This window comes from Streptosporangium amethystogenes (genome assembly GCF_000721075.1).
GTDB lineage: Bacteria > Actinomycetota > Actinomycetes > Streptosporangiales > Streptosporangiaceae > Streptosporangium > Streptosporangium amethystogenes.
Genome location: NZ_JOEQ01000043.1, coordinates 1 through 51,899 on the forward strand (window position 1 = coordinate 1; position 51,899 = coordinate 51,899).

General features: G+C 70.0%; 49 protein-coding genes, 1 tRNA gene and 2 pseudogenes. 25 read left to right on the plus strand and 27 right to left on the minus strand.

Annotation, left to right across the window (positions count from 1 at the left end; all coding sequences use genetic code 11):
- Positions 1-1,033, minus strand: a 1,033-nt coding sequence (locus tag IG98_RS0138160) for a HAMP domain-containing protein (RefSeq protein WP_030924098.1), incomplete at its 3' end; no start/stop codon positions are given.
- Between the two features lie 210 nt (positions 1,034-1,243).
- Here IG98_RS0138160 and IG98_RS0138165 point away from each other — a divergent pair.
- Positions 1,244-2,692, plus strand: coding sequence for a PP2C family protein-serine/threonine phosphatase (locus IG98_RS0138165; RefSeq protein ID WP_084195965.1), 1,449 nt, complete (start codon positions 1,244-1,246; stop codon positions 2,690-2,692).
- Positions 2,693-2,771: 79 nt separating this feature from the next.
- Here the strand turns inward: IG98_RS0138165 and IG98_RS0138170 are convergent, their stop codons facing one another.
- Together IG98_RS0138170 and IG98_RS0138175 are read right to left on the minus strand one after the other, a co-directional pair.
- The gene (locus tag IG98_RS0138170) at positions 2,772-4,538 is read right to left on the minus strand and encodes a S9 family peptidase (RefSeq protein WP_030924105.1); all 1,767 of its coding nucleotides are present in this window, start codon (positions 4,536-4,538) and stop codon (positions 2,772-2,774) included.
- 176 nt (positions 4,539-4,714) lie between these two features.
- Positions 4,715-5,545 (minus strand): putative RNA methyltransferase, encoded by an 831-nt coding sequence (locus IG98_RS0138175; RefSeq protein ID WP_030924108.1) that lies wholly within the window; start codon positions 5,543-5,545, stop codon positions 4,715-4,717.
- Between the two features lie 113 nt (positions 5,546-5,658).
- On the opposite strand from IG98_RS0138175, the gene IG98_RS0138180 reads away from it, so the two are divergent.
- Positions 5,659-6,405, plus strand: a complete 747-nt coding sequence (locus IG98_RS0138180; protein ID WP_051753474.1) for an MBL fold metallo-hydrolase — start codon at positions 5,659-5,661, stop codon at positions 6,403-6,405.
- A gap of 15 nt (positions 6,406-6,420) precedes the next feature.
- Here IG98_RS0138180 and IG98_RS0138185 read toward each other — a convergent pair whose 3' ends face one another.
- Positions 6,421-7,641 (minus strand): MFS transporter, encoded by a 1,221-nt coding sequence (locus IG98_RS0138185; RefSeq protein ID WP_030924113.1) that lies wholly within the window; start codon positions 7,639-7,641, stop codon positions 6,421-6,423.
- An 81-nt stretch (positions 7,642-7,722) separates the two neighbouring features.
- The gene (locus IG98_RS0138190; protein ID WP_030924115.1) at positions 7,723-8,301 is read right to left on the minus strand and encodes a helix-turn-helix domain-containing protein; all 579 of its coding nucleotides are present in this window, start codon (positions 8,299-8,301) and stop codon (positions 7,723-7,725) included.
- 72 nt (positions 8,302-8,373) lie between these two features.
- On the opposite strand from IG98_RS0138190, the gene IG98_RS0138195 reads away from it, so the two are divergent.
- Positions 8,374-9,609, plus strand: a complete 1,236-nt coding sequence (locus IG98_RS0138195; protein WP_030924118.1) for a benzoate/H(+) symporter BenE family transporter — start codon at positions 8,374-8,376, stop codon at positions 9,607-9,609.
- Positions 9,610-9,621: 12 nt separating this feature from the next.
- Here the strand turns inward: IG98_RS0138195 and IG98_RS0138200 are convergent, their stop codons facing one another.
- Positions 9,622-10,104 (minus strand): hypothetical protein, encoded by a 483-nt coding sequence (locus tag IG98_RS0138200; RefSeq protein ID WP_157594766.1) that lies wholly within the window; start codon positions 10,102-10,104, stop codon positions 9,622-9,624.
- 230 nt (positions 10,105-10,334) lie between these two features.
- Here IG98_RS0138200 and corA point away from each other — a divergent pair, with 230 nt between their 5' ends.
- From corA to IG98_RS0138215, 3 genes are all read left to right on the plus strand, one after another.
- Positions 10,335-11,303, plus strand: a complete 969-nt coding sequence (gene corA, locus IG98_RS0138205; RefSeq protein ID WP_030924124.1) for a magnesium/cobalt transporter CorA — start codon at positions 10,335-10,337, stop codon at positions 11,301-11,303.
- A gap of 125 nt (positions 11,304-11,428) precedes the next feature.
- On the plus strand, positions 11,429-12,097 hold the full coding sequence (locus tag IG98_RS0138210; protein ID WP_030924127.1) for a response regulator: 669 nt from the start codon (positions 11,429-11,431) through the stop codon (positions 12,095-12,097).
- A 95-nt stretch (positions 12,098-12,192) separates the two neighbouring features.
- Positions 12,193-12,915, plus strand: coding sequence for an HNH endonuclease family protein (locus tag IG98_RS0138215; RefSeq protein ID WP_030924129.1), 723 nt, complete (start codon positions 12,193-12,195; stop codon positions 12,913-12,915).
- Between the two features lie 128 nt (positions 12,916-13,043).
- On the opposite strand, the gene IG98_RS0138220 is transcribed toward IG98_RS0138215, so the two are convergent.
- Positions 13,044-14,039 carry a LacI family DNA-binding transcriptional regulator gene (locus IG98_RS0138220; protein ID WP_030924133.1) on the minus strand — a complete coding sequence of 332 codons (996 nt, stop codon included), beginning with the start codon at positions 14,037-14,039 and terminating at the stop codon, positions 13,044-13,046.
- Positions 14,040-14,463: 424 nt separating this feature from the next.
- Between IG98_RS0138220 and IG98_RS0138225 the strand changes: the two genes are divergently transcribed.
- Positions 14,464-16,182: a discoidin domain-containing protein gene (locus IG98_RS0138225; RefSeq protein WP_030924136.1), complete on the plus strand. Its 1,719-nt coding sequence runs from the start codon at positions 14,464-14,466 to the stop codon at positions 16,180-16,182.
- 279 nt (positions 16,183-16,461) lie between these two features.
- On the opposite strand, the gene IG98_RS0138230 is transcribed toward IG98_RS0138225, so the two are convergent.
- Entirely contained in the window at positions 16,462-17,289 is an 828-nt protein-coding gene (locus IG98_RS0138230; protein ID WP_051753475.1) for a hypothetical protein, read from the minus strand.
- A 397-nt stretch (positions 17,290-17,686) separates the two neighbouring features.
- Between IG98_RS0138230 and IG98_RS0138235 the strand changes: the two genes are divergently transcribed.
- The 3 genes from IG98_RS0138235 (at position 17,687) to IG98_RS0138245 (ending at position 20,428) form a co-directional block, all read left to right on the plus strand.
- Complete coding sequence (locus tag IG98_RS0138235; protein WP_030924141.1) at positions 17,687-18,448, plus strand: 2,3-dihydro-2,3-dihydroxybenzoate dehydrogenase; 762 nt, start codon at positions 17,687-17,689, stop codon at positions 18,446-18,448.
- 87 nt (positions 18,449-18,535) lie between these two features.
- Positions 18,536-19,717, plus strand: a complete 1,182-nt coding sequence (gene dhbC, locus IG98_RS0138240) for an isochorismate synthase DhbC (protein WP_030924144.1) — start codon at positions 18,536-18,538, stop codon at positions 19,715-19,717.
- A 42-nt stretch (positions 19,718-19,759) separates the two neighbouring features.
- On the plus strand, positions 19,760-20,428 hold the full coding sequence (locus tag IG98_RS0138245) for an isochorismatase family protein (RefSeq protein WP_051753476.1): 669 nt from the start codon (positions 19,760-19,762) through the stop codon (positions 20,426-20,428).
- Positions 20,429-20,476: 48 nt separating this feature from the next.
- Here the strand turns inward: IG98_RS0138245 and IG98_RS0138250 are convergent, their stop codons facing one another.
- From IG98_RS0138250 to modA, 5 genes are all read right to left on the minus strand, one after another.
- Positions 20,477-21,751 carry an MFS transporter gene (locus IG98_RS0138250; RefSeq protein WP_030924149.1) on the minus strand — a complete coding sequence of 425 codons (1,275 nt, stop codon included), beginning with the start codon at positions 21,749-21,751 and terminating at the stop codon, positions 20,477-20,479.
- A complete protein-coding gene (locus IG98_RS0138255) occupies positions 21,748-22,923 on the minus strand; it encodes a PLP-dependent cysteine synthase family protein (protein WP_051753477.1) in 1,176 nt (391 codons plus the stop codon). The genes IG98_RS0138250 and IG98_RS0138255 overlap by 4 nt, the downstream gene beginning before the upstream one ends.
- Positions 22,924-23,032: 109 nt before the next feature.
- Positions 23,033-23,515, minus strand: coding sequence for a hypothetical protein (locus IG98_RS0138260; RefSeq protein ID WP_157594767.1), 483 nt, complete (start codon positions 23,513-23,515; stop codon positions 23,033-23,035).
- 233 nt (positions 23,516-23,748) lie between these two features.
- Positions 23,749-24,009: a hypothetical protein gene (locus IG98_RS0138265; protein ID WP_030924157.1), complete on the minus strand. Its 261-nt coding sequence runs from the start codon at positions 24,007-24,009 to the stop codon at positions 23,749-23,751.
- Positions 24,010-24,097: 88 nt separating this feature from the next.
- Positions 24,098-24,889, minus strand: coding sequence for a molybdate ABC transporter substrate-binding protein (gene modA / locus IG98_RS0138270; protein WP_084195966.1), 792 nt, complete (start codon positions 24,887-24,889; stop codon positions 24,098-24,100).
- Positions 24,890-25,009: 120 nt separating this feature from the next.
- Here modA and IG98_RS49560 point away from each other — a divergent pair, with 120 nt between their 5' ends.
- On the plus strand, positions 25,010-25,324 hold the full coding sequence (locus tag IG98_RS49560; protein ID WP_084195967.1) for a GntR family transcriptional regulator: 315 nt from the start codon (positions 25,010-25,012) through the stop codon (positions 25,322-25,324).
- A gap of 60 nt (positions 25,325-25,384) precedes the next feature.
- Here the strand turns inward: IG98_RS49560 and IG98_RS0138275 are convergent.
- A tRNA-Pro gene (locus IG98_RS0138275) sits at positions 25,385-25,458 on the minus strand.
- Positions 25,459-25,493: 35 nt separating this feature from the next.
- Positions 25,494-26,417 carry a metallophosphoesterase gene (locus IG98_RS0138280; RefSeq protein WP_030924161.1) on the minus strand — a complete coding sequence of 308 codons (924 nt, stop codon included), beginning with the start codon at positions 26,415-26,417 and terminating at the stop codon, positions 25,494-25,496.
- A gap of 80 nt (positions 26,418-26,497) precedes the next feature.
- Here IG98_RS0138280 and IG98_RS0138285 point away from each other — a divergent pair, with 80 nt between their 5' ends.
- Positions 26,498-26,956: a GatB/YqeY domain-containing protein gene (locus tag IG98_RS0138285; RefSeq protein WP_030924164.1), complete on the plus strand. Its 459-nt coding sequence runs from the start codon at positions 26,498-26,500 to the stop codon at positions 26,954-26,956.
- A 105-nt stretch (positions 26,957-27,061) separates the two neighbouring features.
- On the opposite strand, the gene IG98_RS0138290 is transcribed toward IG98_RS0138285, so the two are convergent.
- Positions 27,062-29,311 carry a transglycosylase domain-containing protein gene (locus IG98_RS0138290; protein ID WP_084195968.1) on the minus strand — a complete coding sequence of 750 codons (2,250 nt, stop codon included), beginning with the start codon at positions 29,309-29,311 and terminating at the stop codon, positions 27,062-27,064.
- 265 nt (positions 29,312-29,576) lie between these two features.
- Between IG98_RS0138290 and IG98_RS0138295 the strand changes: the two genes are divergently transcribed.
- A complete protein-coding gene (locus IG98_RS0138295) occupies positions 29,577-29,873 on the plus strand; it encodes a WhiB family transcriptional regulator (RefSeq protein WP_012887233.1) in 297 nt (98 codons plus the stop codon).
- A 101-nt stretch (positions 29,874-29,974) separates the two neighbouring features.
- Here IG98_RS0138295 and bagB read toward each other — a convergent pair whose 3' ends face one another.
- On the minus strand, positions 29,975-31,102 hold the full coding sequence (bagB, locus tag IG98_RS0138300; protein WP_030924170.1) for an ATPase BagB: 1,128 nt from the start codon (positions 31,100-31,102) through the stop codon (positions 29,975-29,977).
- The gene (bagA, locus tag IG98_RS0138305) at positions 31,099-32,103 is read right to left on the minus strand and encodes an ATPase BagA (protein WP_030924173.1); all 1,005 of its coding nucleotides are present in this window, start codon (positions 32,101-32,103) and stop codon (positions 31,099-31,101) included. The genes bagB and bagA overlap by 4 nt, the downstream gene beginning before the upstream one ends.
- A gap of 401 nt (positions 32,104-32,504) precedes the next feature.
- On the opposite strand from bagA, the gene sp36 reads away from it, so the two are divergent.
- The 4 genes from sp36 to IG98_RS0138325 all read left to right on the plus strand — a co-directional run bounded on the left by sp36 (position 32,505) and on the right by IG98_RS0138325 (position 34,978).
- Positions 32,505-32,660: a Sp36 family protein gene (gene sp36 / locus IG98_RS52865; RefSeq protein WP_012887236.1), complete on the plus strand. Its 156-nt coding sequence runs from the start codon at positions 32,505-32,507 to the stop codon at positions 32,658-32,660.
- Complete coding sequence (locus IG98_RS0138315; RefSeq protein WP_030924176.1) at positions 32,657-33,115, plus strand: RidA family protein; 459 nt, start codon at positions 32,657-32,659, stop codon at positions 33,113-33,115. The genes sp36 and IG98_RS0138315 overlap by 4 nt, the downstream gene beginning before the upstream one ends.
- Positions 33,116-33,353: 238 nt before the next feature.
- Positions 33,354-34,193 carry an NUDIX hydrolase gene (locus IG98_RS0138320; protein WP_037972423.1) on the plus strand — a complete coding sequence of 280 codons (840 nt, stop codon included), beginning with the start codon at positions 33,354-33,356 and terminating at the stop codon, positions 34,191-34,193.
- Positions 34,190-34,978, plus strand: a complete 789-nt coding sequence (locus tag IG98_RS0138325) for an MBL fold metallo-hydrolase (protein ID WP_030924180.1) — start codon at positions 34,190-34,192, stop codon at positions 34,976-34,978. The genes IG98_RS0138320 and IG98_RS0138325 overlap by 4 nt, the downstream gene beginning before the upstream one ends.
- 51 nt (positions 34,979-35,029) lie before the next feature.
- Here IG98_RS0138325 and IG98_RS0138330 read toward each other — a convergent pair whose 3' ends face one another.
- Positions 35,030-35,710 carry a Crp/Fnr family transcriptional regulator gene (locus IG98_RS0138330; protein WP_030924182.1) on the minus strand — a complete coding sequence of 227 codons (681 nt, stop codon included), beginning with the start codon at positions 35,708-35,710 and terminating at the stop codon, positions 35,030-35,032.
- 87 nt (positions 35,711-35,797) lie between these two features.
- Between IG98_RS0138330 and nth the strand changes: the two genes are divergently transcribed.
- Together nth and IG98_RS0138340 are read left to right on the plus strand one after the other, a co-directional pair.
- Positions 35,798-36,517, plus strand: a complete 720-nt coding sequence (gene nth, locus IG98_RS0138335) for an endonuclease III (protein ID WP_030924185.1) — start codon at positions 35,798-35,800, stop codon at positions 36,515-36,517.
- Between the two features lie 118 nt (positions 36,518-36,635).
- Positions 36,636-37,280 (plus strand): NUDIX domain-containing protein, encoded by a 645-nt coding sequence (locus tag IG98_RS0138340; protein WP_030924188.1) that lies wholly within the window; start codon positions 36,636-36,638, stop codon positions 37,278-37,280.
- Here the strand turns inward: IG98_RS0138340 and IG98_RS0138345 are convergent.
- Positions 37,230-37,781 carry a HEAT repeat domain-containing protein gene (locus IG98_RS0138345; protein ID WP_030924192.1) on the minus strand — a complete coding sequence of 184 codons (552 nt, stop codon included), beginning with the start codon at positions 37,779-37,781 and terminating at the stop codon, positions 37,230-37,232. The two genes, IG98_RS0138340 and IG98_RS0138345, sit on opposite strands and share 51 nt — an antisense overlap.
- 72 nt (positions 37,782-37,853) lie before the next feature.
- Between IG98_RS0138345 and IG98_RS0138350 the strand changes: the two genes are divergently transcribed.
- Positions 37,854-39,050, plus strand: coding sequence for a MarP family serine protease (locus IG98_RS0138350; protein ID WP_030924194.1), 1,197 nt, complete (start codon positions 37,854-37,856; stop codon positions 39,048-39,050).
- Here the strand turns inward: IG98_RS0138350 and IG98_RS0138355 are convergent, their stop codons facing one another.
- The 4 genes from IG98_RS0138355 to acs all read right to left on the minus strand — a co-directional run bounded on the left by IG98_RS0138355 (position 39,051) and on the right by acs (position 43,381).
- Positions 39,051-39,554 (minus strand): DUF309 domain-containing protein, encoded by a 504-nt coding sequence (locus IG98_RS0138355; RefSeq protein ID WP_030924197.1) that lies wholly within the window; start codon positions 39,552-39,554, stop codon positions 39,051-39,053.
- The gene (locus IG98_RS0138360) at positions 39,551-40,474 is read right to left on the minus strand and encodes an alpha/beta fold hydrolase (protein ID WP_030924200.1); all 924 of its coding nucleotides are present in this window, start codon (positions 40,472-40,474) and stop codon (positions 39,551-39,553) included. The genes IG98_RS0138355 and IG98_RS0138360 overlap by 4 nt, the downstream gene beginning before the upstream one ends.
- Positions 40,471-40,938: a phage holin family protein gene (locus IG98_RS0138365; RefSeq protein ID WP_030924203.1), complete on the minus strand. Its 468-nt coding sequence runs from the start codon at positions 40,936-40,938 to the stop codon at positions 40,471-40,473. The genes IG98_RS0138360 and IG98_RS0138365 overlap by 4 nt, the downstream gene beginning before the upstream one ends.
- A 457-nt stretch (positions 40,939-41,395) precedes the next feature.
- Positions 41,396-43,381, minus strand: a complete 1,986-nt coding sequence (gene acs / locus IG98_RS0138370) for an acetate--CoA ligase (RefSeq protein WP_051753480.1) — start codon at positions 43,379-43,381, stop codon at positions 41,396-41,398.
- Between the two features lie 337 nt (positions 43,382-43,718).
- On the opposite strand from acs, the gene IG98_RS0138375 reads away from it, so the two are divergent.
- The 5 genes and pseudogenes from IG98_RS0138375 (at position 43,719) to IG98_RS0138395 (ending at position 49,509) form a co-directional block, all read left to right on the plus strand.
- The gene (locus tag IG98_RS0138375; RefSeq protein WP_030924209.1) at positions 43,719-44,492 is read left to right on the plus strand and encodes a Fic family protein; all 774 of its coding nucleotides are present in this window, start codon (positions 43,719-43,721) and stop codon (positions 44,490-44,492) included.
- A gap of 973 nt (positions 44,493-45,465) precedes the next feature.
- Positions 45,466-46,512: a septum site-determining protein Ssd gene (gene ssd, locus IG98_RS0138380; protein WP_037972429.1), complete on the plus strand. Its 1,047-nt coding sequence runs from the start codon at positions 45,466-45,468 to the stop codon at positions 46,510-46,512.
- A pseudogene (locus tag IG98_RS0138385) lies at positions 46,509-47,672 on the plus strand (TadA family conjugal transfer-associated ATPase); the annotation flags it as partial. The gene ssd and the pseudogene IG98_RS0138385, both read left to right, overlap by 4 nt.
- 311 nt (positions 47,673-47,983) lie before the next feature.
- On the plus strand, positions 47,984-48,688 hold the full coding sequence (locus tag IG98_RS0138390) for a type II secretion system F family protein (RefSeq protein ID WP_030924216.1): 705 nt from the start codon (positions 47,984-47,986) through the stop codon (positions 48,686-48,688).
- 35 nt (positions 48,689-48,723) lie between these two features.
- Positions 48,724-49,509, plus strand: coding sequence for a type II secretion system F family protein (locus IG98_RS0138395; protein ID WP_084195970.1), 786 nt, complete (start codon positions 48,724-48,726; stop codon positions 49,507-49,509).
- Between the two features lie 190 nt (positions 49,510-49,699).
- Here IG98_RS0138395 and IG98_RS0138400 read toward each other — a convergent pair.
- From IG98_RS0138400 to IG98_RS0138410, 3 genes and pseudogenes are all read right to left on the minus strand, one after another.
- Positions 49,700-50,149, minus strand: a pseudogene (locus IG98_RS0138400) (NUDIX domain-containing protein); the annotation flags it as partial.
- A gap of 31 nt (positions 50,150-50,180) precedes the next feature.
- Positions 50,181-51,164, minus strand: a complete 984-nt coding sequence (gene hemC, locus IG98_RS0138405) for a hydroxymethylbilane synthase (protein ID WP_051753482.1) — start codon at positions 51,162-51,164, stop codon at positions 50,181-50,183.
- 180 nt (positions 51,165-51,344) lie between these two features.
- Complete coding sequence (locus tag IG98_RS0138410; protein ID WP_030924228.1) at positions 51,345-51,671, minus strand: hypothetical protein; 327 nt, start codon at positions 51,669-51,671, stop codon at positions 51,345-51,347.
- Between the last annotated feature and the right edge of the window lie 228 nt (positions 51,672-51,899).

Below are 51,899 nucleotides of genomic sequence, written 5' to 3' on the forward strand. Positions count from 1 at the left end.
CGTCGGCGAACATCGACAGCTGGTCGACCATGGTGTTGAGGGTGTCCTTGAGTTGGAGGATCTCCCCCTGGGCGTCGGCGGTGATCTTCTTGGACAGGTCGCCCTGGGCCACCGCCGTGGACACCGCGGCGATCGCGCGGACCTGGGTGGTCAGGTTGCCCGCCATCACGTTGACGTTGTCGGTGAGGTCCTTCCAGACGCCGGAGACACCGCGCACCTGCGCCTGGCCGCCGAGCTGGCCCTCGGTGCCGACCTCGCGGGCGACGCGGGTGACCTCCTCGGCGAACGCCAGCAGCTGGTCGACCATGGTGTTGACGGTGTTCTTCAGCTCGAACATCTCGCCGACCGCGTCGACGGTGACCTTGCGGCTCAGGTCGCCCCGTGCGACTCCGGTGGTCACCGCCGCGATGTCGCGGACCTGCGCCGAGACGCGGCTGGACATGGTGTTGACGGCATCGGTGAGGTCGCGCCAGCTTCCCGCCATCCCGCGCACCTGAGCCTGGCCGCCGAGCTGGCCCTCGGTGCCGACCTCGCGGGCGACCCGGGTGACCTCGGAGGTGAACAGTGACAGCTGGTCGACCATGCCGTTGATCGCCTTGCCGAGGCGGCGCACCTCGCCCCTGGCAGCGCGGTCGAGGTCGATCCGGCGGGACAGATCGCCCTTGGCCACCGCGTCGATCACGTCCGCGGCTCCGCTGACCGGGCCGACGAGCGCGTCGATCAGCGAGTTGACCGAATCGACGCTCTCGGCCCACGAGCCCACTCCGGGGCCGGGGCTGAGACGCTCGGCGAAGCGGCCTTCCTTCACCACTTCACGGCGGACCCTGTGCAGCTCGTTGGCCAGGTGCTCGCGGCGGTCGGCCACCTCGTTGAGCAGCAGCCGGATCTCGCTGAGGATTCCCGGCGGGGCGTGTGGCACCCGGCGGCGGAAATCGCCGTTGCGCCAGGTGATGAGCGTCTGCAGGATCGGTCGTAGATCCGATTCGCTGTAACGTCGCTCCTCGACGTCGGGCACGGTGTTGACCGTGGTCATATGACCTCCTTGACTCCCGGGGGCGCAGCCGTGAGTCACCCCAGTCTGTCACGGTGCGCAATGTGTAGTCCCACCTTCGATTCACCCCATGTCAATGAGAAGTGTGGTAGTCACGGAATAGTGACCAGTGCTCCTCGTGCCGTTCTGGCAGCGACCTTCACCCCGGGACACACAGCTGTCCCCGCCGTCAGGCGGTTCACCGTGGAGGTGATGACCGCCTGGGCCGCCGTCTCCGTGCTGTCGGCCGCCGAGCGGCTGGCGGCCGAGCTTGCCTCGCAGGTGGGAGACGCCCCCTTCGAGGTCGTCTGGAACCATCTGGGCGACGGGCTGCAGATCGAGGTGCGCCAGCAATGGGCACCCGAGCCGGGCCCCCGCGCCCCGTCCGTACCGGTGGAGGAGTGGGGTGTCACCTTCGCCGGTCAGCAGCGCACGCACTGGGCCAGGCTCCGGCTGCCCGGTTCCTCCGGGCGGCCGTCCTCGGAGTGGACCGCCGAGGAGCCCAGCCGCGGGCCGATCTGGATGGGTTTTCTCGCCGACGCCAGCGATCTGCTGGCGGGCACCCTCGATCCTGACATGGTGCCCGCGATCATCTCGCAGATCGTGGTGCCGAGGCTGGCCACCTGGTGTGCCGTCTACACATGGAGCAACGGCGGCGGCCCGCAGCGCCCAGCCTACCTCTGGCACACCGATGAGCGGCGCATCGACGAACTCCGGGAGGAACTCGCCGCCGTCCAGATCCCGCAGGCCGGTGGTTCCATGCAGCTCGCCGACTCGCAGGTGCTGGTCATCCCGCTTCTCGCGCGCGGGCGCACGCTGGGTGCGATGTGTCTTGGACGCCCCGACCGGTTCACCGAGGACGTGCTCCAGTACGCCGAGGACATCGGCCGCCGCGCCGCCCTCGCCCTGGACAACGCCCTGCTGTACGCCACTCAGGCGGCGGCCAACCGGGCACTCCAACGCAGCCTGCTCCCTCCCGACGAGCCCGGCGAGATCCCCGGCCTCGACCCCGCGGTGGTCTACGAGCCCGCGGGGGAGACCAACGAGGTCGGCGGCGACTTCTACGACCTGTTCGCGGCCGGCGAGAAGTCCTGGCGGTTCGCGGTGGGTGACGTCTGCGGGACCGGTCCCGAGGCCGCCGCGGTCACCGGCCTGGCCCGCCACACCCTGCGCCTGCTCGCCCGGGAGGGGTACGGTGTGGCCGCCGTCCTCGACCGCCTCAACCAGGCCATCCTTGAGGAGGGCGACCGCGCCCGGTTCCTGACGCTGCTGCACGGGGAGATCACACCCGGACCGAGCGGTCTGAACGTGTCGATGGTCTCCGCCGGCCATCCAGAGGCGCTGCGGTTGCGACCCAGCGGCGTCGTGGAGACGGTGGTGACCTCCCAGTCGCTGCTCGGGGTCTTCCCCGAGGCGACCTTCAAGGCGGAGGTCGTCCACCTCGACCCCGGTGACGTGCTCCTCGCGGTGACCGACGGGGTCACCGAGCGCCGCAGGGACGGGCGGCTGCTCGACGACGACGCGGGTCTGGCCAAGCTGCTCGCCGAGTGCGTGGGCCTGTCGGCGCGGGCGGTCGCCGAGCGGATCCGCCGCGCCGTGCAGGACTTCGCCCCCGAGCCGAGCGCCGACGACATGGCGATCGTGGTCCTGCGAGCACGCTGACCGAGCACGCCGGCCGAGCACGCCGACGGGGGCGGGCCGCGATCCACGGGCGGATCCGCCGCCTCGCGCCGGGCAGGGGCTAGATGTCGGTCTTCACGTGTCTGCGGGCGAAGTCCAGCTGCGCCGACATCTGCGCGATGCGCTCGGAGACGACCAGTGAGCCGTGGCCCGCGTCGTAGCGGTAGACCTCGTGCTCATGGCCACGCCCGGCGAGCCTGGCCACGTACGCCTCGATCTGCCCGATCGGGCAGCGCGGATCGTTCTCTCCGGCGAGGATCAGCAGCGGTGCCTCGACCTGGTCGACGTAGGTGATCGGAGAGCTGCCCGCGTATCGCTCGGGCTGTTCCCCCGGTGAGCCGCCGAGCAGCGCGCGGTGGTAGGCGCGCAGCGCCTCCGCCTCCTCCGCGTAGGCGGCCGAGTGGTCGGCGATCGGCACCGTGGCGATGCCCGCCGCCCACATCTTGGGCTGGGTGCCCAGGCCGAGCAGCGTGAGGTAGCCACCCCAGGAGGCGCCGGAGAGCACCAGCCGGTCGGGGTCGCAGACGCCGCGGTCGACCAGGGTGTCCCTGACGGCGGTCACGTCGGCCAGCTCGATGTGCCCGACGTCGCCGCTGAGGGCGTTCCGCCAGTTCGAGCCGTACCCGGTGGAGCCCCGGTAGTTGACCCTCACCACCGCGAAACCCAGGTCCACCCAGGCGGCCACCTGCGGCACGAAGGAGTCGTCGTCCTGCGAGGTGGGTCCGCCGTGCAGCAGGAAGACGGTGGGGAAGGGGCCGGAGCCGCGTTCGGGGCGCGAGACCAGGGCGTGGATACGGCCGCCTGGCCCCTCCACGTCCACGTCCTCGACCGGGACCGACGGTGGTGAGGTGGGGCCGCCGTGGCTCATCACCATGTGGCCGTTGGTCGACCGGATCAGCGGTGGGTGCGCCCCGCTGGACCAGGCGTACTCGACGGAGCCGTCGGGGCGGGGCGCGGCGGCGTCGATCACGCCGTGCTGGGTCTCGATCGGGAAGAAGCCGCCCCCGGGAAGGTCGTAGCGGCTCAGGTGGGTGCGGCCGCGATGACCCCGCACGACGAGCAGCGAACGGCCGTCGCCGTACCAGTCGGCGGTGATCTCCCCCGGGTCGCGCAGCCAGATCTCCCGCTGGTCGCCGGTCTCGGGATCCCAGACCAGGGGTTCGCGGCGGCCCCTGCGCTCGTGCAGGGTGAGCAGCCTGCGATCCCCGGACAGCGGTGCGAAGCGCAGGCCGGAAACCGCCTTGCCGGGACCGTCGTACAGGTCGCCGACGACCTGGCCGTGGCGCCGGAGCACGCGCAGCGCGGGGTGCCGGGCGTCGCCGTGCTCACTGTGGCTGATCGCGATCAGCGAGCCGTCCAGGGAGACGGCGGAGACGGCGGCGGCCTCGGCGTGCTCGTAGATCGTCCGAGCGGGCTCGCCCGGCCTGACGAGGTGGATGGTGAAGCCGCGGTCGGGCCTGGCCATGCCGATGACCGCCTCACCGGTCGCCGAGAGCGCGAGGCCGCAGGGGAAACCGGGGTCGAGGTCGATCGGCTCGTCGGGGCCGCCGTAGAAGGGCTGGCGCATCCACCGGCCCCACTCGTCGCCGTCGGTGTCGTCGAACCACCAGATCCACTGCCCGGTGGGGTCGAGTGCGCCGTGTGAGGTGCCCTTGGGACGTGAGGTCACCTGGCGGGTCGAGCCGCCCGCGCGGTCCCAGGCGTAGACCTCCCACGCCCCTGAGGCGTTACTGCGGTAGACGGACCGGCTGGGAGCCTGGACCGCCCACACAGGCAGCGTCGCGCGCGGCGCGCGGAACCTGGCCTGCCAGCGTTCCTCCGCCTTCATAGGGCGCTTCCCTCCGTCAAGGCGTCAGCTTCACGCGTTCAGTCGCGGGCTCGCCGGATTGCGGTCCAGTATGTCGTCTTCACCGGGTAATTGCTTGAGTAATGTCCGGGAATTTCGGACTAAATGTCACATCAGTAACAGGTGTCCCGAAGGTGGCTGTCAAGCACACGGCTTGCTTAGGGGCGGCGCTTAAAGATAGACATACGGAAAGAAGCCTCCACGGGGCTCATTTCACGAAGTCCTTGGATCTTTCTCCGGATAACTTCCGCATCCATGTGCCAGGCACTGGGCCCCATTCCCACGACCGCCTCGACCGCGTCGTGCCCCAGGGTCATCTCGAACTCATGGATGCTCCGGTCGGCCTCGACGAAGTGTTCGCTCAGGCTCTCCGCCATCCGTCGCTCCTTCGATTCGTCCACCGACAGAAGTCCCAGCCGCTCCACCAGTGGTACGAGGTGCCGCGAGGTGGGTGTGACGACGACAAGCTCACCGTCACCCCTGAGCACTCGGGCAAACTCTGCCCCGTTTCTTGGGGCAAACACATTCAGAAGCACATCTATGGTGCCATCTCTCAGCGGCAGTGGTCTCCAGACGTCGGCCACCACCGCCCCCAGCCGGGGGTGCGCCCGCGCGGCCCGCCTGATCGCGTGCTTGGAGATGTCCAACGCCACTCCGACGGCCCCCGGCAACTCGTCGAGCACCCGCGCCAGGTAGTGGCCCGTCCCGGCTCCGGCGTCCGCCACCGCCTTCGCGCCGGTAGGGCAGGCGCCGGCGATCGCTTCGGCAAGGGGGGCGTAGTGCCCGGCGCCGAGGAAGCTGTCCCTGGCCGCCACCATGGCCGCGCTGTCGGCCGTCCCGGGCACCCGCGACCCGGTCAGCAGGCTGACGTATCCCTGCCTGGCCACGTCGAAGCCGTGCCCCAGGGCACATCCGAGGACCCGGCCGTGAAGGGCCAGAGCGCCTCCGCAGACCGGGCAGGCGAGGTGTTCGACGACATCGTCCAGCATCGCTCCATCATCTCGCGTTCCGCCACGGCTGAATTGTCATGAAATGTTCCTATGATGCGAACAGTGTCCTCCCATGGTGAGGGCGGGAACCCCTCAATCGAACAGGAGAGCGCATGCTGCACCGGCCGATAACGGTCGCCGGGGTCGAGGTGTTCCCGCTGTGTGACGCGGTGGGGCCGATGGGCGACTCGATCCGGCGCCCGATGCGGGAGATGTTCCCCGGTGGCTGCCACGGCGAGCCGGACGAGTGGATCCTGCACTTCCACTGCTACCTGCTGCGCGACGCGGCGGGCCGTACGGTGCTCGTCGACACGGGCATCGGCCCCAGCGACTCGCCCGCGTCGAGCTGGGCGCCGGTGCCCGGCGCGCTGGGCGCGGAGCTGGCCCGGGTGGGGACGGCCCCCGAGGAGGTGGAGGCCGTGGTCATCACGCACCTGCACAGCGACCACGCGAGCGGGGCGGTGGTCGCGGGGGCACCGGCCTTCCCCAACGCCCGGTACGTCCTGCAGCGCGCGGAGCTCGACGCGGCGGCCGAGACGGTCCTGGACCACGTCGTCCGGCCGCTGGGCGAGCGGGTGCAGGCCGTGGACGGCGGTGCGGAGGTGCTGCCGGGCATCCGGGTGCTGCTCGCGCCGGGGCACACCCCCGGCCACCAGGTCGTCCAGGTCGGTGATCTGCTGCTGACCGGCGACGTGGTGCTGCATCCGGTGCAACTGGAGAACCCGCGGGTGACCTACCTCTACGACGACGACCCGGAACTGGCCGCGGCCACCCGGGTGGAGCTGCTCGACCGGGTCAGGGCGGAGCGGGGAATGATCGGCACCGCCCACTTCGCCGAGCCCTTCACCCGGATCGTCTGACGGGAGACCCCGGCCCTACGCGCTCGCCTGGGCGGCGGAGAGCAGGCGGCGCGCCTTGCCCCGGTAGCGGATGACCTGGACGGCACCCAGGGCCCAGATCGGATACTGCGTGGCGAACGCCCATCGGAAGGCCTCCGGGCCGCTCCCGCCCACCAGGTCGAGGGTGACGCCGATCAACACGATCACCGACACGGACGCGACGAAGCCGCCGCCGTTCACAATGCCGGTGGCCACGCCGATCCGGGTGGCCGGGTTGAAGGTCCTGGCGTAGTCGAAGCCGATCATCGACCCAGGGCCGTTGGCCGCCAGCACCACCACGAGCGCCACCAGCAGCCAGAGCGGCGCCCGCCCCGGCCAGAGCAGTACGGCGGTCCACGCCCCGGCGGTGGTGCCGATCACGACGAGCACCATCCGGGAGCGGTGGAAGGGGAACCGCCCGGCGAGGTAGCCGAGCAGCGGCCCGCACACCATGCCGCACAGGGTCAGCGTGGACAGCAGCACACCCGCCGTCGAGGGGGACAGCCCCTGCCCCTGGACCAGGAAGGGATATCCCCACAGCGTCAGGAAGGCCGCGGCCGAGCACTGGGTGGCCGCATGGGTCCACATGCCCAGCCGGGTGCCGGGCTCGGCCCAGGCGGCCTTCAGGCCAGGCGGCTCCCCGGCCCGCTCGGGGCGGGCATCGCTCACCACCGTGACCAGCAGTAACGCGGAGACCACACCCAGTACGGCGGCGCCCATGAAGGTCGGCGTCCAGCCGTAGGTGTGCAGGGAGTGGATGAGGGGCACCGCGGAGGCGATCGCGCCGAGCTGGCCGATCAGGCCGGTGAGCTGGACCATCAGCGGGTTGCGGCGGGCAGGGAAGGAGAGGCCGACCAGCCTGATCACGCTGATGAACGTCATCGCGTCCCCGCACCCGATCAACGTCCGCCCGGCGACCCCCGGCAGCAGGCCTTCGGCCAGGGCGAAGACGAGTTCGCCGCAGGCCATCACCACGGCCCCCAGGACCAGCATGCGCTTGGAACCGAGCCGGTCGACCAGCATCCCGACGGGTACCTGCATGCCCGCGTAGACCAGGAGCTGGCACATGGCCAGCACCGAGAGGCCCGTCGCGCCGACGTCGAGCCTCGCCGCCGCCTCGATGCCCGCCACGCCCAGTGACTGCCGGTGGAAGACGGCGATGACGTAGGCCAGTACACCCACGGCCCAGACGAGAATCGCAGTGGACCGTGGTGTCATACGGCAAATATTACTTTTTAGAAATTTTACGGATTCGACTGGGTCGCCGAGCGACGGCGGCGGCCGCGCGGGCCGCCGGGATCAGCGGCGTGGGTAGCGGATGAGCAGGCTGGCGTGAACGTCCTGGTCGCCGAGGGCGACGTAGATGTGCGGAACATCCGACCGCCAGGAGATGTGCTCGCCGGGACCGGCCCGCAGGGGGGCGCCGGTAGGTCCCGCGCTGAGCGTGCCGGCGAAGACGGTCAGGTACTCGGTGACGCCCCTGTGGTGGGCGGGCGAGATCTGTGGCGCCCCCGCGCGGATCACCAGCCGGTAGAGCTCGTACGTGACCGCCTCGTCCTCGAAGACCTGGAGGAGCGTCCCCTCCGTGGCGGTTCCACGCATGACGGGGACCGTGCTTTCCGGGTCTTCCGACGGCGAGGTGCCGATGGCCATGGTCAGGGGGACGCCGAGCTCGGCGGTGATCGCCCAGAGGGTTTCCAGCGTGGGGTTGCGGGTGCCGTTCTCCAGGCCGGAGAGCGTGGCCTTGCCGACGCCCGCGCCACGGGCGAGGGCGGACAGGGAGATACCGCGCTCTTCACGCAGCCGGCGGATACGCCGGCCGATGTCGGCCGTGCCACCGTCCACGGCGGGGCGGTGGCGTTGTGCTTCGGAGTCCATGGGGCTATCGTGCAGCACCGGATCTGTTCCGTTTACGGAACGATCGGCACCCCCTCAGGTGAGGACCAACAGATGACACGCCTGCTTCAACCCGTGCTGGCCGGGGTGGTGACCGCGGTGGTCGGTTTCGCCAGCTCCTTCGCCGTGGTCCTGGCCGGGCTCAGAGCCGTGGGCGCCGACCAGCGACAGGCGGCGTCAGGGCTGCTCGCGCTCTGCGTGGCCAGCGGCGTGGTGGCCGTCTGGCTGGGGGTGTGGCGGCGCATTCCGATCGTCGTCGCCTGGTCCACGCCCGGGGCGGCACTCCTGGTCGCGACCGGCACCGTGGAGGGTGGGTTTCCCGTCGCGGTCGGCGCGTTCGCGGTCTCTGGACTCCTCCTCACCGCGGCCGGGCTCTTTCCCGCCCTGGGCCGATGGGTCGCCTCCATCCCCACCTCGATCGCCGGTGCCATGCTCGCCGGGGTCCTGCTCGACCTGTGCGTGGCGCCGGTCAGGGCACTCGCCGAGGTGCCGCTGATGGCCGCCCCCGTCGTTCTCACCTGGGTGCTGCTGAGCAGGTTCGCCCGAAGATGGGCGACCCCGGTGGCCCTCCTCGTCGCCGTCACGGCGATCGTCCTGACCGGGCCGGGGCTGGGAGCGGTGGACGTGCGGCCGGTGGTGGAGGTGACCGTCCCGTCCTGGAACGCCCAGGCGCTGGTCAGCATCGCGCTCCCGCTGTTCCTGGTCACCATGGCCTCGCAGAACGTGCCGGGCATGGCGGTCCTCGCCGGGTACGGCTACCGCCCCCCGCTGCGGGGGGTCCTCGTCTCCACCGGTCTGGCGAGCACGCTGGGCGCTCCGCTGGGCGGCCACGCGGTGAACCTGGCGGCGATCAGCGCCGCCCTGGCCGCCGGGCCCGACGGCGACCCCGACCCGGCCCGCCGGTGGATCGCCTCGGTCAGCGCGGGCGCCTCGATGATCGTCCTCGGGATCGGCTCGGGGCCGGCCACGGCGCTCGTTCTGCTCTCCCCGTCGTCGCTCATCGAGGCCGTCGCCGGTCTCGCCCTGCTCGGCGCGTTCGCCTCGGCCGTCGCCTCCGCGGTCGCCGACCCCGAGGGCCGGGAGGCCGCGGTCGTCACCTTCGTGGTCACCGCCTCGGGACTGACGCTCCTGGGGGTCGGCGCCGCCTTCTGGGGGCTGGTGGCCGGCGGGCTCATGACGCTGCTGCACCGCCGCGGGAGATCCCCCCGAACCCCGCCGGTCATGGCGAACGCCGACGGTGGCGGTCCGGGCATGCCTCAGCCGGGGCGGCCCGCGGGCCGCCCCGGCTGAGGGGAGATGTGACTAGCGGTGGTCCGAGCGCCCGTGGCGACCGGCCACGAGCTGGTCGGTGGAGGGCTGGCGGGGCACCTCGACCCGGGGGTGGGGCGCGGTGTCCTCGGCGCGGTCGTCGACGCCGTCACGGTCACGGTCGACCACGGGAGCCGCAGGAGCCGTGGGAGTCGGGGGAGTCTTGGAGGTGGCGGGGGTCGCTTCGAGCTTGCGCTCCAGTTCCCGCTTCTCCTCCTCCAGGCGGGTGACACGGTCCCGAGCCTCCGCGCGCGAGGCACGGAGCCTGCGCCGGTGCGCGGACGAGCGCCGCATCCCGGCGAACATGATTCCCAGGCCGAGCAGGAGAACCGCTCCGGTGGCCACACCCGCGAAGAAGAGCTCCAGCTGGGTGAGCTGGATCACGCGGTCGAACATGGTGAACGTCGCGGTGGTGGTCGATGCTGCGGTCTCGTCCCAGGAGACCGCGATCACGGTCGCACCCGCGAGTACGATCAAGAGAAGTCCCAGCACTATCATGTGACCTCACCTCAGGCTTCGGCTGTTGTGGTAGACACTGCTGCCCCGGGCGGGCGGGATTATTCCTTCGAATCCCCGCAGTCGCCGGGGAACGCCACGGCGTCGTCGCCACCGGTGCGATCCGACTCACCCGGCCGGGACACGGGGTCTGAAGATGTGGATCCGACGGGGATTCCAGGTCCGTCACCGCAGGTCTAGGGTGGGCGCCCATGGACCGTACCCGCCTGTATCGCAACGGGGTTCTGGAAGCCGAGGGTTTCCCCATCGACGACGTCTCCGAGCACGTGGGGGACACATCGGCCGTCGTCTGGTTCGACCTCTGCTCGCCCACGCAGGCGGACCTGGCGAAGATCAGCGAGGAGTTGGGCCTCCACCCCCTTGCCGTCGAGGACGCGATCCACAGCCAGCAGCGCCCCAAGCTCGACACCTACGACAGCCACCTGTTCATCACCGTCTACGCGACGAGGCTCGCCGAGAAGGGGCTCGACTTCATCGAGATCTCGATCTTCATGACCAGGAACGCCCTGGTCACCGTGAGGGAGAGCCCCGACTTCGACATCGACGAGGTGATCAGGCGCTGGGACACCAACGCCGACATGGCCAAGTTCGGGGCACCGTATCTGCTGCACGCCCTGCTCGACCACATCGTGGACGGCTACTTCGAGGTCCTCCAGGTGGTGGACGACCGGGTCGAGGAACTGGAGGACGACCTCTTCCAGAACAACTCCCGGGACATGCAGCACGTCCAGCGCCGGACCTTCGACATGCACAAGAAGCTGGTGCGCTTCCGGCGGCTGGCGGTGCCGACGCGCGAGGTCGTGGGCAGCCTGCTGCGCAGGGGCGAGGACGTCATGGACCGTGGGCTGACCCCGTACTACCAGGACGTCTACGACCACACGCTGCGCACCGCGGAGTGGAGCGAGTCGCTGCGGGATCTGGTGAGCAACGTCCGCGAGGCCCATGTGAACCAGCAGGGATTCCGGCTCAACGACATCATGAAGAAGATCACAAGCTGGGCGGCCATCATCGCGGTGCCCACGATGATCACCGGCTTCTACGGGCAGAACGTGCCCTACCCCGGCTTCGGGCAGCCGGTCGGGTTCTGGGTGTCCACGGCTCTGATCGTGGTGGGCACCATCCTGCTCTACCGGGCGTTCCAGAAGCGTAACTGGCTCTGACCCGGCCGGACCCCGGGCCCACGCCGGGTTTTTGGCCGGCCGTAACCTGGCTTCGGAGAGGGGGACCGGCCGCCGGAGACCGCACTGTGCCCCTTCCAGGCTGTGCCCGCAACCGTGGAGGACCCGTGACGCGCATCCTCGTCGTCGATGACGAGCCCCAACTCCTGCGGGCGCTGAGGATCAACCTGGCCGCCCGCCGGTACGAGGTGGCCGTGGCCGCCGACGGCGCCGCCGCCCTGCGCCAGGCCGCGGACTGGCACCCCGACCTGGTGGTGCTCGACCTCGGCCTGCCCGACATGGACGGGGTGGACGTCATCCACGGGTTGCGCGGCTGGACCGCCGTCCCGATCATCGTGCTGTCCGGCAGGGCCGAGGGCCATGACAAGGTGGAGGCCCTGGATGCGGGCGCGGACGACTACGTCACCAAGCCGTTCGGCGTCGACGAACTGCTGGCCCGGATCCGCGCCGTGTCGCGCCGCATCTCGGTTTCCGAGGAGGAGCCGGCCCGGTGCGTGATCGGTGAACACGAGGTGGATCTGGCGGGCAGGACCGTCTCGGGTGGCGTGCGGCTGACCCCCACCGAGTGGCGCCTGCTGGAGATACTGGTCCGCAACCCCGGCAAGCTCATCACCCAGCGTCGCCTGCTGAACGACGTCTGGGGCTCCTCCTACCACAAGGAGACCAACTACCTGCGGCAGTACATGGCCCAGATGCGCAAGAAACTGGAGCGCGATCCCGCACACCCGGTCCATCTGCTCACCGAGCCCGGCATGGGTTACCGCTTCCAGCCCTGACCGGTCGGGTCTCAGCCCGCGGACACCCCCGTGTCAACCAACCGATTTCCGGGAATCGGTCAAGAATGGGCCGGTAGATCCTTCTGGAGGCATGGGTGGGCACGCGGGGGGTGGTCGCCGTGGTGCTGGGTGCCGCGATGCTCTTCTCACTGTCGACGCACGGCGACACGCGTGCGAGGGCCGCGCCGGCGAGGGTCGTGCCGCTGGACAACCCGGACGGTCTGCGACCCGGGCTGGCGCCCGTCAGGTCGGCCGGAGACCGGGGCGCCGCGGTCAGGTTGATCAACAGGCTCCGGGTCGGGCAGATGGGGTCGAAGGCCGGCTACAGCCGGGCCAGGTTCGGTGCGAACTGGGCCGACACCGCCAGTGGCGTGCCGTACGCGCGCAACGGCTGCCGTACCCGCGACGACCTGCTGGCCCGCGACGGCGAGGAGGTGCGCTACCGTCGCGGATCCGGCTGCGTGGTGGTCTCCATGAGGCTGCGTGATCCCTACACCGGCCGGATCGTGCACTGGAGCAAGAAGCGCTCCGACGAGGTCCAGGTCGACCACGTGGTCCCGCTCTCCTACGAGTGGCGGATGGGAGCCTCCCGCTGGTCAAGGTCCAAGCGGATGCGCATCGCCAACGACCCGCTCAACCTCCTCCCGGTGTACGGCGACGCCAACGAGGCCAAGGGCGGATCGGGGCCGGCCTCCTGGCTTCCCCCCAGGCGCGGGGTTCGCTGCGCCTACGTGGTCCGCTTCACCCAGGTGGCCCTGAAGTACCACCTGCCGGTCACCCGCGCGGACAAGAGGGTCATGCTCGCCCAGTGCCGGTAGCCACGGCCCTGTCCTGCGGATCTTTTGCCTACTGCGGCCGGTCACCGCAGCACGCTGCGGCTCCCTCCTCCGCCTTGCGAGACACCATCCGACCGATCCTCGCCACGGCAAGATCCACAGGACAGGGCCTAGCTGGACTCTCTGATCACGAGCTGGGTCGGGAGGATCACCGGGGCGGCGTCCTCGCCTCGCAGCAGGCCGAGCAGCAGGCGGGCGGAGGCGGCGGCCTGCTCGCCCATCGGGCTGCGCACCGTGGTGAGCGGGGGGTCGGTGTAGAGGGCCGCCTCGATGTCGTCGAACCCCACCACCGCCACGTCGTCGGGCACCCGCCGGCCCGCGCGGCGTAGCGCCCGCATGGCGCCGATCGCCATCAGGTCGTTGGCGGCGAACACCGCGTCCAGCGCGGGGTCGTCCTCCAGCAGCTGCGCCATGGCCTCGGCTCCGGAGATCCGGGTGAAGTCGCCGATGGCCACGATCGAGCGCCGCCCGGTCTCGCTCAGCACCTCGCGGTAGGCGCTCAACCGGTCCTGGGCCGCGGACATGTCCAACGGCCCGCTGATGGTGGCGATCCTGCGCCGCCCCCGTTCCAGCAGGTGCCGGACCGCCTGGGCGGCACCGCCGACGTTGTCGTTGTCGACCCAGGGCGCGCCCTCCCAGAACGCGGGCCTGCCGTGTGAGACGAGTGGGACGCCCGTCGTGGCGAGCGCCGCCGGCAGCGGGTCGGCGCCGTGCATCGACACGAGCATGACCGCGTCCACGTGGCGGGCGGCCACGAACTGCCTGGCTCGCAGGCGGGCGTCATCCGAGCCCGCGAGCATGAGCACCACCTGCTTGCCCGCCGCCTCGAACTCGCGGCTGGCCGCGCGCACCACCGTGGAGAACATCGGGTCGTCGGAGACGAGCCCGGTCGGCGGGTCGGAGACGATCACCGCGATGGAGTCGGTACGCCGGGTCACCAGGCTGCGTGCCGCCGGGTTGGGGACGTAGCCCAGCTCGTTCACCGCCCGCATGACCAGATCGCGGATGTCCGAGGCGACGGTCGGCTCGCCGTTCACCACCCTGGAGACCGTCGACTTGGACACGCCGGCCCGGGTGGCGACAGCCTCCAGGGTGGGTCGTCTCATCTGCTTCTCCCACAGGTCCGTACCGCCGACTGGCCGGTGGTGCCGGAACGTGCGGTGCCACCTCCAAGAAGCCTAATCGAGGATCATGAAGAGAGCGCTCCCTCACAAAGGGTGATCAGAGACGGGATTTCTGTCAATGGCGCGAACGGAATCGAATTCCTCTCCTCGGCGACCCGTGGAGGAATCCGAGAAAACGCTCCCAAAAAAAGATCTTCTTAATCCCAGTTCACAGCGTCCTGTAACGGTGCAAACGGTTTTGCGGGAGCGCTCCCTGAAGTGTGTGGTCGATTGTCAGATCATGTGCAGCCCGTTTCCTGCTGGTTAAACGGGTACTTGACAGGCTCTGTCGGACGAGAGCACTCTCTGCTTGAGAGAGCGCTCCCCGACCCATACCGGTACGCACCCCCCACCCCGAGGAGACGCCATGCCCTCGCTTCGAAGTCCCGGCCGCCGTGTGCTCCTGATGATCGCCGCAGCCGTCACCCTCGTCACATCCTGTCTCGCCGTCATGCCCGCCTCCGCCGCCGACACCCTGCTGTCCCAGGGCAGGACGGTGACCGCCTCGTCCGCGGAGAACGTGGCCTTCCCCGCGTCGGCGGCCGTCGACGGCGACGCGGGCACCCGCTGGTCCAGCGCGTTCGCCGATCCGCAGTGGATCTCCGTCGACCTCGGCGCCACCGCGACCATCACGCAGGTGTCATTGAAGTGGGAGACCGCCTACGGCAGGGCCTTCGAGATCCAGACCTCCCCCAACGGCACCACCTGGACACCGATCCACTCCACGACCACCGGCACCGGCGGCGACCAGACGCTGGCGGTCACCGGATCCGGCCGTTACGTGCGGATGTACGGCACCCAGCGATCCACCCAGTACGGCTACTCGCTGTGGGAGTTCCAGGTCTACGGCACCATCGGTTCGACCGGCCCGGATCCCGACCCGGGCGCGCTCAAGCTGCTGTCCTACGGCAGGCCGGGGGCGGCCTCCAGCTCCCAGCACGACGGGAACTGCTGGGAGTGCACCCCCGCCAGGGCGTTCGACCGCGACCCGGCCTCCCGCTGGGCGACCAGTTCCACCACCGGCTGGGTCGACCCGGCCTGGATCTCCGTCGACCTCGGCGCGACCGCGCAGATCAAGAAGGTCGTGCTGCAGTGGGATCCGGCCTACGCCAAGGCGTTCGAGATCCAGGTCTCCGCGAACGGGACCACCTGGACGCCGATCTACTCCACCACGACCGGCACCGGCTTCAAGCAGACGCTGAACGTCGACGGGACCGGCCGTCACGTGCGGATGTACGGCACCCAGCGGGGCACCCCGTACGGCTACTCGCTGTGGGAGTTCCAGGTCTGGGGCACCGGCGGCGCCCCCGTCACCCCGCCGCCGCTCCCGTCCGACCCGGCCAACCCGCCCAGGCTCGTCTGGAGTGACGAGTTCAACGGCGCGGCGGGGACCAGGCCCGACGCGGCCAAGTGGACCCAGGACCCGGGAACCGGCCCGAACAACGAGCTGGAGTACTACAACCCCGACAACACCGCCATGGACGGCAACGGCAACCTCGCCATCACGGCACGGCAGGAGGCGACCCCCGGGTCGGCGTGCCCGGGCGGGACCTGCCGGTACACCTCGGGCCGGATCAACACCGGCGGCAGGTTCACCTTCACCTACGGCCGGGTCGAGGCCCGCGTCAAGGTGCCCAAGGGCAACGGCCTGTGGCCGGCGTTCTGGATGATGGGCGCCGACTTCCTCACCGGCAGACCGTGGCCGTACAACGGCGAGATCGACATCCTGGAAGTCCTCGGCAAGGACGTCAAGACCGCCTACTCGACGGTCCACGCACCCGCCTACAACGGCGGCGGCGGTGTCGGCAGCCCGTACACGCTGCCGACAGGCGCGGACTTCTCCGACGACTTCCACGTCTGGGCGGCCAACTGGGACAGCAAGGGCATCGTCTACACCCTGGACGGCCGGACCGTCTTCACCATCAGCAAGGACCAGGTCGAGGCGACCCGGGGCCCGTGGATCTTCGACCACCCCTTCTACATCATCCTCAACCTCGCGGTCGGCGGCGACTGGCCAGGACCGCCGGACGTGAGCACGGGGTTCCCCAAGCAGATGCTCGTCGACTACGTACGCGTCTACCAGTAACTCCACCGCACCCCGGTACGGCTCGATGAGCCGTGCCGGGGGACCTCCCAAAGGAGTCACCCGTGCACCCGGCACTCTCCCCGGCCGGCCTCCGACGCCGGCTACGCCTGGCCCCCGGCCGAGATGGAGCGCCGCCTGCGCGACTGCATCCGCCCGATCATCAAGTGCGGCGCGGACGGCACGCCGTCCTGACACCTGACACCGGTGGCGGGACCCGGACACCGGGCCCCGCCACCGATGGCCGATCGGACCGGCGACGCGGGTGCCCCATCGTGCCTACTAGCCCGTGGCCTCGGCCGTCTGCGTCTCCTCGGCGAGGGTGCCGCACTTGAAACCCTCCTCCCGCTCCGGTTCGAGCTGGATGGATTCGAGGATGGTCTTGTCCATGGAGCGCCGGACGGTCTCCAGCTTGTCGCAGTCGTAGAGGACGTACGCGCCGTTGCTCTCGCCGAGCAGCATCATCCACCGGCTCTCGTAGAGCGGCTTGTCGTTCTCGGCGCTCCGGAGAACGGCCCACTGGTCCTGGAAGCCGACGTAGGTGATGAACTCGTTGCCCTTCCCGGTCTCCTGCACCTCAACCGCCCCGTTGACCATCTGCAGGATCAGCAGGAACCCCAGGCCAAGGCCGGTGAGGGCGCCGACGAGCACCTTCATCCCGGCACGGCCGACGGGCTTGCGGCGTAGCAGCCGGAACGGCACCAGGAAGGCCAGTACGCCCAGCACCACGGCCACGACGACCTTGACGGCGAGGTTGGTGTCGCCGACGACGTCGAGCAGGCCCCAGTAGGTCGCGCCGCACCACAGCGCGGCGATCATGGCGATCAGCCAGGGCCGCCGCCGTACGGCGTTCACAAGTTTGCCGGCCGCGCCGAAGGTCACCTTGTTGGCCAGCCAGCCCACCCCGACGACGACGCCGAGCACCGGCAGGGCGACCAGCAGAAGCAGGATCAGGGTGCCCATCAGTCGGCCGAGCAGGACTGACTGGTCGATCCCCGCCTGCTCCGGGGTGACCTGGAACACCGAGTACATCGACTGCACGCCGAGGTAGAGCACGGCGTAGAGTGCGACGCCGATCGGGACGATGATCGAGCCGATGCGCTCGATCATCTCCAGGACGCTGCCGCTTTTCTCATCTTCTGATGAATCTGCCGGATCTGCCGTAGCTACCGGATGAGTATCTTGTGAAATGGGGGGAATATGCGGGGTTTGCCCGGAAATATCCTGGGTTGTCATGAAAAGTGATCATAAGCCATGACGATTGACATGACTCTGCTAAAAGACAAGTGCGTCATCCTCTCAGTCATCCCTGCGGAAGCCTCAAGAATCGGCGCCGCTCCGGCCCCCCGTGGCTCCTCATGCGTCGTCATGTCCGACGGTCAGGAGGTTCGTACCAACACCCGTGATGTCCACCTGATCTGTGAAAAGTAACTATAAGTTTTTGCTGCGCAACTTAAAGTGATGGCACTAGCCTGCCTACCGGCGAGAGATCGACGAAGGTGGGGACATGCTGGCGGAAGGCGGAGTGGCCGTGGTCACCGGTGCGGCGCAGGGCATCGGCGAGGCGGTGGCGCGAGCCCTGACCGTGGCGGGCACGCGGGTCGCCGCGCTCGACGTGAACGCCGAGCGGATCGAGCGGGTCGCCGCCGGGCTCGGCACCGCGGTCGGCTATCCCTGCCAGGTCACCGACAGCGCCGCCGTCGACGACGTCGTCGCCAGGGTCGAGGCCGACCTCGGCCCGATCGAGTTGCTCGTCAACGTGGCCGGGGTGCTCTGCTCGGGACCGGCCGTCGCCCTCAGCGACGACGAGTGGGCCCGGACCTTCGCCGTCAACACCGGCGGGGTCTTCCACCTGTCCCGGGCGGTCGCCCGCCGGATGATCCCCCGTAGATCCGGGGCGATCGTCACCGTGGGCTCCAACGCCGCGGGCGTGCCGCGGATGAACATGTCGGCCTACGCGGCCTCCAAGGCGGCGGCCACGCAGTTCACCAAGTGTCTCGGCCTGGAGTTGGCGCCGTACGGCATCCGCTGCAATGTGGTGTCGCCCGGTTCCACCGACACCCCCATGCAGCGCGCCCTGTGGACCGGCGGCCACGACGCGCGGGCGGCCATCGACGGATCGCCGGCCACCTTCCGGGTGGGCATCCCCCTCGGCCGCCTGGCCGACCCCGAGGACATCGCGAACGCGGTCCTCTTCCTGGCCTCCGACCGCGCCAGGCACATCACCATGCAGGACCTGTACGTCGACGGGGGCGCCACGCTCCGGTAGCGGAACGGTCCCCTCCCGGCGCCGGCCGCCTGCCGGCGCCGATCCCTCCTATTCCTGGATCCCCTCCTGACAGGAGAGCTTTTCCCCATGTCGCCGAACGACGCCCTCACCATGTCCCGAATGCCGGACCTCCTGGAGGACTACGAACCCGGCACCTTCTTCTTCACCTCGCCGACCCGGACCCTGCTCGCCAGGGGGGTGTGCCAGGAGGTCCCCGATTCGGGGGCGACGAGCCTGCGAGACCGCGTCGCCTCCGCCCTGCGGGACGCCAAGCGCTTGGGCCACCCCAACCCCGTGGTGGTGGGTGCGATCCCCTTCCGCGACGACCGCCCGCCACGCCTGCTGGTGCCCGCCGCCGTCTGCTGGACGAGCCCACCGGCCGGTCCACCCGCCGGTCCCGAGCAGGTCACGGGCACGTTCACCGGATTCGGCCCGGTCCCCGACCCCGGTGACTACCTGCGCGGTGTGGAGAAGGCACTGGCCAAGCTGACCGCCGGAGAGCTCAAGAAGATCGTGCTGGCCCGTGCCCTGGACGTCACCCTGGGCGCCCCCGTCGATGTCGGGCGGGTGCTGCGCAACCTCGTCCGGCGCGACCCGCAGGCCTACGGTTACGCGGTGGACCTGCCGTCGAGCACCGCCACGGCCCGCACGCTCCTGGGGGCCAGCCCCGAGCTGCTCGTCTCCCGTTCCGGCCGCCGGATCACCACGAACCCGCTGGCCGGCTCCGTCCCCCGTCACCCGGACCCCGTCATCGACGCGGAGAGGGCCCGCGCCCTGCTCACCTCCGACAAGGATCTCCGCGAGCACGCACTGGTGATCGAGAGCATCGTGGAGGTCCTGCGCCCGTACTGCCGGGAACTCTCGGTGCCCGCCGGGCCCTCACCGCTGTCCACCGCCTCCATGTGGCATCTGTCGACCCGGATCACCGGCGTGCTCGACGATCCCGCGGTCACGTCGCTGGAGCTGGCCACCATGCTGCACCCCACCCCCGCCGTCTGCGGCACTCCCGCGAACGCCGCGCGCCAGGCCATCGAGGAGATCGAGCCGTTCGACCGCGGCCTGTACGCCGGCCTGGTCGGGTGGGGGGACTCGGCGGGCGACGGCGAGTGGGTCGTGACCATCCGCTGTGCCGAGGTCGCCGACCAGACCCTGAGGCTGTTCGCCGGTGCGGGAATCGTCGCCGGCTCGGTGCCGGAGACCGAGCTCGCCGAGACCACCGCCAAGTTCCAGACCATGCTCCGCGCCGTCGGCCTGGACCAGGACCGCTGACCCGCCGTCCGGCCCACTGCCACAGGAAAGGAGACAGTGCCCGTGGCCCTTCCCCAGATCGCCTCCTACCCGCTGCCAAAAGAAGGCGATCTTCCCGAGAACCAGGTGACCTGGCGCCCCGATCCGCGCCGCGCCATCCTGCTGGTCCATGACATGCAGAACTACTTCCTCGCCCCCTACGCAGCCGGCGCCGCACCGCTGACCGGGCTCATCGACAACATCGGTCTGCTGCGCGAGGCCTGCGCCGGGCTGGGGGTTCCGGTCGTCTACTCGATGCAGCCCAGCGGCCAGAGCAGCCACCAGCGCGGCCTGCTCCAGGACTTCTGGGGTTCGGGCATCCCCGGCGCGCGGGAGAGCGAGATCGTCGCGAGCCTCCTCCCCGCGGCGTCCGACATCCTGCTCACCAAGTGGCGTTACAGCGCCTTCCGCAGGACCGACCTGCGTGCCCGGATGGACGCCCTGGGCCGCGACCAGATCATCGTCTGCGGTGTCTACGCCCACATCGGCTGCCTCATGACCGCCTGCGACGCCTTCATGCAGGACCTGCAGGCGTTCCTGGTGGCCGATGCCGTCGCCGACTTCTCCCGGGAACACCACACCATGGCCCTCGTCTACGCCGCCCAGCGCTGCGCGGTCACGGCCCTCACCGGTGGCCTGCTGCGCGGGTGGGACCCCGCGCGGCAGGCCACCGGGATGGCCGGTGGCGGGTAGCCGGCCGCGGGACCCCGCTCCGCGAGGCCGGGTCGCCCCCGAGGCGGGTCAGGCCGTCGCCGGAGCGGTTCGGGGTGAGGCCGCCAGGCGCCCCGATCGGTCCAGGGCGACCACGGCCGCGGCGCAGCCAAGGCCGATCAGCACCAGGGCCAGCCACGGCAGGCTCGGCAGACCCGCCCGCGCACCCAGATCCAGCGCCCACCCGGTGAGCAGGTTGCCCGCGGCGATGCCGATCCCGGCCAGGGTGCTGTAGAGCCCGTAGTAGGTACCCACCATGTGCCGGCCGCCGAAGGTGGCGATGGTCGCCATCTCGAACGGATAGATGATCATGGTGGCCAGGCTGAGCAGCGCCGCCGTCCCCAGGACGGGGAGCAGCACGAGCACCCCGGCGGCGCCGCCGGACGTGCCGGCGCTGCCCGCCCAGGGGGCGGCCAGGGCCACCGGGGTGAAGGCGAGCCCCATCAGGACCAGACCTCTGGCGATGGCCTGCGGCGGCCGCCACCGCCGGGTCGCCCACGCGGTCAGGCGGGCCTGACCGAGGATGGTCAGCACCGCGGAGACCACGAAGACGAGGGTGACCCCCAGCTCGCCACCCGTCACCCGGCGGATCTCCAGTGGCAGGCCCAGATAGACCTGGAAGTTCAGCACGTACGAGCCGATCATGGCCAGTGAGAAGAGCAGGAAGGGCCGGTTGCCGAACACCTCGCGCCAGTCGAGCAGCACGCCCCGGCTCTCCTCGGCCCGTGGGCGGTCGCCTTTCGGCAGGGCCCGCATCTGGGCGACGGTGAGCACGGCGAAGATCACGCCCGCGACCAGGCAGACGAGCCTGAAGGCCACCGCGTTGAGCAGCAGGCCGACGAGCGGCCCGATCAGGATGCCGAGCTGGTAGAAGGCGTTGAACGCGGCGAACGCCTCGACCTTCCGCGCCCCGGCCTCCTGGGCGAGGTAGGCCCGTACGGCGGGGTTGAACAGCGCACCGGCGAACCCGGTCAGGGCCGAGGCGGTCACCAGCATGGGCAGCGAGTCGGCCACGGCCAGCATCAGGAACGCGAGGGTGCGCAGCCCGCACCCTGCGACGATCATGGGTTTGTGGCCGAGCCGGTCGGCCAGGGTGCCGCCGATCAGGAACAGGCCCTGCTGGCTGAGGTTGCGGATACCCAGGATCAGGCCGACCAGTGCCGCCGGCAGCGCCAGAGTTCCCGACAGGTGACCGGCCAGGTAGGGCATCAGCATGTAGAAGCCGGTGTTGATGGTGAGCTGGTTGACCAGGAGCAGTTTCACCGGCCGGTCAAAGGAGCGGGCCAGGGCCAGGGTGCCTCTCACCGCAGGACCTCTTCGTCTCCGGAGGGTGTTTCCACGACGCTGTTTCCCGGGACGGTGGGGTCGAGCACGGTCGTACACCGGGTCCAGCGGGTCAGCTCGCGCTCGGCGGGGTGGACGATCTCGTCGGGGTCGGTCGCCGCCGGCGCGCCGAGCAGACCCCGTTCGGCGCAGTAGTCGTCGTTGAACACGGTGTCGAAGTAGCGGTGCGGGCCGTCGGGGAAGATCGCCGCTATCCGGGTGTGGCCGGGCAGCGTACGGGCCAGCCAGGAGGCCACCAGGGCCACCGCGCCGACGCTCCAACCGCCGGTGGCGTACCGCAGCGCGGCCAGGCGCCGGCAGGCCCAGACCGCTTCGGCGGGTGCGACCCAGTGGACCTCGTCGAATGCCTCGTACGCCACGTTGCGCGGGTAGATGCTGCTGCCCAGGCCGCGCATGAGCCGCGAGCGCGCGGGCTGGCCGAAGATGGTCGAGCCGATCGTGTCGACGCCGACGAGCCGGAGGTCGGGATAGAAGCGCCGTAGCGCGCGGGAGACCCCGGCGCTGTGACCGCCGGTGCCCACGCTGCACACCAGGACGTCGATCCGCCCGAGTTGGCCGGCCAGCTCCGTGGCCAGCCCCGTGTAGGCGGTGACGTTGTCGGGGTTGTTGTACTGGTCCGGGCAGTAGGCGCCCGGGTGCTCGCCGAGCAACTCCAGCACGCGTAGGCGGCGGGCATGCTGCCAGCCGCCCACCGGGTGCGGTTCGTCGACGACGACGACACGCGCTCCGTAGGCGGACAGCAGCCGGCGCATCAGCGGCTCCATGCCCGGGTCGGTCACCAGCGTCACCGGGTGGCCGCCGACGATGCCGGCCAGTGCCAGGCCCAGGCCGAAGGTCCCGCTGGTGGACTCCACGATGGGTGCCCCGGGCAGCAGCAGGCCGCGCTCGCGTGCCCGCTCGACGATGTAGAGGGCGGAGCGGTCCTTGATCCCTCCGGGGTTGTTGCCCTCCAGCTTCGCCCAGAACCCGCGCCCCTGCCCCGAGGCGATCTCCGGAACCCAGAGCACCGGGGTGTTGCCGACCACGTGCTCGGGGGCGTGGCAGGTGGCTCCGGTGATCAACTGGCTGGGCGAGGCGGTGGCGATCTGTGACGAACTTGCAGTGACCTGCGATGAACTAAGTGTATATATCATGATCCGTTTCCCCTGGATGCGATGTGATCAGCTCGCTGACGGGCGCGCGCGAACGACGGCTCATACCGCTCAGTGGGAGCGTGGAGTCGTTGGCGGCCCGAGGGACGGGCTATATCCGGGAAACGGATTTGAGAAGAAGTAACGCGACCCCGGGGGGTGGACGGACCGGTTGCGCGCGACGGCGCGCGGGCGGCGGTGAGGGTGTCGCGGCGTCCTCGGCCACCACCGGGTCACCGAGGATCGGCCCGGCCGGTATCAGGACGCGCGTGCCGGTGATCTGCGCTCCGGCTGCCGCGCCGCACAGATGGTGATCTTCATCGATGGGCGGCACCGGGCACGGCAGGTGCTCCGCCGGCGTCCCCGCGCCGATCAGGGTGAGAAGCCCGGTGGCGGCGCCGGTATCCTCGGCGGCGCTCACCACGGCGGTCGCCGTGGCCGGCGGCCACGGGCCGGGGGCGCGATGATGGCCCCGATGGACGGGGGCCACCACACACAGCGTCAGGTGCATCAACACGGCGGCACCGAGCACGACCAGCCCTAGCGCGAAGGCGACGCCTCCGTGCTGTGCGACCCGCCGCATCGATGCGATCATGACCACAAACGTACATTACCGTCTGTCGCCGCTCGACTTCGGGGGGTTACTTTATGCCCTTAAAGGCTCCTATGAGCGCTGGAAACCATGCTGGCATTGGCCGCCCCAATGTCGAGCACTCCATGCTGCGACCGGCTACGAGACCCGCGCCGTGCGTACGAACGGGAGCCGCGGTCGGTGTGAGGCCGGCACATCGGCCGGGTACATGGAGGTGCACCCGTGGCGCGGCGTGTCTAGTGCCTGAGGCCGCAGTGGCAGGGCAGGCCGACCGGTTCGGGGGGATCGGCCCAGTGCAGGGCGATGAACGGCTCGGTGCGGCAGGGATGGTGTACCCGTTCGCGGGTGATGCGGTAGCGGGCGACGCCCCCGGGCTCTTCGGGTGAGCGGCGCGGGACGGGCACGGTGAGGGTGCCGATGTCCTGGTCGATGTGGGTGAGCATGCCGTGGCAGGGGCCGCCCAGGCAGATGGCGTTACGGGGCCGGTCACCGCTCATGCCGTACCCCCTGACGGGCGGCCGGACGGGCCGGGCGGCGCTGTACGCCGTTCCGGCCCGCCGGGGTCGCGGATCGCGTCATCGCGGGTCAGGGGGCCTGGAAGCCGGCCTTGGTCAGCACGTCCCTGCCCTGCTGCGACAGCACCAGATCGACGAACCGCCTGGCCGCCTCGGGGGCCTTGGACACGGTGGCGATCGGGTAGTCGTTGATCGCCTTCTCCGCCTCGGGGAAGTCGATGCCCGAGACCTTGCCGCCGGAGGAGATGACGTCCGTCCGGTAGACCAGGGCGGCGTCGACCTCGCCGAGTGAGACCTTGGCCAGAGTGGCCTTGACGTCCTGTTCCAGGGTGACCGGCGTGACCTTCAGTCCGGCCGCGTCCAGCGCCTTGGCCGCCGCCGCGCCGCACGGCACCTGCTCGGCGCAGAGGGCGACCTTGACCTTCGGATCGGTCAGGTCACTCAGGCCGTCGACCTTGGCGGGATTGTCGGCGGGTACCGCGATCTGGAGGATGTTGCGCACGAAGGTGACCGGGGTACCGGCCGGGGAGGCGTCGGTGACGGTCTTCATCGTGGCCGGACTGGCGGCGGCGAACACGTCGGCCGGGGCGCCCTCGACGATCTGCTGGGCCAGGGTGGCGCTGGAACCGAAGTTGAACCGCACGGTCGTGCCCGGGTGCGCGGCCTCGAAGGTCTTGCCCAGCTCGGTGAACGTGCCGGTCAGCGAGGCGGCGGCGAACACCGTCAGTGTCGTGCTCCCACTGTCGGATGACGTCCCCGAGGACGCGGAGGTGGCCGGATCGCCGACACCGCAGCCGGACAGGCCCACGGCCAGTGTGAAGGCGATGGGGATCGTGGCCCACCTGGAAAGACGCCTGAACAACGAGGGCTCCTTACTGGCTCACGTGCCGACCCGGAACGTCGCCACCGACAATCACGATACCTTCGCATATTCAGGTCTCAAGAGGCAGTACCCATAGCAACCAATAAAGAAGCTGCCGTTATGCCATCGCACTTGCGGAATCAGCCAGTCGGGATCATCGCTGTGAAGATCAAGGCGGGCGAGTACAGGCCACGGCAGGTGCTGCCCTCGGAAGCACGGCTACAGCGGGAACACGGCGTGAGCCGGGACGCCGTCCGCCGGGCGATGCGGGGCCTCGGAGAGCAGGGATGGGCGGTGACCGTGCAAGGTCGCGGCAGGCCGACCGATCAACGCGGCGGTGGTCGCCTGGAAAGCAGGTTCGTCGCCCCGGTTGAATCACCATCCCACCGGAAGCCGCACGATCCAGGTTTTCCAAAAGAGACGGTCACTCAGTAACGCAGAAAGCCGTTCCTGATTTCTCAGAAACGGCTCTCCACCTCGGGACTTTGTTCAACGTCGGGGTGACAGGATTTGAACCTGCGGCCTCTTCGTCCCGAACGAAGCGCGCTACCAAGCTGCGCCACACCCCGGTCACACGCCCGGTCTTGCTCGTGCTTGGAAAAGTCTAGCGGACTTCGTGGATGCTTGCGTCGCCGCGTCGACGGGGCACCAGGGTCAGCAGACTGGCCTCGGGGTAGCAGGCGAAGCGGGCTGGAGCGTAGGGGCTGGTGCCGAGGCCGGCGGAGACATGGAGGTAGGCGGAGTCGTGGCGGCTCATGCCCTTGACCCGGGCCCGGTCGATGCCGCAGTTGGTGACCAGGGCGCCGTAGAAGGGCACGCAGAGCTGGCCGCCATGGGTGTGGCCGGCGAGCAGCAGCTGGTAGCCGTCGGCGGCGAAGCGGGTCATGTTGCGGGGCTCCGGCGAGTGCATCACCCCCAGCCGCAGGTCGGCCTCGGCCGGGGCGGGGCCGGCGATCAGGTCGTAGCGGTCGCGGTTGATGTGGGAGTCGTGGATGCCACCCACCGCCATGTCAAGATCACCGACCTTGACCCGGGCGGTGGTGTTGTTCATGTCGAGCCAGCCCTCGGCGGCCATGGCGGTGCCCAGCTCCTCCCAGGGAAGCGTGGGGATCTTCTGGCCGTAGTCGGCCTTGGAGGTGCGCCAGAGATAACGCAGCGGGTTCTTCGGCCTCGGCTCGTACATGTCGTTGGAGCCGTAGACGAACAGTCCCGGACGCGACAGCAGGGGTTCCAGGGCATGCATCAGGGGCGTGATCGCGTCGGGGTGCGCGATGGAGTCGCCGGTGTTGACCACCAGGTCGGGGTGGAGGGCTCCGAGTGAGCGGACCCAGTCGATGAGCATCCGCCTGCCGGGGGTGAGGTGCAGGTCGGACAGGTGCAGGATGCGTACCGGACGTTGCCCCGGCTCCAGAACGGGCACGTCGAAGCGGCGCAGCCGGAACGCGTTGCGCTCGACGATCGAGGCGTACGCGAGGCCGGCCAGGCCGACACCGAACAGGGACAGGGGCACCGCAGCTGCTTTCCTCACCTTCTCATCATGCCCGAGATCGGCCCTGCGGACGGAAACTCTGGATACAGCGGGGCTGGTGAGGCGGCAAGATGGACCGCATGAGCGCATTGAAGGACAAGCTGAAGGCCGATCTCACGGCCTCCATGAAGAGCAGGGACGAGATCCGCACCCGCACGATTCGCATGGCCCTCGCGGCCGTGAACGTCGAGGAGGTCTCGGGTAAGGCGGCGCGCGAGCTCAGCGACGACGAGGTCGTCAAGGTGCTCACCAAGGAGGCCAAGAAGCGCCGCGAGGCGGCCGAGGCGTTCAGCGGTGCCGGCCGGACGGAGCAGGCGCAGGCGGAGATCGACGAGCAGGCCGTGCTGGAGGCGTACCTGCCCGCCCAGCTCTCCGACGAGGAGCTCGCCGTCCTCGTGGACGAGGCGGTCGCCGAGAGCGGTGCCTCCGGGCCGCAGGCCATGGGCCAGGTCATGAAGATCGTGAACCCGAAGGTCGCCGGGCGCGCCGAGGGTGGTCGCGTCGCACAGGCCGTACGGGCGCGCCTCGCGTCCTCCTGACCCGAGAGGTCATGGCGGCGCCCTCCAGGTAAGGCGAGAGCCCTCCTCACCGGACCTTCGAAGGGGTCGGGCGAGGAGGGCTCCGGTGTCCCACAGGACAAGGGCCTAGGGGATGACCGGAGGGATCGTGATGCCGCCGTTGACCTCCCGGCCGCCGCCGCCGTCCGGCGAGGGCGGGCGGTCGCCGCCGCCGCCACGCCGGTCACCGCCGCCACGCCGATCGCCGCCGCCGCCCCGGTCGGACTTCGGCGGCGGCTTGGGCGCGCACCGGTTGCCGGTGCAGCCGCCGAAGCGCTCCATGTTCACCGGGGTGAAGGAGGTCGGAGAGACTCCCTTGAGCGCGTTGATCATGGAGTTCTTCCAGATCGGGCCGGCGATCGAGGCGCCGTACACGTAGCCGTAGTAGCGCCCGCCGATGGTCACGCCGATCAGGTCGTGCCCGAAGGCGCCGCGCGGGTCGCCGACGCTCACCGCGGAGGCGAGATCAGGGGTGAACCCGGCGAACCAGGCGGCGGTGTAGGCGTCGGTGGTTCCGGTCTTGCCCGCCGCGTCGCGGCCGATGCCGCCGACCTGGCTCATCGTGCCCTTGGTGAAGACCCCGGACATGATGTGGGTGGCCGCGTCGGTGACCTCCTCGTCCAGGACCTGCTTGCACTTGGGCTTGTACGACGTCTTCTTGCCCTCGCGGTCGGTGCTCTCGGTGATCACCATCGGCCTGCAGTAGGTGCCGCGGGCGGCGATCGCCGCGTAGGCGGCGGAGACGGTCACCGGGTCCATCTCGTTGATGCCGAGCGTGAAGGTCTCGAACTCCTTCAGCGGGTTGCCGTCGGCGCGCTGGATGCCCAGGCTCTTGGCCATCTTCACCGTCTCGCAGAGGCCGACCTCCTGCTCCAGGCGCATGAAGAAGGTGTTCACCGAGCCCAGGGTGCCGGTGGTCAGGGTGTTGAAACCGCCGGGGCCCTCACTGGAGTTGGTGACGGTGTGGCTGGGCTCGCCGACCGCGTTGCCCTTGCAGTCGCGGAACGCGCTGTGGCTGGGGGCCTGGTAGCCGGTGCCGGTGTTGAAGCCGTCGTTCAGCTTCAAGCCCTTGTCGAGGGCCGTCAGCAGGGTGAAGGGCTTGAACGTGGAGCCGGCCTGGAAGCCCGCTCCGCCACCGTGCAGCCGGTCGCCGACCAGGTTGTAGCTGATCTCGTTCTTCTTCTTGTTCCCGCCGAACTTCCGGCTGGCGGCCATCGCCTTGATGGCGCCGGTGCCGGGGACGACCATCGCCTGCGAGGCGACAGGCTTGTCGCTGGTGTGGACGAACTGCTTGATCGCCTTCTCCGAGGCCTTCTGCGCCTTCGGGTCGAGCGTCGTCTTGATCGTCAGGCCGCCCCGCTGGAGCAGCCTCTCCCGCTGCTTGCGGGTCTTGCCGAAGTCCTCGTTGGAGGCGATCTCCTGCTGGACGTAGATGCAGAAGTAGGGGTAGTCGCTCACCTCGCAGCCGCCGGGGGCCGCGATGTTCTTGAAACCGAGCTTCTTCTTCTTGGCCTCTTCCGCTTCCTGCGTTGTGATCTTGCCGAGCTCGGCCATCCGGCTCAGCACGATGTTGCGCCGCTCCAGCAGCCGGGCTCGGGCGGCCTTTCCGGCGCTCGGGTCGGTAACGCTCGGGTTCTGCACGGATCCGGCCAGGGTGGCCGCCTCCCACAGGTTCAGCTTGGAGGCGGGCTTGTCGAAGAAGCGCCTGGACGCGGCCTGGATGCCGTAGGCTCCCGCACCGTAGTAGGAGATGTTCAGGTAGCGCTCAAGGATCTCCGACTTGGTGTACTTCTCCTCGACCGCCAGTGCGTAGCGCAGCTCGTTGAGCTTTCTGGGGAACGTCGGCGCGATCGCGGCGTCCTGCTCCTCCTTGGTCTCCGCGGCGTTGAGCAGCACGAGCTTGACGTACTGCTGCGTGATGGAGGAGCCACCCTGGACGACCCCGCCGCCTGAGACGTTCCGCACCGCCGCGCGGAAGGTGCCTTCCATGTCGATCGCCCCGTGCTCGTAGAACCTGGTGTCCTCGATCGCCACGATCGCCGTCTTCATGACGTCGGCGACCTGGTCGAGCTTCACCGACTCGCGGTTCTCGAAGTAGAACTGGGCGAACTGCTTGCCGTCCGCATCGAGCAGGGTGGTCTTCTCCGCCAGCGGAGGTTCCTTGAGTTCCTCGGGGAGAAGACGCAGCTCGTTCGTCGCCGCGTTCACGGTCATCCCCGCGCCGCCCACCGCCGGAAGCGCCACCGCGGCGACGAGCACACCTGTGACAGCCGCCGCACCGAGCAGCTTCAGCACATTGCCGACCGCCGACCCCTGATCTTTGCCTTGAGCTTGCACGAGTCCCAGGGTACGTCGGACGGATAACCCAAACGGTAACGGAACACTGTTTTGCCATGACTTCGTGCTGTATCGCAGGTGGGTGACTAGTCATTCCCGGCCAGATGGCCGTGGATGACCATGTGAGAATTTGGTCCCGCCGGGGTCTGTCGGCCCGAACGTCTGGTTGCGTACGGTCTCTTTCTGCAGCAATTGAATACCGAGGCCCGACGCCCGCGCCCGTCGGCCCAAGTCACGACTGACCACCTAAGGGGAGTGGGGTCGAATGTGGATCACGGATTGGACCTCCCGTGCGGCCTGTAAGGGTGCGGATCCTGACGCTTTGTTCGTTCAGGGTGCTGCCCAGAACCGAGCAAAGCTGATCTGCCGAGGATGCCCGGTCCGGACCGAGTGCCTCGCCGATGCGCTGGACAATCGCATCGAGTTCGGGGTGTGGGGCGGGATGACCGAGCGCGAACGCCGAGCGCTGTTGCGTCGGCGGCCGGATGTCGACTCCTGGCGGGACCTGCTGGAGTTGGCCAAAGAAGAATATGAGCGGACGAATGAGCTGATCGCCGGCTGAGTTCGCGCCGATCCCGTACGGCTGGCGCCGAGCGCCAGCCGTACACGTATGTCACGGGTCGGCGAACGTGCGCTCCGGGGTTCGGCAGGCCGCCGTGACGACTACTGGGCGGCCAGCAGGTCGCCCACCTCGCGCAGCCCTTCCAGGTCGTGCACGTCCTGCGACATGGCGGGGACTCGCGCGACGGGCACCGTGGGGTGGGCGGAGATGAAGTGCTCCTGCTCGCGTTGCTCGCGAGCGGCCAGCTGCATCCGGTCCGCGTGCAGCCGCAGTACGGCGGAGGTGAGCTCGTGCTCGCCGCGAGCCTCCAGGTCTTCGGCGGCGGCGGTGCTCCGCGCTCCGGACAGCACGGCCGCGGGCGAGCGGTGCACCCGGTTGACCACGAGGCCCGCCAGGGGCATGCGTTCCTCGGCCAGCCGCTCCACGAAGTAGGACGCCTCGCGTATCGCGTCGCGCTCGGGCGAGGCCACCACGAGGAACGCCGTTCCGGGGGCTTGCAGGAGCCGGTAGGTCTGGTCGGCCCGCGCCCTGAAACCGCCGAAGACGGCGTCCAGCGCGGACACGAATGTCTGCAGGTCCTTGAGCACCTGCGCGCCCAGCAGCTTGGTCAGCGCTCCGGCGACGATGCCGAAACCCGCGTTGAGCAGTTTGAACGCGCTCCGCCCGCCGGCCTTGGCGGGGGCCATGAGCAGCCGGATGAGCCGGCCGTCAAGGAAGCGACCGAGTCGCTCGGGGGCGTCCAGGAAGTCGAGCGCGGAGCGGGACGGAGGGGTGTCGACGATGATCAGATCCCAGTCGTCCGACCGCCGGAGCTGGCCCAGCTTCTCCATGGCCATGTATTCCTGCGTGCCGGCGAAGCTGGACGAGAGGGACTGGTAGAAGGGGTTCGTCAGGATCTGGCGAGCTCGCTCGGGGTCGGCGTGCGCCTCGATGATCTCGTCGAAGGTCCGCTTCATGTCGAGCATCATGGCGTGCAGCCGGCCCTCGCCCTCGACGCCCACGACGAGCCTGGGGGTGTTGTCGAGTTCGGTGAGCCCCATCGACTGCGCCAGCCGCCGCGCGGGGTCGACCGTGAGCACCACGGCGGAGCGGCCGCGTTCGGCCGCGCGCAGCCCCAGGGCCGCGGCGGTGGTGGTCTTCCCGACGCCGCCGGAACCACAGCAGACGATGATCCGCGTGTGCGGGTCGTCGATGATCGCGTCGAGGTCGAGGACCGGAGGGGTCTTCACGCTGCTCCTTGGGTGCGGATCGATTCCGCCAGCTCGTACAGTCCGGACAGATCCACCCCGTCGGCCAGTAGCGGCAGCTCGTAGCGGGGGCGTGCGGCCCCCTCCAGCGCCAGCCTCTCGTCCCGTTCCAGCTCGGTGCGGCGGGCGTGCTCGGTGATCTCCTCGGTCAGGGCCTCGGCCACCGTGACCGCGGCGGAGCCGCCATCGGTGAGTCCCGCGGCCTTGAGGCCGAGCGCCAGCTCCGCCGGGTCGAACCGGCTCTCGGCGGCGGCCTCCAGGACGGAGTCGGGCAGTAGCGACTCGCGGACCATGTTGATGAAGATCCCCCCGGGCGGGAGCCCGGCGGCGCGGAGCTCGGCCAGGCCGTCCAGGGTCTCCTGGACCGGCATCTCCTCCAGGAGCGTGACGAAGTGCACGGCGGTCTCCGGAGAGGAGACGACGCCGTTCACCAGATCGGCATGGTTCTTGATCGGGCCGACCCTGGCCAGCCCCGCGACCTCGTTGGTGACGTTGAGGAAGCGCACGATCCTGCCGGTCGGCGGCGCGTCCAGCACGACCGCGTCGTAGACCCGTCGGCCGTCCTTGCCCTTGCGCCGGACGGCCTCGCTCGTCTTGCCGGTGACCAGGACGTCGCGGAAGCCGGGGGCGATGGTGGTGGCGAAGTCGATGATGCCGATCTTGGTGAGTGCCCGGCCGGCCCTGCGCATGCCGTAGAACATCTCGAGGTATTCGAGCATCGCCTCCTCGGGGTCGATGGCCAGCGCGTAGACATCCCCGCCGTCGGGTGCGACGGCGATCTTGCGCTCCTCGTAGGGCAGCGGCGGCAGGTCGAAGACCTGGGAGATCCCCTGGCGGCCCTCGACCTCGACCAGCAGGACCTTGTCGCCGCCCGCCGCGAGGGCGAGCGCGAGTGCGGCGGCCACCGTCGTCTTACCGGTGCCACCCTTGCCGGTGACGACGTGAAGGCGTACGCCGTCCCAATCGGTGTCGCGAGCTCTCACCTTTCGAAGGCTACCCAACGGTTACTTGACAACTCTCCGGCGCCTTCCCCGGTAGGCCGCAAAAGGCGTCGTTGCCCGGCGGGTCTGAGACGGGAGCCGGCGCCTGCTCCGAGAGGGAGGCGGAGAGCCTCTTTCGCCGATCACACTGGTCAGCAAGGCGGTGTGGGCCGGACGGCCCGAAGCCGAACCCGTCCGAAGCCGGAGGCGCGGCCCGGGAAGTCGTGTGTGGCCCTCTCGCTAATCGATCGGCTGCGGAAAGTAAATATGTAGATTCTCACAGCGGACCGCCCTGATCATCGGCCCGCCTCCGGCGGTACCGGGTGGCGGACATGAGCCATGCCGGGCGCTCGCGGCCCCGTAGTGGACGGCTCGCCGGGAGCCGTCTCGCTAATGTGTCCCGCATGACGAAATGGGAGTACTCGACAGTGCCGCTGCTGGTACATGCGACGAAGCAGATTCTCGACAACTGGGGCCAGGACGGCTGGGAGCTCGTCCAGGTCGTGCCGGGGCCCAACCCCGAGCAGCTGGTCGCCTACCTGAAGCGGCCCAAGCAGTGACGGCCGAGGAGAGGTTGGCGGAGCTGGGCCTGACCCTGCCGGAGGTGGTGCCGCCGCTGGCGGCGTACGTCCCGGCGGTGCGTTCCGGTGACCACGTCTACACCTCTGGGCAGCTCCCGGTGGTTGACGGCAAGCTGAAGGCCAGCGGGAAGGTCGGCGCCGAGGTGGGCGTCGAGGACGCCTACGAGCTCGCGAGGATCTGCGCGCTCAACGCCCTCGCCGCGGTCGCGTCTGAGGCCGGAGGACTATCGAACATCGTGCGGATCGTTAAGGTGGTCGGGTTCGTGGCCAGCGCCCCCGGCTTCACCGGCCAGCCGCAGGTCGTCAACGGCGCCAGCGAGCTGCTCACCGCGGTGCTCGGCGACGCGGGCAGGCACGCCAGGAGTGCGGTCGGTGTCGCCGTTCTCCCGCTGGACGCGCCGGTCGAGGTCGAGGTGATCGCCGAGGTCCGCTGAGGTCGGGTGGACACCCCGGCGTCAGCGAGGCCCTGACGGCCGCGAGGGCACACCGACGGCCGGAAGGCGGCGGGAGCCCACCGGGGGCCGTGGAGGGGCCGTGGGGCCCGCCGGGGCCGCCTCCCGGCGCCCCACCCGCCGGGGTGGTGCGCCGGGAAGGACCCCGCGATTGTCCGGGGCGGTGCCGTGCCACATGATGGACCCGGCAACCGAGTCATGTTCTGGCGGAGGGTCTCAAATGGGCGGTATCCCGCTTCCCGGCGAGTTCGGTCAGCGTGCACGCGACATTCTGGCCGGGCGGGTCGCGCCGGTCCCCGCACGAGACGCCGCCACCGTGGTCATCCTCCGCGAGAACGCCGACCAGGTGGAGGTCTACCTGCTGAGGCGCAAGGCGAGCATGGCCTTCGCCGCCGGGGCCTACGTCTTCCCAGGTGGGTCCGTCGACCCGCGCGACACCGACCAGGAGATCACCTGGGCCGGCCCTACGCCCGCGGCCTGGGGTGAGATCTTCCACGCGGACGAGCAGACCGCGCGGGGCCTGGTGTGCGCCGCCGTGCGGGAGACGTTCGAGGAGTCGGGGGTGCTGCTGGCCGGGCCGTCCGCGGAGTCCGTCGTGGCCGACACCACCGGTGACGGCTGGGAGGCCGACCGGCTCGCCCTGATCGACAGGACCCTGTCCTTCGCCGACCTCCTCGGCAGGCGCGGCCTGGTCCTCCGCTCCGACCTGCTCCGCCCCTGGGCCCACTGGATCACTCCCGAGGTCGAGAACAAGCGTTTCGACACCCGCTTCTTCGTCGCCGCGCTCCCGCCGGGCCAGCTCACCCGCGACGTCGGCGGCGAGGCCGACCAGGTGGTCTGGGTCCGGCCCGCCGACGCGCTCGACCAGGGGAGGACGGGCCAGATCTTCCTGATGCCCCCGACCCACCGCACGCTCACCGAGCTGTGCGCCTACGACAAGGTCTCCGAGACGCTGGCGGCCGAGCGTGAGATCGTGACCTTCATGCCCAAGATCGCCGAAGTGGACGGTGAGATGCGCATCGTGCTCGACGACGACTACGAGTTCGGCGGTTCGCGGTGAGCGGGCTGCGGATCCCTCTGGGTGGGCCCGACGGTGCGGGTACGGAGCACGCGCTCAACCTGCTCGCCCCCAACCCCTCCGAGATGACCCTGGACGGTACCAACACGTGGGTGATCGGCCTCGGCGAGGAGGTGCTGGTCGTCGACCCCGGCCCCGATGACGAGGAGCACCTGGCGCGGGTCGCCGGCCATCTGGAGGGCCGCCGGGTCGCCACGATCCTGCTGACTCACGGGCATCACGACCACAGCGGCGGTGCCGCGAGGTTCGCCGGGCTGGTCGGCGCGCCGGTCAGGGCGCTGGACCCCAGGCACCGGCTGGGCGAGGAGGGGCTCGGCGACGGCGACGTGCTCACCGCCGGGGACCTGGAGCTGCACGTGGTGGGCACACCGGGCCACTCGTTCGACTCGCTCTGCTTCTGGTTGCCGCGGGACAGGGCGATCCTCACCGGCGACACCGTGCTCGGCCGCGGCACCACCGTGATCGCCTCGGACGGTGACCTGGCGGACTACCTGCGTTCCCTGGACCTGCTCAGGGCGAAGGCCGAGCAGGTCGGGGCGGAGGCGCTGCTGCCCGGCCACGGTCCGGTGCTCCCCGACCCGATCGGCACGCTCGACGGCTACGTCGCGCACCGGCGGCGGCGGTTGGACCAGATCCGGGAGGCCAGGGCACAGGGGGCGACGACGCCCCGCGAGATCGTCGAGATCGTCTACGCGGAGGTGGACAGGTCCCTCTGGTTCGCCGCCGAGATGTCGGTTCGCGCGCAGCTCGCCTATCTGGACGGCTAGCTCCGCCCCTGGCGGGCCCCGCCGTGATGAGGGCCGGCCGGACAGGGCACGTCAGCGCGAGCGGTTGTGCAGCCGCTCCAGGTCCATGATGACCACGGCCTTGGCCTCGATGCGCAGCCAGCCGCGCTGGGCGAAGTCGGCCAGTGCCTTGTTCACGGTCTCGCGGGAGGCGCCGACCAGCTGGGCCAGCTCCTCCTGGGTGAGGTCGTGGTGGACCCGCACGCCGTCGTCGACCCGCTGGCCGAAACGGTCGGCCAGGTCCAGCAGGGCCTTGGCCACCCGTCCTGGCACGTCTGTGAAGACCAGGTCGGCCAGCACGTCGTTGGTACGGCGAAGGCGCTGGGCCAGGGCGCGCAGCAGGTGAAGGGCGACCTCGGGACGGCCGGTCAGCCAGGGGCGCAGGTCGTCGTGTCCGAGCCCGGCCAGCAGGACGTCGGTCAGCGCTGTGGCGGACGCCGTACGGGGACGGGGGTCGAACAGGGAGAGCTCGCCGAACATCTCACCCGGGCCGAGCACGCTGAGCAGGTTCTCCCGGCCGTCGGGCGCGGTGCGGGAGAGTTTGATCTTGCCTTCGAGCACCACGTAGAGGCGATCCCCGGTCTCGTTCTCGCTGAAAAGGGTCTGTCCCTTGGCGAGGCGCACCTCGGAGATGCTCGTGCGCAGCGCGGCGGCGCTCTCCCGGTCGAGCGCGGCGAACAGAGGGGCCTTGCCCAGCACATCGTCGGAGTTCACAGTGCCTCCCGTTTCACGGCTCACGCAGTCATTGTGACCCATCCCACCGAGCGGCTCTGCGGGGGGCCTTGAGCGTAGGCTGTCGGAGTGCTCCGCAACGTCAGCCCCGGTGGTGAATCTCAGCTCGCTCTGGTACGTCGAGCTCGGCGAATGGACCGAATCCTGGCGGAGGCCTATCCCGACGCCCATTGCGAGCTCGACTTTCGCAATCCTCTCGAGCTGTTGGTCGCGACAATCCTGTCCGCACAGTGCACGGACAAAAGGGTCAATACGGTCACTCCTACCCTTTTTGTGAAATATCCCACAGCAGAAGACTACGCCGGTGCGGACCGGGCCGAGTTGGAGGGGATCATCCGGCCCACCGGGTTCTTCCGGGCCAAGACCAACAGCATCATCGGCATGGCCCAGGGCCTCTGCGAGCGCTTCGGCGGCGAGGTCCCCGGGAGGCTCAAGGACCTGGTGACCCTGCCGGGGGTCGGCCGCAAGACCGCCAACGTGGTGCTCGGCAACGCCTTCGGGGTGCCCGGCATCACCGTCGACACCCACTTCCAGCGGCTCGTCCACCGCTTCCACTGGACCTCGGAGACCGACCCGGTGAAGATCGAGCAGGTCGTCGCCGAGCTCATCCCGAAGCGCGACTGGACGATGATGTCCCACCGCCTGATCTGGCACGGCCGCCGTGTCTGCCACGCCCGCACGCCGGCCTGCGGAGTCTGCCCGCTCGCCGCGCTCTGCCCCTCGTACGGCATCGGCCCCACGGATCCCGTCCAGGCCGTCAAGCTGGTGCGCCCCGGCCCCTTCTCATGATCTTTTCCGTACCGCCGCGGTAAGGCCGCCTCCGGGTCCTGGTGGATCCGCCAACATCCCACCGGTACCGGGAAGCGCAGGGCGGGACGCCGTGTTGCAGAGGACCGGAGGTGTGCCCGTGGAAGAGGTTCCCGGATGGTTGGAAACACTGGCGGAGCGGGTCGCGGGAATGCCGGTGCCCTCGATGTTTCGCCCGCCGGCGTCCGGCGGGCGGTCGGCCGCGGTGCTGCTGCTCTTCGGTGAGGGGCCACTCGGTCCGGACGTGCTGCTCATCCAGCGGAGCTCGAACGGGCGCACACACGCCGGTCAGCCTGCGTTCCCGGGCGGCGGGGTGGACCCGGAGGACGACGGCCCGATCGCCGCGGCGCTGCGCGAGGCCGTTGAGGAGACCGGTCTCGATCCGACGGGTGTCCGGGTGATCGGGACCATGCCCGAGCTGTACGTGAATCGCAGCGACAACCGGGTGACCCCGGTGCTGGCCTGGTGGCACACGCCCTGCGTGGTCCACGCGGCCTCGCCGGACGAAGTGGAGTCGGTGGAGCGGATCCCGATCCGCGAGCTCGTCGATCCGGCGAACCGGATCAGGTTGCGCCATCCGAGCGGTTACTCGGGGCCGGCGTTCCGGGTGCGCGGGCTGCTGGTGTGGGGATTCACCGCGGGAGTGCTCGACACCGTGCTCGGCCGTTCGGGTTTCGAGCTTCCCTGGGATCGTTCACGGATCGAGGACATTCCGCCTGACGTCCTCAACCTCGCGTCCCGTTGACAGGGCCAGACCGAGGCGAGCCCAGTCGGCCACGTCCCCGTCGGGATCGAGGGTCAGCCGTCTCAGCGCGGCCAGGCCCGTCGGGTCGGGGGGGCTGCCCATGATGTTCGGCAGCGCGTAGGCGGCCCCGTACCTGATCCGGGGGTCGGCGTGTTCGGAGAGGGCGATCACCGACGGCAGCGCGCGGCGGTCCCTGAGGTGGCCGAAGGCGATCAACACCGAGTAGAGCACCAGGCGGTCGTCCTCGCTGACGGACAGGGCGCGGAGCACCGGCAGCGTCCGGTCGACGAAGCCGAGTCGTCCCAGGATGTCGACCCCGAGCATCCGCTCGGCCGCGGTCTTTCCCGAGCAGAGTCTCCGGGCCGCGGTGAAGGTCTCCAGATCGCCCCGTTCCTGCAACCGGGTGATCGCGCGCCAGCGGGCCGCACCCTCCTGATCTCGCTCCCGTAGCGCGGTCTCGATGAGAGACGCCACGGTCGCCGCTCCTTCGATCATCGCCATCCGGCCACGATAACCGCAGAGACCTCGCAGAAGGTGTGCACGCGCGGGGCAGAGGCTGGATACCGTAAGGGAGTGAGCGGTGATCTCCTCGACCTCATCCTGATCGCCCTGATGGTGGCCTTCGCGGTGTCGGGATACCGCCAGGGGTTCATCATCGGGGCCCTGAGCTTTGTCGGTTTTGTCGGTGGTGGCCTGCTGGGCATGTTCATCGCCCCGCCCATCGCCGGAGCGGTGGTCGACGGTGAGACCGAGCGGGCGCTGCTGGCGATCGTCATCGTCTTCCTCGCCGCCACGATCGGCCAGTTCGCGTCGTCGACGATCGGCGCGGTGGTCCGCAGCCATGTCACCTGGGAACCCGCCAAGGTCGTCGACGCGGTCGGCGGCACCTTCGCGAGCGCCTTCTCGGTGCTGATCATCGCGTGGCTGATCGGCTCGCTGATCACCTCTTCGCAGTTCACGCTGCTCGGTGAGCAGGTCAGTAAGTCCCTGCTGATCAAAACGGTCGATCAGACGATGCCGAAGCTGGCCAGGGACCTGCAGAAGCCCTTCAGGGACTTCATCGACACCTCCGGTTTTCCCAGGGTGTTCGACGGCATAGCGAGCGGCCAGTTCGTCGAGGTCGCGCCGCCCGACCGGAGTGTGCCGAAGAGCGCGGCGCTCACCCGGGCCCGTCGGGGCATCGTCAAGGTCCAGGGCGTGGCCACCAGCTGCCGCAAGCACATCGAGGGCACCGGGTTCGTCTACGCCCAGGACAAGATCATGACGAACGCGCACGTGGTCGCCGGGGTCGACCAGGACCTTCAGGTCATCGACCATCTCAACAACGTCCACTCGGCCCAGGTCGTGCTCTACAACCCCGACAGGGACATCGCGATCCTGCGCGTCCCCGGCCTGGACCTGCCGATCCTGCGCTTCGACGGCACAGCCAAGAAGGACGACGACGCCATCGTCGCGGGCTTCCCGCACGGCCAGGGTTACACCATGGAACCGGCCCGGATCAGGGACCGGCAGAGGGCTCAGGGCCCCAACATCTACGAGCACAAGACCGTCAACCGGGATGTCTACTGGATCCGCAGCCTGGTCCGGCAGGGCAACTCCGGCGGGCCGCTGCTCACCACCGACGGCAAGGTCTACGGCGTCGTCTTCGCGGCGGCCACCGACCGGGCGGAGACCGGCTTCGTGTTGACCGCCGCCGAAGTGGCGCCGGACGCCGAGGACGGCTCCAAGCTGTCCCACCGGGTGAACACCCAGGAGTGCACCCGGAGCTGATCAGGCCTCGGACGTCCCGTCCGGTGAGGCCCCCGGACTCGCCCCCTTGGGGGGAACCCGGTGCTGGATCAGGTCTCTGATCACGGCGATGGCCGTTTCGGCGTCCAGGTCGTCCAGCCTTCCGACCGCCACGGCCATCTCCTCGTACGGCGTGCCGTACCGGCTGATCCGGTCGGCGCCCCGGGCGAACAGCGTCGCGGCTCCGCCGCGGTTGCCCCGCTGCAGGTGGGTGAGGCCCACACAGATCTGCGCCAGCCCCTGCCACAGCTCGCGCTCCTGGGCGGGGGAGTTCTTCCAGCGGCCTTCCAGCACCTCGTGGGCGTGGAACGGGCGCCCCTCGCCGAGCAACCTGCGAGCCTCAAAGACCGCCTCCTCCGCGCTTGGCGCGTAGTCGTCCGGGATGCGTTCCACGCCCTCCGCGCCGTACGGAAGCGGCCTCCCGAACGCGTCGCGAGGACGCCGGTTGCGCGGCCTTCCATCGGCGTCCCGGTCCCGCCCGTTCATCGGTCGGGCTCCGGATCGGACAGCCAGGCGACGAGTTCGGCGTCGAACTCCTCCGGGCACTCCTCGTGCGGGAAGTGCCCGGCGCCCTCGATCAGCCGCCACCGGTAGGGGGCGGCCACGTAGCGGCCCGAGCCCTGGGCGGTGCGGGGCAGGACGTGCCGGTCGAACGCGCCGTGCACCTGCAGAGTCGGTACGTTGATCTGGGCGCGCATGGTCCTCGCGTAGCGCCACCCGTCCGGGCGGAGCTGGGAGCGGCCGAACCAGCGGTGGTACTCCAGCGCGCAGTGCGAGACGTTGGGGATGCGGAACGCGTCGCGGTAGGTCTGCGTCACCTCCTCCTGCGGCCAGCCGGGGGCCGACCACTTCTCCAGCAACCGCCCCACCATGGCGCCGGAGTCGGCGGTCAGGCGCCGCTCGGGGAGCAGCGGCAGCTGGAATCCCAGCGCGTAGCGAGCCGCCCTGAACTGGCCGAACGGCTCGGTGAACAGCGCGGTGCGGAGCCGGCGGGGATGCGGCGCGGAGACGGTGACCAGCCGCAGGACCGCCTTCGGGTCCTTCACGGCCATGGTCCAGGCGAGCAGCCCGCCCCAGTCGTGGCCGACGACGATCGCGGAGCTCTCGCCCAGTGCCCTGACCAGCCCGGCCGCGTCGGCGGCCAGGGTGTACAGGTCATAGCCACGTGGTGGCTTGTCACTGGCACCGTAGCCACGCAGATCGACGGCGACGGCGCGGTAGCCCGCTGCCGGAAGCGAGACAAGTTGGTTGCGCCAGCTCCACCAGAACTGCGGGAATCCGTGGAGCAGCAGTACGAGGGGGCCCGTACCGGCCTCCACGACGTGGAAGCGGGTGCCTCCGGCATGGACCGAGTGGTGGGTCCACGGACCTTCCAACCTGACCATGGACTCGTCGGGTCTGCTCACTGGCCCGGTCTCACCGGATCGCGATGGCTGCCCACCTGACCGGCCGTGACCGGAGCGGTGGGAACGGCGCCGGCCTCGGCTCCGCTCTTGATGGTCTTGAGCGAGTGCAGGGTCCGCCGCATTCCGGTCAGGCCCTTGAGCCGCCGGATGCCGACGAAGACCAGCAGCCCGGCCACGATCAGGTAGAACACGGTGACGATCAGGAAGGCGAGCCAGGTCCACAGGCCCGCGGCGACCAGGCCGTAGGCGATCGCGAACGAGGCGAGGATCAGGCACAGGTGGGCCATGAACGCCGCGGCGCCGAAGAGACCCGCCGCCACGCCGACCCGTTTGGCGTCGAACCTGAGCTCTGCCTTGGCCAACTCGATCTCGGCACGGACCAGTGTGGATATGTGGTCACTGGCCGCGGCGACCAGTGCGCCCAGCGACTCCTCCTGTGGCTCCGCGGGCGGGATATGTGTCATGGACGGTCTCCTATCAAGGGCCTCTGTCGAACATCATGCTGCGCCCTGAGGCGGTCGTGCACGCACACCTGCCGCGGGATCGTCACCGGAGCCGGTGTCGCGAGCACAACTGTGGTAATCGCGCATGTGTCATCGAATATCTGCGTCGTCAAGACTTCAGACTTTAGTCCGGCCGTACCGGGTTGGTGAGGTCCCGGCCGTCCGGTGGCGGGAATCCGCGCCGCCGGGTGTGCCTTCGAAGCGGTGGGACGCGGAGGTCGGGTAGGATCTCCGGCTGGTTTTCCGCCCGCAGCCTTTGATCAGGGTTTTCGGTTCCGGTGCCGGACGACGACACCGGTGGGGAGGTTGTCACGGCCGGGGGCTACCCCGGCGGCGGGTCGGCGAACATCGCGGCGGTGACGGGGAGCCGGACCCGGGTGGGCCAGGGGTCCTGGCCCACCCGGGTCCTCCGGTTCGCTCAGTCCTCGCTCTTGGCGCTGGGCAGTTTCTCCGAGATGAGATTCATCACCGTGCTGTCGGCCAGGGTGGTGACGTCGCCGATGCTGCGGTTCTCCGCCACGTCGCGCAGTAGACGCCGCATGATCTTGCCGGAGCGGGTCTTGGGCAGCTCGGGCACCACCAGGATCTGGCGGGGCTTCGCGATCGGGCCCAGTGTCCTGGACACGTGGGCACGGAGTTCGGCGGCGATATCCGCACCTTCCTCGGCATTGCCGCGCAGGATCACGAACGACACGATGGCCTGCCCGGTCACCGGGTCGGTCGCTCCGACCACGGCCGCCTCCGCGACCTTCGGGTGGGAGACCAGTGCCGACTCGACCTCGGTGGTGGAGATGTTGTGCCCGGAGACGAGCATGACGTCGTCCACCCGGCCGAGCAGCCAGATGTCGCCGTCCTGGTCCCTCTTGGCACCGTCGCCCGCGAAGTACATGCCCTCGAAGCGGGACCAGTAGGTGTCGATGTAGCGCTGGTCGTCGCCCCAGATCGTGCGGAGCATCGACGGCCACGGGTCGCGGATCGCGAGGTAGCCGCCACCGCCGTTGCCGACGCTCCGGCCCTGGTCGTCGACCACGTCGGCGGTGATGCCCGGCAGCGGGCGCATGGCCGCGCCGGGCTTGCCCTCGGTGACGCCGGGCAGCGGGCTGATCATGATGGCGCCGGTCTCGGTCTGCCACCAGGTGTCGACGACCGGGGTGCGGTTGCCGCCGATGTGCTCGCGGTACCAGACGTACGCCTCGGGGTTGATCGGCTCGCCGACGCTGCCCAGGATCCGCAGAGATGACATGTCGTACTTGGCGGGGATGTCGTCGCCCCACTTCATGAACGTGCGGATGGCCGTCGGGGCGGTGTAGAGCAGCGTGACCCCGTACTTCTGCACGATCTCCCAGAACCGGCCGCGGTGCGGGGTGTCCGGAGTGCCCTCGTAGATGACGCTGGTCGCGCCGTTGGCCAGCGGGCCGTACACGATGTAGGAGTGGCCGGTCACCCAGCCGATGTCGGCGGTGCACCAGTAGACGTCGGTGGCGGGCTTGAGGTCGAAGACCGCGTCGTGGGTGTACGCGGCCTGGGTGAGGTAGCCGCCGGTGGTGTGCAGGATGCCCTTGGGCCTACCGGTCGTGCCGCTGGTGTAGAGGATGTAGAGCGGGTCCTCGGCGTCGTTCGGCAGCGCCTCGTGGACGTCGGACTGCCGGTCCACCACATCGTGCCACCAGACGTCCTTGTCGGTCTGGTCGACCTCCTGGCCGGTCCGTCTCACGACCAGGACGTGCTCGATGCCGGGGCACTCCGCGACCGCCTCGTCCACGGTCGGCTTGAGCGCGCTGGGCGCGCCGCGGCGGTAGCCGCCGTCGGCGGTGACCACGATCTTGGCGTCCGCGTCCTTGATCCGGCCGCTGAGCGCGGTGGAGGAGAACCCGCCGAACACGACCGAGTGGATCGCTCCGATCCGGGCACAGGCCAGCATCGTGATCGGCAGCTCGGGGATCATCGGCATGTAGATCGCGACCCGGTCACCCTTGCCGACGCCCAGCTCGGAGAGCGCGTTGGCGGCCTTGGAGACCTCGCGCCGCAGGTCGGCGTAGGTGAGCGTGCGGCTGTCGCCCTCGGGCTCGCCCTCCCAGTAATAGGCGACCTTGTCACCGTGACCGGCCTCCACGTGGCGGTCGACGCAGTTGTAGGCGATGTTGAGCTCGCCGCCCACGAACCACTTGGCGAAGGGCGGGTTCCACTCAAGGGTGCTGTCCCAGCGCTTTGACCAGGTCAGGCGGTCGGCCTGCTTCTCCCAGAAGGCGAGGCGGTCCTGCTCGGCCTCCGTATAGGCGTCGGCGGTCACGTTCGCGGCCGCGGCCAGGCCTGCGGGAGGTGCGAACCGCCTGGTCTCGTTCAGCAGGTTCGACAGCGTCTCCTGGGTCTCACGAGACTCGGAACCAGGGGTCTCCGGGGCCACTACGCACTCCTCACGTACTGCTATCGACTGGTCGTGTCCCACTTCACCAGGCCACCGGTGCTCCCCACAAGAGGTCTAGACAGGTCTGTACCAATCGGTGACAAGGCCTCATATGCCTTCAAAATGCTTGATTTTGCGGGAACGACCACTCTGGAAATGTTGTGTTTTCGACACCGTAAGAAGGTAGACGGCGTTATTCAACGCGTATTGACACGGCGCTGCGCCGGACGGTGGCATGCGCTCGGCGAACGGTTCCGCGGCTGTTTTCCGAGCCGCCGGAGGTTACCCCGCAGCCTGGTCGAGGTCTCGCCGAGCGGCCCCGATAGGGTCGGGCAGCGTGAGCGACCCATTGGCTGTCATCGCAGGAATGCCCGGAGTGTCCGAGGCGGTCACCGATGCGCGCAAGGCCGTCGACCGGCTTTACGGGCACCGAGTACTGCGGCGTAAGAGCCCGGAGGTGTCGGCCAGGTCCGCCCTGCGCGGCGCTCGTGCGTCAGCCGCACTGGAGGGCGTGGACATCCCGCTCGATGTCATCCCCGAGGCCACCGACCCGGTGGTACAGGGCGCGCTGCGCGTCTCGGCCGAGCTGGGGCGGCTCGGCTCGACCTGGCGTACGGCGCCCCGCCAGGTGCTGGCCAGGCTGCACACGCTCGCCGCCTCCGGGCTCACCAAGGACCTCGGCCGCCCCAGGGCCACGCCCGAGGCGTCCGATCCGCTCGGTATTGGCGCCGCGCCCGAACCGCAGGAGGCGGTGGCGCGGGTGGACGGTCTCGTCCAACTGGTGACGGCCTCCTCGAAGGCGCCGGCGCTGGTGCTCGCCGCCGTCGTGCACGCGGAGCTGGCGGTGCTGCGCCCCTTCGGGACGGCGGACGGGCTGGTCGCGCGGGCGGCGGAGCGGCTGACGCTGGTGGAGTTCGGCCTGGACCCGAAATCGCTGGTGGCCGTCGAGGTGGGTCACCTCGAACTCGGCCCGGCCTACGGGGAGGGACTGCGGTCGTACCTGAGCGGTACCCCCGAGGGCGTCGCGGCGTGGGTGCGACACTGCGCGACGGCGGTCACCCTGGGCGTGCGCGAGGCCACGGCGATCTGCGAGGCCATGCAGCGGGGCTGATCCCGATCTCGACAGGGAACGCTGTCCGCGCATGCTGGATCACTTACGGTCATCGATTACGGACACCCGCCCACACGAGCCGACGGCGCCCCTGGTAGGGGCGCCGTCGTCGGCACGTTCCTACCGGGTTACCAAGCGTGCACCTGATAATCGTTGAAACGGGACAAGCCCGCTTCAACGCGCCTCCCGCGGCTGACGGCGCGTGGGTACCCAGCGGTCGTGCCCGGACACATGGTCCGTGCAACCTTTGTACGTCCGATCCGCGCTGATGGGAACCCCTAGGGGCAAAACCTTTGCGGATCGAGGGACATTAATCAGCAAACCCACTCGTATGCCATCGCGCGTCGCGCGAGGCCGCCCGATGCCGTCCGCGCGGGCGGGGCCGGGCTCCGATGATGATCACTTAACGTAGTCGCGGTTCGCTCGTGCGAGGAGCGTGCCCGGATCGGGCGGTATCCGGAGACTGGATCGTTACATTAAAAAACTAGTGGAAATTGAGGATTACTCCTCGACGAAACTTGAGTTGATCGGGCAGCATGAGTTGGTATCTCCCCAAACCGGAGTAACTGCGCACAGGTTGCACCACAATCCTTTGCCATGCTCTGGTCGGCCGTTGAAGCTTTCTTCTGAAACGGGACCGGCTCTACCCCCCCAGAGCCGGACCGGTCGGCGACCCCCGTCCTCCCCCCGACGGGGGTCGCCTCTTTTCCCAGCGGTCACTCCCGCCGCGGTGGAAGGCTTCGTAGGCTCTCGGTGCGGTGCGTCGACGTGTGAACGTGTGAGGCAGGCCCGCTGAGGTGTTCGTCTCTGCCCGCCTGCCCGAGGTCTGCCGTGCTCGTACGGCTTCTTTCGGGGGGCTGGTTGTCCACAGGCCGGGTCACCTCGGAGCCGGTCTTCCACAGGATGGCGTTCGGTACCTCGGGGATGGGGAGCCATCGCGGAGGGTGGGGTCCCCGCATCCCAGGAGGCATCAGTGGACCGCCCGCTGGTCATCACCGAAGACCGTGATCTGCTCGACGACCTGCTCCGCATCGCCGCCGCGGCCGGAGCCGAGCTTGACGTCGCCCACGCGCCCGCGCACGCCCGGCCCTACTGGAACCGTGCTCCGCTGGTCGTCGTCGGTGACGACATGGCAGGCGCGCTGGCCTCGACCGGACCGCCACCTCGCCCCCGTGTTCTCCTGGTCACCCGCACCTGCGACGACCCCGACACATGGCGCAGGTGCGTCGCGGTCGGCGCTCAGGCCGTGCTGGAACTGCCCGCTGCGGAGCGCCGGCTGGTCGACGAGTTCGCAGACGTCGTCGAGCCACCCGCCACGCCGGGATTCGTGGTCTGCGTCGCGGGCGGGCGCGGCGGAGCCGGGGCCAGCGTGCTGGCGGGCTCGCTGGCGCTGGCCGCGTCCCGCCGGCGCATCCGCACCCTCCTGATCGACGCCGACCCGCTTGGCGGAGGCCTGGATCTCCTTCTCGGCCAGGAGGAGTCCGACGGAGCGCGCTGGTCGGACCTGGTCGCCCGTGAGGGCAGGGTCAGCTGCACGGCGCTCCAGGCGGCCCTGCCGACCTTCGCGGGGCTGACGCTGCTCTCCTTCAGCCGGGGCGAGGTCGAGCCGATCCCGGCCGAGGCGATGCGCTCGGTCCTCGAAGCGGGGCGCAGGGGCTTCGAGCTGGTGGTCGTCGACCTGCCGCGCCACCTCGACCAGGCCGCGGTGGAGGCGCTCGGCCGGGCCGGCACCACCCTCCTGGTCGTCACCGCCGACGTGCGCGGCGTGCTCGCCGCGGCACAGGTGCTGGCCTCCCTGCGCGAGCACACCGGTGAGGTACGGGCCGTGGTGCGCAGCGGGGTCCTGACCGACGAGGTGGTGACGGGCTCGCTCGGCGTCCCGCACGGCGGTAGCCTCCCCGATCAGCCTCGCCTCGCCGCCGCCCTTGATCGGGGGGACGTTCCCCCACTCGGCCGTCGCACCTCTCTCGGACGGTTCTGTGCCGCTTTCCTGCACGAGCGGCTCGGAGCGGACAGGTGAAACGGGTCGAGGGCGCGCCGACGGTCTCGCCGGAGCTGGTGGAGGCGGTCCGGGTACGGCTGGCCAGGACGGGAGTCGAGCCCAGCGCCGCGCACGTCGCGGTGGCGCTGCGAGCCGAACGGGCGATGCTCGGCGACGCGGAGATTCTGGCGGTGGCCCGGGTCCTGTGCGCCGATCTCATCGGAGCGGGTCCGCTGGAGCCGTTGCTGGCCGAGGCACAGGTCACCGATGTGCTGGTGAACGGCCCACGCGAGGTGTGGGTCGACGACGGGCACGGGCTGCGCCTGACCTCGGTCGTCTTCCCCGGCGAAGACGCGCTCCGGCGGCTCGCGCAGCGGCTCGCCTCCGCCGCGGGCAGGCGCCTCGACGACGCCTGCCCCTATGTCGACGCCCGCCTGGCGGGAGGTGTCCGGCTGCACGCCGTCCTGCCGCCCGTGGCGCCCAACGGCACCTGCCTGTCCTTACGGCTCCCGCCCCGGCGCACCCTCACCCTTCACGATCTGGTCGAGGCGGGCGCGATCGGGGCGGAAAGCGTCGCCGTTCTCACCGCGATGATCGAGTCGAGGGTCGCCTTCCTGGTCACCGGCGGTACGGGGACCGGCAAGACGACCATGTTGTCGGCCCTGCTCTCCCTGGCGGACCCCGGTGAAAGGCTGCTGCTGGTCGAGGACTCCGCCGAGCTGAGACCACTGCATCCCCATGTCGTCCGCCTGGAGGCGCGCCCGGCCAACCTGGAGGGCGCCGGTGGCGTCGGCCTGCGCGACCTCGTCCGTCAGGCCCTGCGGATGCGTCCCGATCGTCTCGTCGTCGGCGAGGTGAGGGGGTCGGAAGTAGTCGATCTTCTAAATGCTTTGAACACCGGTCACGAGGGAGGCTGCGGCACCCTGCACGCCAACACCGCGACCGATGTGCCGCCCCGCCTGGAGGCGCTGGCATGCGCGGCGGGTCTCAGCAGGGAGGCGGTCCACAGCCAGCTCGCCGCGGCCCTGGACGTCGTCATCCACCTCGCTCGCGACCATGCCGACGGGCGCCGCCGGGTCGCCGAGATCTGCATGATGATCCGCCGCCCTTCGGGACTGGTGGAGGCCGAACCGGCCCTCACCTTCGCTCCGGACGGCCGGATGAGTCCCGGCCCCGGTCTACCCGCCCTCGCGGCCCGAGCGCCCGGTATCCCCGCCTCGCCGACTCCCCGCCGCAGGCCCTACCTGTCGCCCCGCCCGCCGCGGTCGTACGGGCCGTCCGAGGCACCGGTCACCTCCTCCCGGGATACCTCGGCCTCCGAGGCTCTCGGCGGCCCGGGGCCGGACGTCCGGGATCCCGCGCGTCCACGGGAGGTCTCTCCTGACGCCTCGGGTTCCGGTGACCCCGCACCCCCGTTTCGCCGGAAGACGCGGCTGGACGTTCCCGGCCGTCCCAGTCCTGGCGAGCCGACGTCACGAACGGCCTCAAGGACGATGTCACGGCCGACGTCATGACGGCGGCCGCCCTGGTTCTGGTCACCCTGGCGGCATGGTTGTGGACGGGCGCGGATTCCGGCACCGCCCGCCTGGGCCGCCTACGCCGTCACGGCCCGGTCGCCTCGTCCTCTTTGCGTGAGCGGTTCGCCGCTCACTCGCGGCCCTCCCGGCGCGCGGTGGCCTGGCGGGTCGCGTCGATCGAGCTCTGTCAGGGTCTCGCCGCCGAACTGGCGGCGGGACGGACGGCCGGTGACGCGCTGGCGCGGGCCGTGCGGGCAGCCGGGTTTCCCGATCCCGAGGCGCTGCGCCCGCTGGTCGCGGCCGCGAGGGACGGTGGCGACGTACCCGCCGCTTTACTGGCCGTGGCGCCGGAGCAGGGAGGCGAGGCATTGCGGGCACTGGCCGCCTGCTGGAAGGTGAGCGTGACAGCGGGGGCGGGTCTGGCCGTCCTTGTCGATCGTGTCGCCGCCTCCCTGAGAGAGGCCCAGAGCCATCGCCAGGACATCGCCGCCCAACTCGCCGGCCCTCGCGCCACGGCCCGTCTGCTGTCAGGTCTGCCCGTCCTCGGCCTGCTGATGGCGGCCGGCCTCGGCATGCGCCCACTGCACTTCCTGTTCGGCGGTCCGGCGGGCGTCGGCTGTCTGGTCGTCGGTCTCGCACTCGACGCCTGTGGCCTGTGGTGGACCCATCGCCTGGTCGTCCGGGCCCAGCGGGGCTGACGTCTTCGTGGCCCGGATCGCGAGAAGGAGAGAAAATGATCACTCTGCTTGCCGTGGTGCTCACCGGAATCGCCGTCCGGCTCTGGATCGCCCGGCGTGAACCCGCCGACCGGCTTTGCCGCGCACGGTGCTCGGCACACCCGGCCGGGTTCCCGAAGGTACGGCCAGAGGCTGAAGCACCCACGTTTTTCCCGGCCACGAGGATGGAGGGACGGCGGCGGCCGAGCCGGGGTGAGATCGCGGCGGCCCTCGCCGTGGGGCTGGCGGCGTTCCTGGCCGTGGGAGGTCCGCCGGGAGCGGTCGTCGGGGCGGCAGGTTCCGGGATCGCGCTGGCGGTGCTGCGGCGGCGAGAGCCACCCGAACTGCGCGAGGAACACCGGCGGTTGACGGCGGATCTGCCGCTGGCGGTCGATCTTATGGTCGCCTGCCTGCGCGCGGGCCAGCCGATCACCGGAGCCGTCGACGTCACGGCGGAGGCGATCGGGGGACCACTGGGCGAGAGACTGGCCTGGGTGAGCGGCCAGCTGAGACTGGGAGCCGCACCGGAGAGCGCCTGGCAGGCCCTGGCCTCCGAGCGCTCGCTCGCCCCGTTGGCCCGTGCCATGAGCCGGGCCGCGTTGAGTGGCGCACCGGTGGCCGATGTCCTCACCCGGCTCTCCGACGACTTCCGCCGTGCCGTCCGCGCCGCATCGTCGGCGGCCGCCCAACGGGTCGGCGTCCAGGTGGTCGCTCCCCTGGGGCTCTGTTTCCTGCCCGCGTTCGTCTTCCTGGGCATCATCCCCGTCGTGGCCGGCCTCGCCGGCGAGGTGCTCCTTCCCTGACGACCGTCACCACGATCACGGCCGACCAACCGCTCGGCCCCCGTCCGTGCCGGGGTGGCGGCCTGCCGGAGCGTCTGTACAGGTGGCGCAGGCTGTTTTCGGTTCGGGGAACTGGGGTGCGGTTTGGATACCGGGCGTTGCGGAACACGGCCCCGGTTCTCCGAAGGGGGACGGGGCCTGTTTCGTGTCTCTAGGGCCGCATAGCCCTGTTGCGTCGAGAAGTGGGGTCTTGGTCGAGGTAATGGCCGGGGCCGTGCCGAATGACATCGGTGAGTCGCTCGGTCAGCAGCGGGTGAAGCTGCTCCAGGGCCTGCGGCGGAGCGCTCAGGCACCAGGCGTCGACCTCGCGGGCATCCACGGTGATTGTTTCCAGGTCCTCGGCTCGTAGTAGGCGGGTGGAGAAGACGAACGCGATCCGGTCGTGGCGGTCGCCGCTGCTGGCGGGGATCCACGCGACGGTCAAGAGCCGCTCGGCATGCAAGCCCTGTACGCCAGTCTCCTCGACAGCTTCACGGTGCGCGGCGGTGGCCGGGCTCTCACCGCGCCGGATCCGCCCGCCGGGCAGCTGCCAGCGGGTGTGGTCGCGGGCAGTACGCAACAGGAGCCACCGGCCCGCCTCGTCGAGCACGAGAAGGTGGGCGGTGACCGCGCGCCGTACGGTTCGGCCGAGGTCATTTCCGGGTGGCGGTGATCAGGTTACGGGCGCCCTGGTGGAGCAGGTCAGCGGCGACGCGCGCTCCAAGCGTGGCCGGGTCGGCATGCTCTCCCCAGGCGTGGGAGCGGACGAACGCGCTGCCGTCACGGTTGAACACCATGCCGAACAGGCTCATTTTCCCGTCGGCGGTGGTGCAGGCATGTCCGGCGATCGGGGAGTTGCAGTGGCCACGCAGCATATGCAGCATGGTGCGCTCAGCGAGGACGTGCCGGGCGGTGGGCACGTGGTTGAACTCGTCCAGCAGTCGCATGACCGGCCCGTCGGACTGGCGGGCCTGGATACCGATGACGCCCGCACCTACGGGCGGCACCATGGACACGCCTTCGCCTGTGGTGTGGAACTCCAGGGGCAGGATCTCATGGTGGCGATCCAGCAGGCCGAGACGGCTCAGGCTGGTGCGGGCCAGGATCAGCGCGGCGTACTTGCCGTCCTCGTCGAGCTTGGTCAGGCGGGTGTCGACGTTGCCGCGGATGCGTTCGGTGCGCAGGTCGGGCCGGTGGATGCTGAGCTGTGCGCGACGCCGCACGGAGCTGGTGCCGATCAGGGAACCGGCGGGCAGGTCGGCCAGGGCAACGCCGTCGCGGGTGACGACGACGTCGTGGACGTCGTCCCGTTCCAGGTAGGCGCCGAACGCGGTGCCCTCGGCCAGAGGCACATCGCCGGGGACGTCTTTGACGCAGTGGACGGCGATGTCGATCCGGCCTCCGGTCAAGGCGCTGTCGATTTCCTTGCTGAAGGCTCCCTTGCCGCCGATCTCGGCCAGGTCGCCGGGCCACAGGTCGGCAGTGACCTGCGTCGGCACGATCTCGATCGGGATCTCGGGCGCGAACTTGGTGATCATCTCGGCGACATGGCCGGCCTGGATCTTGGCCAGGGTGGAGGTGCGGGTGCCGATCCGGAGCGGGGTGTCGGCGAATCGGTTGAGGAACACATCGGTCATGGGATTGAGACTCTCTCGGGTGAACGAAGTAGGGGTTACAGAGTGTGATGAGGTGAAGATGTGCTGAAGATAGAGGCCACGACTACGTCCGGCCCCGCGAACGGCCCTCTGGTTACGCGCCGCCCGCGGGGAGTAGGGGCGCGGCGGCACGGGAGGTTGGTCGCCGTGCCGCCGCGCTGCTCAGGGTGAGGCGGGTTCGGTGTAGTGCTTCCCGAGTCGTCCGGCGATTCGGTGCGCGGCCCGGGGAAGGTCCTCGGCCGGTGCCTGGTCGGCGGGTTCCTCCATGAAGGAGGCGCCCCAGCAGAAGACCGTGCCCGCCTGGTCGGTCCACACGATCAGCTCCGCGCTGATCACCAGGCAGAGTCGGCCTTGGTCGTAGGAGATGGTCGGGTAAATGCGGTGGGCATGGAGCTCGGTGCGCAGGTGCTTGAGGGCGGCGACGGCGCCGGGGTGCCACCCGGTGGCGTTCGGCCGTTCGCCCGCCGGGGTGTCAGGGTGAGGGATCACGGCTGGCTCCCCTCCGGCGGTGAGGGGGTAGAGCGAGATGTATGGGTCCCAGGGTTGCGGAGAGTGGCGGGGCCGGACGGCTGGCCGTGTCGGGTGTGGGTGGTGTGGGAGCGGGTGATGTGGTCCGCCGGAGGTCGAGTTCTGTCTGTTGCATGAGGTCCCACAGGGCGGTGGCGCTGTTCGCGTAGACGATGTGGCATTCGTTGGGGTCGGTGCACTGCCAGGCTT

What these genes read in the sequence shown, in the direction of transcription:
- IG98_RS0138165 (WP_084195965.1), top strand. Translation starts at nt 1,244, where the DNA reads ATGACCGCCTGGGCCGCCGTCTCCGTGCTGTCGGCCGCCGAGCGGCTG.
- IG98_RS0138170 (WP_030924105.1), bottom strand. Translation starts at nt 4,538, where the DNA reads ATGAAGGCGGAGGAACGCTGGCAGGCCAGGTTCCGCGCGCCGCGCGCG.
- IG98_RS0138175 (WP_030924108.1), bottom strand. Translation starts at nt 5,545, where the DNA reads ATGCTGGACGATGTCGTCGAACACCTCGCCTGCCCGGTCTGCGGAGGC.
- IG98_RS0138180 (WP_051753474.1), top strand. Translation starts at nt 5,659, where the DNA reads ATGCTGCACCGGCCGATAACGGTCGCCGGGGTCGAGGTGTTCCCGCTG.
- IG98_RS0138185 (WP_030924113.1), bottom strand. Translation starts at nt 7,641, where the DNA reads ATGACACCACGGTCCACTGCGATTCTCGTCTGGGCCGTGGGTGTACTG.
- IG98_RS0138190 (WP_030924115.1), bottom strand. Translation starts at nt 8,301, where the DNA reads ATGGACTCCGAAGCACAACGCCACCGCCCCGCCGTGGACGGTGGCACG.
- IG98_RS0138195 (WP_030924118.1), top strand. Translation starts at nt 8,374, where the DNA reads ATGACACGCCTGCTTCAACCCGTGCTGGCCGGGGTGGTGACCGCGGTG.
- corA (WP_030924124.1), top strand. Translation starts at nt 10,335, where the DNA reads ATGGACCGTACCCGCCTGTATCGCAACGGGGTTCTGGAAGCCGAGGGT.
- IG98_RS0138220 (WP_030924133.1), bottom strand. Translation starts at nt 14,039, where the DNA reads ATGAGACGACCCACCCTGGAGGCTGTCGCCACCCGGGCCGGCGTGTCC.
- IG98_RS0138225 (WP_030924136.1), top strand. Translation starts at nt 14,464, where the DNA reads ATGCCCTCGCTTCGAAGTCCCGGCCGCCGTGTGCTCCTGATGATCGCC.
- IG98_RS0138230 (WP_051753475.1), bottom strand. Translation starts at nt 17,289, where the DNA reads ATGATCGAGCGCATCGGCTCGATCATCGTCCCGATCGGCGTCGCACTC.
- IG98_RS0138235 (WP_030924141.1), top strand. Translation starts at nt 17,687, where the DNA reads ATGCTGGCGGAAGGCGGAGTGGCCGTGGTCACCGGTGCGGCGCAGGGC.
- dhbC (WP_030924144.1), top strand. Translation starts at nt 18,536, where the DNA reads ATGTCGCCGAACGACGCCCTCACCATGTCCCGAATGCCGGACCTCCTG.
- IG98_RS0138255 (WP_051753477.1), bottom strand. Translation starts at nt 22,923, where the DNA reads ATGATATATACACTTAGTTCATCGCAGGTCACTGCAAGTTCGTCACAG.
- IG98_RS0138260 (WP_157594767.1), bottom strand. Translation starts at nt 23,515, where the DNA reads ATGATCGCATCGATGCGGCGGGTCGCACAGCACGGAGGCGTCGCCTTC.
- IG98_RS0138265 (WP_030924157.1), bottom strand. Translation starts at nt 24,009, where the DNA reads ATGAGCGGTGACCGGCCCCGTAACGCCATCTGCCTGGGCGGCCCCTGC.
- IG98_RS49560 (WP_084195967.1), top strand. Translation starts at nt 25,010, where the DNA reads ATGCCATCGCACTTGCGGAATCAGCCAGTCGGGATCATCGCTGTGAAG.
- IG98_RS0138285 (WP_030924164.1), top strand. Translation starts at nt 26,498, where the DNA reads ATGAGCGCATTGAAGGACAAGCTGAAGGCCGATCTCACGGCCTCCATG.
- IG98_RS0138295 (WP_012887233.1), top strand. Translation starts at nt 29,577, where the DNA reads ATGTGGATCACGGATTGGACCTCCCGTGCGGCCTGTAAGGGTGCGGAT.
- sp36 (WP_012887236.1), top strand. Translation starts at nt 32,505, where the DNA reads ATGACGAAATGGGAGTACTCGACAGTGCCGCTGCTGGTACATGCGACG.
- IG98_RS0138320 (WP_037972423.1), top strand. Translation starts at nt 33,354, where the DNA reads ATGGGCGGTATCCCGCTTCCCGGCGAGTTCGGTCAGCGTGCACGCGAC.
- IG98_RS0138345 (WP_030924192.1), bottom strand. Translation starts at nt 37,781, where the DNA reads ATGGCGATGATCGAAGGAGCGGCGACCGTGGCGTCTCTCATCGAGACC.
- IG98_RS0138355 (WP_030924197.1), bottom strand. Translation starts at nt 39,554, where the DNA reads ATGAACGGGCGGGACCGGGACGCCGATGGAAGGCCGCGCAACCGGCGT.
- IG98_RS0138365 (WP_030924203.1), bottom strand. Translation starts at nt 40,938, where the DNA reads ATGACACATATCCCGCCCGCGGAGCCACAGGAGGAGTCGCTGGGCGCA.
- IG98_RS0138390 (WP_030924216.1), top strand. Translation starts at nt 47,984, where the DNA reads ATGACGGCGGCCGCCCTGGTTCTGGTCACCCTGGCGGCATGGTTGTGG.
- IG98_RS0138395 (WP_084195970.1), top strand. Translation starts at nt 48,724, where the DNA reads ATGATCACTCTGCTTGCCGTGGTGCTCACCGGAATCGCCGTCCGGCTC.
- hemC (WP_051753482.1), bottom strand. Translation starts at nt 51,164, where the DNA reads ATGACCGATGTGTTCCTCAACCGATTCGCCGACACCCCGCTCCGGATC.